The following is a 57671-nucleotide window of genomic DNA, read 5'->3' as shown; positions in this document are numbered from 1 at the left end:
GACGCCTGGATAAGGATACGGAGGGGCTGCTTCTTATAACGGATGATGGGGAATTGACCCACAGGCTGCTGTCTCCGTCCAGGCATGTGCCTAAAACCTATTATGTGGAAATTGACGGCTGCCTGTCGGAAGAGCAGCAGATGAGCCTGCGGCAGGGCGTGGATATCGGTGAGAAGCGGCGGCAGACGGACGGTACGCAGGAATATGTTCCGGAAAAGACCCGTCCGGCAGGGATTACGCAGGCGGTTCAGGACGAATTCTGCAGTGATCGGGCTGAATCCGCCTGGCTTCTTACCATTACGGAGGGAAAATTCCATCAGGTCAAGCGCATGATGCAGGCTGTGGGAAGGAATGTGGTTTATTTAAAGCGTCTCAGTATGGGGGAGCTTCGGCTGGATGAGAAGCTTGCCAGGGGAGAATTCCGCGAACTTACGAAGGATGAGGTTAAGAAGCTTATGTAACTTGAAGGTACGGAACAGCTACAGGCTTTTTATAGAAGGGAAGCATAAGCCATGATGATGGATGGAATAGAAGCGGTTATATTTGATCTGGACGGTTCCCTCGTGGATTCCATGTGGATATGGAAGGATATTGATATCGAATATCTGGGGCGTTTTGGGCTGGAGCCTCCTGACGGGCTGCAGAGTGAGATTGAGGGGATGAGTTTCTCGGAAACGGCCGGTTATTTTAAAGAGCGATTCCGGCTGCCTGATTCTGTGGAGAAGATAAAGGATGACTGGAACCGGATGGCCTGGGACAAGTATATGAGCCAGGTCCCGCTGAAAGAAGGGGTCAGGGAATATCTGTCATGGTGCAGCAGGAGGAATATCAAGCTGGGAATCGCGACAAGCAATTCCCGGGAACTGGTAACAAGCATAGCCAAAGTGCACCGGCTGGAACGTTATTTCCAATGTATTATGACCGGCTGTGATGTGGGCCGCGGAAAACCGGCTCCGGATATTTATCTTGCGGTAGCAAAGCAGCTGCGGACAGATCCGAAGGCATGCCTGGTCTTTGAAGATATCATTCCCGGCATTCAGGCGGGTAAGGCTGCGGGGATGAAGGTCTGTGCCGTGGAGGATGCCTATTCGCTGGATCAGACAGAAGAGAAAAAAGAGATTGCCGATTATTATATCAGGCATTTTGCAGAAGTTCTGTATTAATTATAAGGATGGATTTATCAATGACAACTACCGGATTTTTACCGATAACAAGAGAAGAGATGGAAGACAGGGGGATCACACAGCCGGATTTTGTGTATGTGACCGGCGACGCCTATGTGGATCACCCTTCCTTTGGACATGCCATAATCACCCGCATTCTGGAGGCGCACGGCTACAGTGTCTGTATCATTTCCCAGCCGGACTGGAAGGATGAGAAGAGCATCAGCATTTTCGGGTGCCCCAGGCTGGGATTCCTGGTTTCCTCCGGAAACATGGATTCCATGGTTAATCATTATTTTGTATCCCGGAAACGCCGTCCCTCCGATGCCTATACGCCGGGAGGGGAAGCCGGGAAGAGGCCCGATCATGCCACTGTGGTCTACTGCAATCTGATCCGCCGGGTGTACCGGACTGTACCCATCATTATCGGCGGTATCGAAGCAAGCCTGCGCCGTATGGCCCATTATGATTACTGGAGTGATTCCTTTAAACGTTCCATCCTTCTGGACAGCCAGGCGGATCTGATTTCTTATGGTATGGGCGAAAAATCCATAGTAGAGATTGCCGACGCCCTGAACAGCGGAATAGAAGTGAAGGATATTTCCTTTATTCCGGGAACGGTTTACAAGACAAAGGATATTTCAGGTATTTACGACGGAATCATCCTGCCTTCCTATGAAGACATGAAGGAAGATAAGAAAAAATACGCGGAAAGCTTTATGGTACAGTATTCCAATACGGATCCTTTTAACGGAAAGGCGTTGCTGGAAGGATATCCGGGAGGCCAGTATGTGGTGCAGAACCCTCCTTCTGAGCCTCTTTCCACAGAAGAAATGGATGCCGTATATGCCCTGCCTTATATGCGCACCTACCATCCGTCTTATGAAGAGAAGGGCGGCGTTCCTGCGATTAGTGAGATTAAGTTTTCCCTGATCAGCAACCGGGGATGCTTCGGCGGCTGTAATTTCTGTGCGCTGACCTTCCATCAGGGGCGTACGGTGCAGGTCAGAAGCCATGAATCCATTCTGGAGGAGGCGAAGCTGATCATAGAGGATCCGGATTTCAAAGGATACATCCACGATGTGGGCGGCCCTACCGCCAACTTCCGGGCTCCTTCCTGTGAAAAGCAGCTGACTCAGGGAGTATGCAAGAACAGGCAGTGTCTTTTCCCGAAGCCCTGTCCTAACCTGAAGGCGGATCACCAGGATTATCTGGAGCTGCTGCGCAGTCTGCGGGCCCTTCCCGGGGTGAAGAAGGTCTTTATCCGCTCAGGTATCCGCTTTGACTACCTGCTGGCTGATAAAGATGATACTTTTTTCAGGGAACTGGTAAATTACCATATCAGCGGACAGCTGAAGGTGGCTCCTGAGCATATTTCCGATGCGGTTCTCACCAGAATGGGCAAACCGGAAAATGCGGTATATGAACGGTTCCGCAAAAAATATAAAAAATTAAACGATGAGCTGGGGAAAAACCAGTTTCTCGTTCCCTATCTGATGTCCTCCCATCCGGGCTCCACTTTGAAGGAAGCGGTGGAGCTGGCGGAATATCTCCGGGATCTGGGATATATGCCGGAACAGGTACAGGATTTTTATCCCACGCCTTCCACGGTTTCCACGGTAATGTATTATACGGGAATCGATCCCAGGGACGGCAAACCGGTATATATCTGCAGGAATCCTCACGATAAAGCAATGCAGAGGGCATTGATCCAATACCGGAATCCCAAGAATTATGACCTTGTGCTTGAGGCATTGACGAAGGCGGGAAGAACCGATCTGATTGGGTTTGATAAAAAATGTCTGATAAGGCCCCGAAAACAGACGGATAACCGGAGCGGCGCCGCTGCCGGGAACAAAAAAGGGTACGACAGGACAAAGGAGAAAACGGAAGGCAGACCTGCTAAGAAGAAGACTATCCGCAACGTCCACAAAAAGAAATAGAGGTGTAAAATGGTTAACCGGCTGTTTGGGATCTGCTATCAGCTGATGAAACGGGAAAAGATCCCTGCAAGGGAACTGGCAGAAAGATATGAGGTATCCGTGCGCACTATTTACAGGGATGTGGAAATGCTCAGTATGGCAGGAGTCCCTGTTTTTGCCAGTAAGGGAAGAGGCGGCGGCATTTCCCTGATGGAGCACTGCGTCATTGACAAAATGTTCGTTAATGAGGACGAAAAGGCACAGATCCTCGCCGCACTGGAAAGCCTCAGGGAAACAGCCCCTTCGGACAACACGGAGCTTTTGCAGAAGTTGGGAGACTTTTTCCAGACATCGGGCAGCAATTGGGTATCTATCGATTTTTCTGACTGGAGCGGGAGGCAGGAAATGCTTTTTTCCCTGCTGAAAAAGGCAATTCTGCAGTCCCGTGTGATTGCATTTGACTATTACAGCGCTGACGGGAAGATGGAACACCGCATTGCGGAACCCATTCAGCTGTGTTTTAAGAGTCATAACTGGTATCTGCGCGCATGGTGCAGAAACAGACAGGATATGAGAACCTTCAAGGTGCTTCGGATAAAGCGGCCTGAGATTCTTGATGAATCCTTTTCTTCCCGAAGCATCTGCGGAAGGTACGCAGAGCCTGCCCCTGGGGAGCAGGAAGATAAAAAGACGTCAGCCTGTCCGGAGTTAACCACTGTTATTCTGGAAATTGAAGGCTCTCAGGCCTACCGTATTTATGACAGCTTCGGGGAAGAGGAAATTTTCCCCGAGGAAAACGGTGATTTTCTCATAAGGACGGCCTACAGTATCGATGATTGGGTGTATGGGGTGATTCTGTCCTACTGTCCTTATATTAAGGTGCATGAGCCTGTCTGGCTCAGGGAGAAGCTGCATCATATTCTTCAGAAATCTGCGGAAAAAATATGACATACAGTTGTCAGCTTTTGTTTGCTACAATGGGAAAAAACGGGAGGACATGCATATGCTTGAGATACCGGAAAGCCATGTGCTGGCACAGCAATTAAATGAAACCATTCAGGGGAAAATCATTTCCTTTGTCCAGGCAGGGCACACGCCCCATTCCTTTACCTGGTATTCGGATAACCCGGAAGGCTATGACGACCTGCTGGCCGGAAAACGGATCGGCATCAGCAGGGGGATAGGGGGGATGCTGGAAACAGAAGCGGAGGACTGCCGTATCCTGTTAGGGGACGGAGTCTCCCCCAAATATCACGAAGACAGTAAAAAGGCCCCTGTCAGGCACCAGCTCTATCTGGAATTTGATGACAATACGGCAATAACCTGTACCGTTCAGATGTATGGAGGCATCTGGGCGTTCCCGGAAGGGACCAACGACAGCCCCTATTATGCCGCTGCCTGTGAAAAGCCATCTCCGCTGACAGAAGCCTTTGACTACCCGTATTTTTTATCCTTAAGAAAAGAAGAGGACAGCAGGCTTTCCGCCAAGGCCTATCTGGCTACAAAACAACGGATCCCGGGGCTGGGAAACGGTACCCTGCAGGATATTCTTTTTACCTGTGGGATACATCCCAAACGCAAAATGGCCGATGTGAATGAAGAAGATTACCATAAGATGTACGATGCGGTAAAGTCGGTTCTCCGGGAAATGGCGGACAAGGGAGGAAGGGATACGGAAAAAGATCTGTTTGGCCAAAAGGGCGGATATTCCACTATATTAAGCAAAAATACACTCTGGTCGCCCTGTCCCCGCTGCGGTTATGAGCTCCGCAAAGGGAATTATCTGGGCGGAACTATTTATTATTGTGAACACTGCCAGAAATAAAATTTGTAAAAACGTTTAAAACCTTCAGCTTACATGCTACAATTGGGGTATGTAAGCCGGAGGTTTTTGTATGATACCCAAATGGACAGGGAGGTGCTCATGGAAGAAAAAATGCCTGCAGCAGGAAAACGAAAGTATATGGAAGTACTGAAAGAAAAATTTGTTGCCTTTAAAGGGAATATGAAAAATACATTTATCTGTTTCCCTGTCACACAGGGGAGTATCTGGCTGTTTACCCTGTTGTTTGTTCTTTTAATTAATATAAATGATTCCTCAGTTATGGACTTTTTGGGAAGGATCCTGTTCTTTTTGGTTTTCTATGGCACCGGCAGCTTTTTCACGGAAGCCTTGTACCAGAAATGCAGGAAGCTGTGGCTGCGCATTGTCCTTTATATCGCGTATGTTATTCCGGCAATACTTTTTGCATGGCTGGTTACGCTGGATTATGATAGTATGTTTTTATCCTGGGAGTATGATACGATTGAATTCTATCTTCCCCGGTATATAGCCTGCTATGAACTGGTGCTTTTTGCCCTGGCAGTTTATTTCTGTTTTCGGAAGGCCGGCTTTTCCCTGGAAGAATATTTGGCCCGTTTTTTTGCATGGGCAGTTCGTGTCAGTATTTTATATTTTGTACTTATCATAGGAGTAGGCCTGATCATAGGAATACTCGTGGAATTATTTGATGTGGATTATGATATTTTCATTCAGGCACAGGTGCTCCTGTTCGGCATTTTTTATGTATCTTCACTTTTGCGCGGCGTACTGCCTGAGACAGGGGATGACGGACCGTTTACGGAGGTTCTGATAAAATATGTGCTGACGGGTCTTGTGATCAGCGCGTTTGCCATAATATATGTGTATATCCTGAAAATTTTATTTTTCCGGGATATGCCGTCCAATTCGATCTTCCGTATCCTGACAGGGCTGTTTATTGCGGGACTTCCCATATGGACCATGAATGCCTTTTATACCCAGCATAATCCGCTCCTGAAAATCAGCAGATTGCTGCCATACCTGTTTGCGCCTCTGGTCCTGCTTCAGGCATATTCCATAGGTATACGTATTTACGAAAACGGAATCACTCCCATGCGGTATGTCTGTATCATGCTGCTTGTGTTCGAAATTTTGTACATAACGCTTTATTATTTCAGAAGGCAGTCGGTTGGTATTCTGTTCCTTGTTTTCGCCGGTCTTGTTTTTGCAGCCTGCTGTGTGCCGGGCATCAATATGTTCAGTATTTCTTACAGGAACCAGAAGAATGCGCTGCAGAAGGTTTTGAATGCGGAAACGCTGTCAGAGCTGTCGCAGCGGGAACTGGACAGAGCGTCCGGCGCTTACTGGTATCTTTATGATGACCTGCCGGGAAACGCATATCTGGAGGCGCTGACGGATGAGCAGGAGAAAAAGCTGGAAGAAATCAGGTCGGAGAGGAATTCGGATTATCACGATACCTACAATTTTTATCATTCAGAAGAGATTATGTTCCTGGATGTTTCCGATTACCGGTACTGCTATCCGGTGAATGAGTATGCCAGATATGATACGGAAGAAGACGTACTGACAGAATATTCTTTTACATATGGGGATAATAAAACAATAACCATTCCTTTAAGGGAGTACCTGGATGGATATCTTGATACGGAAAAATATTCGGAAGAAAGCTATGAGTATTTCCGTTCCCACAGGGAAATCATCTGTAATGATGACTGCCGTCTGTATCTGGAGTATCTTTCCTTTAATTATGACTTTGTGACAGAAGAATATACGAATGTATCCCTGAGGGGATATCTTCTTGAAAAATAAGAGAGGAGCATCAGAAAATGAATGTTGTGATTATAACCGGAGCTTCTTCCGGCATCGGAAGAGAATTTGCCCTGCAGCTGGACGCAGGCCTGTATACTGTGGATGAATTCTGGCTGATAGCCAGGAGGGAGGAACGTCTGGAAGAACTGGCCGCCCGGCTGGATCATATGGCAAAAGTAATTCCTATGGATCTAACAAGCGATGCCGATATGGATCATTTCCGTGAGCTTCTGAAAAAGGAACGGCCCGTTATCCGTATGCTCATAAACAGTTCAGGCTATGGCATGATGGGGAATTTTAACAGGCTGGGAAGGCAGGAGCAGCTGGGGATGCTGGATATAAACTGCAGGGCGCTGACGGATATGACCTATGCCTGCATTCCCTATATGAAAAGAAAAAGCCGTATTATCATGATGGCGAGCAGCGCGGCATTTCTTCCGCAGCCGGGGTTTGCCGTCTATGCGGCCAGCAAAGCTTATGTCCTCAGCCTGTCAAGGGCTCTGCGTGAGGAGCTTGGCCCGGAAGGAATTTATGTGACTGCCGTCTGCCCGGGGCCTGTCAGAACCGAATTCTTTGAGAAGGCGGAGAAGCACGAGGATACCCTGGCTATTAAAAAGTACAGTATGGTGGAGGCGGAGGATGTGGTTCGTTCGGCGCTGACCGCTTCGGCCAGGAATCAGGGGATGTCTGTGTATAGTCCGCTGATAAAGGGGCTGCATCTGCTCACGAAGGTGGTTCCTCATGGGGTGCTGCTGGGGGTTGTGCAGAAGATGAAGTAGTGGTGGAGACGTATAAACGCATCCGCCCCATGTTCCCTCTGCTGTCTCATATGGTTTCCTCCTCTCCGCCGCTGCCGGGGGTATGTTTGCGGGGCCAGCCTCAAAAATGGGGTGTTTCTAAATGTTCCGTTCCGCCGGGATTATGCCAACGCGGCAGAACTCCTCGCGGGAAGCGGCCCCCTTGGGGCGCTTTCCGTTCGTCAGACAAGCCGCTAAGGGCGGCATAATCCCGGCGGAACGGAGCATTAAGAAACATCACCATTTTTTCACATGGTCCCGTAAACATATCCTCCGGCAGCGGCGGAGAGGAGGAAACCATATGAGACAGGGAGGGAACATGGGGCGGATGCGTTTATACTGGAGGTTATGAATGAAGGGGGGAAGGGATTAAATAAGAAATTGGGGGAATTGGTTTTGGGGGGAGATGATGTGTTTTTGTTGGGGCGTATTGACAGGGGGGCTTTAACGTGGTAGGATGAGAAAAAGTTTTCCGGGGGAACCGGAAGGGTTTAAGAGGGAAAAGATGAAATGTTGTTTGGCGTCCGGCGGATGTAAGGTCCGTGCATATGTGCATAGCTATTTTTATGGAAGGCGTATTTGCTTGTAGCCGTGTGAGGGAGTTCTTTTTGGGAAAGCTCTTTTCATGCATAGTATACAAGCCGGTAGGTCTTATGTGTCTATGCAGAAATGTTGGGAGCTGATAATGTTTGTTTATATTTTCTTTGCTTCTGTTCCGCATCAGACATATATTTGTCGGGTGCGTTTTTTTGTTTTTCCCGGAAGGAGGAGAGAGAGTATGATTGATGTAAAAGGCGGGCCGGTACAGCTGGTATTGGCACAGAGGAGTGATGCGCAGCTGATTCATGGGCTGAAAAGGGAGGCGTTTTTGCCGCTTTATGAAATCTATCGGGATGATGAGACCAGTCCGGTTATGGATACGGTGGATAAGGTGGTGTGTCAGCTGGCGCAGGAGGATACGGATTACTGGCTGATAGTTTATGAGGGGCGGATGGTCGGCGGGGTGAGGGTTGTGCGTAAGAAGGATGCAAATCTGATTTCACCTATGTTTGTTTTGCCGGAGGAGCAGAATAAGGGGATCGGCTCCGCTGTGTTGGAGCAGCTTTTTCAGATGTATCCGGAAACGTTTTGCTGGAGGCTTGTTACGATTCAGGAGGAGGAGAGGAATTGTCATCTTTATGAAAAGATGGGGTTCTGTAATACTTTGTCTGCCAGGAAGGTGTCGGGGAATATGACTTTGATTGGGTATGAAAAGTTTTTTAAGGAGAGCAGCGGGGAGGGATGATTGTGGAAGGAGACGGGAAAGCAAATCAGGAACAGGCACTTCTGGATTTCTCTTACATAATGTGTTAAACTGTTACAAGAATTGAAAACAACGGAGGAATTGCCTGTCATGCATCGAATAAAAAAAGGACAGTACGGCTATATCAAAAGTCAGAGGAAAATGGAAATTATTAAAACGGTTTCCCTGTTTTTGCTTTCCCTGGCGATTTATCTTTGTGGTTACTGGACTACCGGAACGAACAAAAATCTTCTGACCGTAGTCGCTATTTTGGGATGTCTGCCCGCAAGTAAATGTGCGGTGAATATGATTATGTTTATCAGGGCGAAGGGCTGCAGTGAGGAGCTGTACCAGAAAATAAATCCCCATACAGGGGAGCTGGCTTCTCTGTATGACAGTGTGCTCACAAGCTATGATTCAACCTTTGAAATCCCCCACATGGTTTTCCGGGGAAATAACCTGGTTGGTATCGCTGTTAATCCCAAATGTAAAACCGCAGCCTGTGAAAAGCATCTGCAGAGTATGTGTTCACAAAATAATATCAAGGATGTAAATATCAAAATTTTTCAGGATATTCCCAAATATCTGAACCGGCTGGATCAGCTCGGGGAGCTTTCCTGTGAGGATACTCAGACGGAGGCCGTACTCGCTCTGGTAAAGGCAATATCTCTTTAAGGAGACCCCATGAAAGAAGTTACAGTTGGATCAAATGAAGCCGGACAGCGTCTGGATAAATTTCTCAAAAAATATTTAAAGGAAGCTGGCAGCGGCTTCCTTTATAAAATGCTGCGTAAAAAGAATATTACTCTGAACGGGGCGAAAGCGGATGGAAGTGAAAAGCTTGCTCAGGGGGACAGGGTTTGTTTTTTCCTTTCAGAGGAGACACTGGAAAAATTCCGAGGCCCGGCGCCGGATATCGCTTCAGGGAACTTGGGGAATCAGAAAGGGAATAAGTCTGAGAGGGCAGGGAAGAAAGCTTTTGTGCCCCGGGTGCCGGTCATTTATGAAGATGACAATATTCTGCTTCTGAATAAGCCGGCAGGGCTTTTGTCACAGAAAGCCTCGCCTGAAGATTATTCTCTGAATGAGTGGCTGATTGATTATCTGCTTGAACAGGGAGAGATTACCCGGGAAGGTCTGCGCACCTTCCGTCCTTCGGTCTGCAACCGTCTGGATCGGAATACCAGCGGCCTTGTTGTCTGCGGCAAGACGCTGGCGGGAAGCCAGAAGATGAGTGAACTGCTGAGGGAAAGGAATGTACATAAATTCTACAGGCTTTTTGCCGCAGGAAGGGCGGAGCTGGACGGGGTTACGGATGCATGGCTGCGTAAGGATGAGAAAAACAATCAGGTGGAAATCCTTCCGGCTCTGCCTTCCGACAGCAGCAGGGCGTTTCATATTGTAACCGGCTGCCATCCTCTGGCTTATTATGAAGGCTATACTTATCTGGAGGTGGAGCTGTTTACGGGAAAGAGCCATCAGATACGCGCCCATCTGGCCGCATTGGGGCATCCGCTGATCGGGGACGGAAAATACGGTGACAAACGTATCAATGACCGTTTCCGCAGACAGGGAATCCGCTCCCAGATGCTTCATGCTCATCGGATAGAATTTCCGGAGATGGACGGCCTCTTTGCCGGACTGAGCGGCAGAGTGTTTACCGCGCCGGAGCCAGAATCCTTTCTTCTGCTGAAGAAAGAAGGAAATTAAGGACATCGCGGAGGATAAAAATGGCAACATGGAATTCGAGGGGGCTCAGGGGTTCGACACTGGAGGATTTGGTAAACCGTACCAATGAAAGATATCAGGAAAACGGGCTGGCGCTCATACAGAAAATCCCGACGCCTATAACCCCTATAAAAATAGATAAGGATGAGCGGCACATTACGCTGGCCTATTTTGACCAGAAAAGCACGGTTGACTATATTGGCGTGGTACAGGGGCTTCCTGTCTGCTTTGACGCCAAGGAATGCGCGGCGGATACCTTTGCTCTTGCCAATATTCATGAACATCAGGTTTCTTTTATGGAAGCTTTTGAAAAGCAGGGAGGAATTGCTTTCTTCCTTATTTTCTTTTCACACAGAAATGAATTTTATTATCTTCCTTATGCCCACCTGCGTTATTTCTGGGATCGGGCAAAGGAAGGCGGAAGGAAGAGTTTCCGGCATGACGAACTGAATCCGGAATATTTTCTTCCGAGAAAACAGGGGATTCTGGTTCCCTATCTGGACATGCTTCAGAAGGATCTGGAGGAAAGAGAGGAATGAAATGAAAAGTCCGGTAACTACTTTATGCTATATTGAGCAGGATGATAAATATCTGATGCTTCACCGTATAAAAAAGAAAAATGATCTCAACGAAGATAAATGGGTGGGGATCGGAGGCCATGCGGAGGAAGGAGAAAGCCCGGAAGATTGTCTTCTGAGGGAAGCTATGGAGGAAACCGGCCTGAGCCTTACCTCCTATCAATTCCGCGGGCTGGTGACCTTTGTATCCGATAAATGGGGAACCGAGTATATGTGCCTTTATACGGCGGACGGCTTTGAAGGGGAAATGATTGACTGTAATGAAGGCTGTCTGGAATGGATAGCCAAATCGAAAATCCCTGAACTGAATCTGTGGACAGGCGATCTTATTTTTTTCCGCCTTCTGGAAGAAAAGGTTCCTTTTTTCTCTCTTAAGCTGCGCTATGAAGGAGACCTCCTGGCTGAATGGCAGCTGAATGGAAAGGACATGACAGGGACTGTCCTGTCTGATGAAAAGTGGAAGGAAATACTTGACAGTCTGAAACAGGTCTAGTATAGTATTGATAGTTTGCCGTGCTAATAAGGTAGTCAATTATCACGTTAATGTGATAAAGTAAAAATTATTTCAAACCAAAAGGAGAGAGGCTGCAATGAGTAAACCATTAGTACATACCCCGGAAGGTGTCCGTGACATTTATGGCGAGGAATATTTAAGAAAGCTGATGGTGGAAGAGAAGCTGCACCATTCCCTGCGTTCCTATGGTTATCAGGATATTCAGACACCTACCTTTGAGTTCTTTGACGTATTCAGCCGGGAAATCGGCACCACGCCGTCAAGGGAGCTGTATAAATTTTTTGACAAAGAGGGGAATACGCTTGTACTCCGGCCGGATTTCACGCCTTCCATGGCGAGATGTGCCGCCAAATATTTTATGGACGAGACTCTTCCTATTCGTTTTTCTTATCTCGGAAATACATTTACGAATACCTCCAATCTTCAGGGAAAGCTGAAGGAGGTCACCCAGCTGGGGGCCGAGCTGATTCAGGAGCCTTCCGTGGAAGCGGACGGAGAAATGATCGCGCTTATGGTGGAAGCGCTGAAATCCTCCGGCCTGGAGGACTTCCAGGTGAGCATCGGGCAGGTGGAGTATTTTAAAGGGATCTGCTCCCAGGCTGGGCTGGATGAGGAAACGGAAGACGAACTCCGGGATTACATTTCCAGCAAAAACTTTTTCGGCGCCCAGGAGCTGCTGGAGCGGAAAGCCATACGCCGGGATTATTGTGAAATTCTTCTGAAAGTAAACGATCTTTTCGGCTCTGCGGAGGCGCTGCAGAGGGCTAAGGAGCTTGTGAGCAATGAACGTTCCCTTCAGGCGGTTGAACGGCTTGAGGAATTGTACCGGGTCCTGTGTGAATATGGGGTGGAACGTTATGTTTCCTTTGACCTGGGGCTTCTGAGCAAGTACCATTATTATACTGGCGTGATCTTCAAAGCCTACACCTATGGAGTCGGGGATGCAGTTGCCAAGGGCGGGCGTTATGACAATCTTCTGAAGTACTTCGGAAAGGAAGCTCCCGCCATCGGATTTGTTATCGTGGTGGATGATCTTCTGGAGGCCCTGGCCAGACAGAAAAAAGTCCCCCGGCTCCGTGCGGACGGCGTATTGATTATATATGAAGAAGGAAGATTCCGTGATGCGCTTAAAAAAGCAAAAGAGCTGAGGGCGCAGCAGATTCCTGCCGAACTGATCCCTGCGATTCCCGGGACAGGTTCCTCCGATACCGGTTCTTTTGAAAAAAATGTAAAAATCTACCGGGAGAAATCCAAAAACCATATGCAGAAGGCCTTTTACTACATGCCCGCGGAAGGCGGCTGTATGGAAGAGCTTCTGGACCGGAATTAAGAGAAAGGAATCGGAAAACCATGGATGAAAAAAGATATTTAACCTTTGCCCTTGCCAAGGGCCGGCTTGCAAATAAAACGCTGGAGCTTTTGGAGGAAGTGGGCATTACCTGCGAAGAAATGAAGGATAAATCCTCACGGAAACTGATTTTTGTCAATGAAGAGCTTAAGCTGAAGTTCTTTCTTTCCAAAGGGCCGGATGTTCCCACCTATGTGGAATATGGCGCCGCGGATATCGGCGTTGTGGGCAAGGATACTCTGCTGGAAGAAGGAAGGCGTGTATACGAGGTGTTGGATCTGGGCTTCGGCAAATGCCGTATGTGTGTCTGCGGCCCGGCAGAGTCCAAAGAGCTGCTGAAGCATCATGAGATGATCCGTGTGGCGAGCAAGTATCCGAACATAGCGAAAGATTATTTTTATAATAAAAAACATCAGACAGTGGACATCATCAAACTGAACGGTTCGGTGGAACTGGGGCCGATTGTCGGCCTGTCTGATGTAATCGTGGATATCGTGGAAACCGGAAGCACTCTCCGCGAAAATGGCCTGGAGGTTCTGGAAGAGGTGTGTCCCCTTTCCGCAAGGATGATTGTGAACCAGGTGAGTATGCAGATGCAGCCGGAACGTATCAAAGGATTGATCAATCAATTGAAGGAGAAGCTGTAGGAAGGGAGCCAGACTATGAGGACATTAAAATTATCGGAGAATACAAAAAAGGACTTGCTGAATGATCTTCTGAAAAGAAGCCCTAATAACTACGGACAATATGAAACGGTTGTGGCGGATATTATTGCCCAGGTGAGAGAAAAAGGAGACGAGGCTGTTTTTGCCCTTACCAGTAAATTTGATCATTGTGAGATCACCCCTGATACCCTGAAAGTTACTAAGGAAGAGATAGAGGAAGCTTATGCGCAGGCAGGGAACGATTTCGTGGAAGTCATGCAAAAGTCTGCGGAAAATATACGTCTTTTTCATGAGAAGCAGCTGCGCAGCAGCTGGTTTGATCCCAGACCGGACGGTACGATTCTGGGTATGAAAATGCTTCCCATTGCCACGGCCGGAGTGTATGTGCCCGGCGGCAAAGCGGCTTATCCCTCCAGCGTGCTGATGAATGTAATTCCTGCCAAAGTGGCCGGTGTTGAACGTATTATCATGCTCACCCCTCCCGGTGCCGACGGGAAAGTGAATCCCGGAACGCTGGCGGCTGCGAATATTGCGGGAGTGGATGAAATCTATAAGGCGGGGGGCGCCCAGGCAATCGCTGCCATGGCCTTCGGTACGGAAAGCATCCCTAAGGTGGATAAAATCACAGGCCCCGGCAACATTTTTGTAGCCCTTGCCAAAAAGGCCTGTTTCGGTTATGTGAGCATTGATTCCATCGCAGGCCCCAGCGAAATTCTGGTCATTGCGGATGAAACGGCAAATCCCCGTTATGTGGCGGCGGATCTTCTTTCACAGGCGGAGCATGACGAACTCGCCAGCGCGATCCTCATTACCACCAGTGAGAGCACGGCGGCGAAGGTATCGGAAGAAATAGACGGATATCTGTCTTCCTTAAGCCGCAGTGATACCATCCGGAAATCGCTTGATAATTATGGATACATATTGATTGCAGACAGCCTTGACAGCGCCATAGATACGGCGAACGAAATCGCTTCCGAGCATCTGGAAATCCTTACGAAGGATCCTTATTCCGTCATGACAAAGATACGCAATGCGGGAGCCATTTTCCTGGGAGAATATTCCAGCGAACCTCTGGGCGATTATTTTGCCGGTCCCAATCATGTGCTTCCTACCAATGGCACCGCCAAATTTTTCTCGCCTCTGAATGTAGATGATTTTATGAAGAAAACCAGTATTATTTCCTATTCCAGGGAGGCTCTGGAGAAGGTTCATAAGGATATTGAACTGTTTGCCGAAAGGGAAGGCTTGACGGCTCATGCAAATTCGATTAAAGTAAGATTTGAATAGTGATTTTAAGGAGGGCAGGCCAATGGAACAGGAGACGGGCGGATGCCGTCAGGCATCCATAACCAGAACGACCAAAGAGACGGATATCACTGTTGCCTTGAATCTTGACGGTACCGGAAAAAGTGACATCCGCACGGGAATCGGATTTTTTGACCATATGCTGGAGGGCTTCGCACGGCATGGCCTATTTGATCTGACCGTACAGGTTAAAGGCGACCTGCAGGTGGACGGCCATCATACCGTGGAAGATACCGGAATTGTCCTGGGGCAGGCAATTGCACAGGCGATTGGTGATAAGAAAGGCATTCGGAGATATGGTTTTTTTATCCTTCCCATGGATGACGCGCTTGCTCTCAGCGCGGTTGATCTGTGCGGCAGGCCTTACTTTGAATTTGAATGTGATTTTCCCACCCCTATGATCGGTGAGCTTGACAGCCAGCTTATCCGGGAATTTTTCTATGCCGTTTCCTACAGCGCAGCCATGAACCTGCATTTGAAAATGATGTCAGGCCTGAACAGCCACCATATGGCGGAAGCCATGTTCAAGTCCTTTGCCAAGGCTCTGGATATGGCGGTCGGCAGGGATGAACGGATTGACGGGGTACTGAGCACAAAAGGAAGCCTTTGACCAAGGCAGTCAAAAGAAAACAGCATGACCGAAGCGGTCAATATAAATACCATAAAAGCGGACGAAAGAGCGGAAAACATATGAACTCGAAAAAATTTTTACCATGTATTTATCTATATCAGAAAAGGGCGGTAAACGGGCTGGAGGATAAACGTGAGGTCAGCATAGATCCGGTGGCCCTGGCAGTGAGCTACAGCGATAATAAGCGTGACGGTATTTTCGTATTTGATCTGTCCGAAACGGATAATGAGCATGAAGAAAATATCGATATCATAAAGGAAATCTGTGCTTCCGTGGCGGTTCCGGTTATCGGCGCCGGCCATATCCGCCGTATGGAGGATGTGAAAAAACTGCTTTATGCCGGCTGCAGACAGGCTGTACTGGATTATTCGCTGGAGGATAATGTGGAGATCACAAGAGAAGTTTCCATGAAATTCGGTGCGGATAAGCTCTTTGCCATGGTTGATAACAGCAAGGTGGTAAAAGAGCAATGCACGCTGATCAATCAATATATCAGCCGGCTTCTCATCAAAGAGCCCTCTGTTTTAAAAGAGGTGGCAGAGAACAGCCCGGTGCCTGTCATCACTACGCTGCCTGAGATTTCCCTGGAAAAGATCATAGAGATTCTGAAGCTGGATAATGTGGGAGGAATCGCCGGGAAGCTGGTAAACGACAATATTAAGGAGATTCAGGCTTTGAAGGATTTGTGCAAGGACAATGGTATTGAGGTGTCGGAAATTACGGCGGCCTATCAGTGGGAGGATTTCAAAAAGAATTCCGACGGCCTGCTGCCCGTTATCGTACAGGACTATAAGACAGATGCGGTCCTTATGCAGGCCTATATGAACGAAGAGGCCTATAAGGCTACCATACATACCGGAAAAATGACATATTACAGCAGAAGCCGCCAGGAGCTCTGGATTAAGGGAGAGACCAGCGGTCACTATCAGTACGTGAAATCCCTTTACGGAGACTGCGACATGGATACCATTCTGGCCCGGGTGGTACAGATTGGAGCTGCCTGCCATACCGGTTCCTACAGCTGTTTTTTTAATGAAATAGTTACCATGGATGATAAGACGGACAGCCAGCACAATCCCCTGAAGGTGTTTGAGGATGTGTTCTCCGTAATAAAAGACCGTAAGGAAAATCCCAAGGAAGGCTCTTATACCAATTATCTGTTCGATAAGGGCGTGGACAAAATACTGAAGAAGCTGGGAGAAGAAGCGACGGAAATCGTGATCGCCGCGAAAAATCCCAATCCTAATGAGATTAAATATGAAATCTGTGATTTCCTCTATCACATGATGGTTCTCATGGCAGAAAAGGGAGTCACCTGGGAGGAAATCACTACGGAGCTGGCAAACAGATAACAGACCTGACATAAATATATACAGGGGAAGAAGGATTGACATTTCATCACTTCCTCTGTATATTTATTTATGGAATTAGTTCTTTTTAGAACAATCCGGATTTGGAAAGGGGATTTTATTATGAAAGCTACACAGGAAAAAGAAGCGGATCTGGGAAACAGCAGTATCGGAAAGCTTCTTTTCAAGCTGGCTCTGCCTGCTATTCTGGCACAGATTATCAACGTCATGTACAATATGGTCGATCGAATGTATATCGGTCATATCGCCGATGTGGGGCCCAGCGCGCTCACCGGAGTGGGTGTGACCATGCCTCTGATTATGGCCATTTCCGCCTTCGCCGCATTGGTCAGCATGGGCGGGGCGCCCAGGGCATCCATCATGATGGGAAAGGGAGATAAGGAAACAGCCGAAAAAATATTAGGCAACTGTACCACCATGCTCGTTCTGATGGCGGCTGTGCTCACCGCTGTGATCCTGCTGTTCGGCAAACCCATCCTTCTCATGTTCGGAGCCAGTGATAATACGATTGGCTATGCATGGGATTATATGAGCATTTACGCCATGGGAACTATTTTTGTCCAGATTTCCCTGGGGCTCAACGCTTTTATCAACGCACAGGGATATGCCAGAACCGGAATGCTTACCGTCGCAATCGGCGCCGTATGCAACATTATTTTGGATCCCATCCTCATTTTTGGTTTGGATATGGGAGTGAAAGGAGCCGCCCTGGCTACGATTTTATCGCAGGCCGTATCTTTTGTATGGGTGCTGCGTTTCCTTACTTCAGGCAAAAGCTTCCTGCGTATACGTAAAGGATATCTGAAGCTGTCCGCAGACATTATCCTGCCGTGCATCGGGCTTGGCGTATCCCCTTTTATCATGCAATTCACGGAAAGCATCATATCCGTATGCTTCAACACCTCACTGCTTAAATACGGCGGTGATATTGCCGTAGGCGCGATGACTATCATGACCAGTGTCATGCAGTTTTCCATGCTGCCTCTTCAGGGGCTGACCCAGGGGGCACAGCCGATTATCAGCTTTAATTACGGAGCGGGAAATATCGAACGGGTAAAAAAAGCCTTCCGGCTGCTGCTGGCATCTTCACTTGTATACAGTACCTTGCTGTGGGCGATAGCCATGTTCCTTCCGCATGTTTTCATCGCTATCTTCACCAGCAGCGCGGAGCTGTCCGCTTACGTTACCTGGTCCATCCGCATTTATATGGCGGCTTCTCTATTGTTCGGGATCCAGATCGCCTGTCAGCAGACCTTCATAGCCCTGGGAAATGCACTTACTTCCGTATTCCTGGCTTTGTTGAGAAAGGTGATTCTGCTGATACCGCTGATTTTCATCCTTCCAGCCCTGCTGCCGGATAAAGTTTTCGGAGTCTTTCTGGCGGAACCGGTAGCCGATACCATCGCTGTAACCGTGACAGGGATTCTGTTCCTGCGTGAATACAAGAGGCTGTCCCATAAAAAAGTTGGCATGGACTAACATTTTCGATCATATTTTTTACAAAGAAGGATTTTCGCAGCCGGCAAATGACCTTCCAGTCTGCAGGGTGCAGAGATTGGAAATGCCGGACGGCAGCGAAAGCCCTGTTGGAAAATCCGGAGGTCGGAAATGAATCAAGATTCAAATACCCAGCGGAGACTGGAGCTCATGCGCCTGATTCGTGAGGAAAATCATAATAACCAGCAGCGTATCCGCACAAGGGAAGAAATCCTTTATGGAAAAAGCGGCAGTTACAGCAGTTCGGATGAATATGGCTACCCGCTCAGCGCGGCAGAATATTCCCGTCCGGAAGAAGGAGTACATATGTCTTCCTTTGGCCTGCGGCTTGTTATTGCGGTCCTGCTGTTCGGTATTTATTTCTTTTGCCGGGGGCAGGACCTCAGCATAGGCGGCATTACGGCAGATCAGATAGAGACAGCGGTAAATGCGCAGGAAGAGACAAAGCTTGTTGATTTTATCAGTCAGTTTCCTGATATTCTGAAAAGCAAATAGTTATGTATAAAACCGTCAGGGTGAGCCTGGCGGTTTTTTTTGAGGATGGCAAGAATATATCTGAAGTTAACAGAAGGGAATATGTCCTGTTTCCAGTGCATATTATGGAATAATATGGGATATTCCTGTCCTCAGACAATACTTTGGCAGGATGGCTAACTGGAGGTAATGCCTATTAATAAAATATTAGATGATAATTATATGGATTTACTGGTTGAAAATTCATTGGGTATTGCATTTGAGTCACCGGAAAATACAACATGGATAAATAACAGATTTTCTGTGGCTCATATCCCGGTTGCCCGATTTAATATGTGCTTATTGGGGGAATATCCTTATCATATATTTCCTACTCTTTACACATTGGATTCTCAAATCAGCCTTATAAGAAGCAGCGTAACAGAGGTGCGGAATAACCCTGTTTTCGACCTGAACGGGCAGGGAGTACTGATTGGCTTTTTGGATACAGGGATTGATTATTGCCATGAAGTATTTCAGAATCCGGATGGTTCCACAAGACTGTTTTCTATTTGGGATCAAACAGTTATGGATGGGGAAAAGCCGGAAGGATTTACATTTGGAGCAGAATACAATAAAACGATGATTGATCAAGCGCTGCAAAGCAGCAGTCCTTTATCTGTTGTTCCCAGTGAGGATGAAGTAGGGCATGGAACCATGATGGCAGGAATAGCCGCAGGAAGTATTAAGGAAGAGCACTATTTCAGCGGAGTTGCTCCGAGAGCAGAACTGATTATGGTGAAATTGGCACCAGCCAAAAAGTATAACAGGAAGATTTGGGGAATTACGGAAGACGTAGACTGTTATCAGGAAACCAATATATTATTAGGCATAGAATATATCTTGTCTGTGGCGGCCAGATTAAACCGGCCATTGGTACTTTGCATCGGAATGGGTTCCAGTCAGGGGGCTCATGAAGGGCACAGTATGTTTGCAACCTGGCTGAATTATTTGTGTACCATTCCACGTATCGGGATTTGTGTATCGGCGGGCAACGAGGGGAACAAAGGAAGACATTATAGCGGGACTTTTAATCCGGAACGGAATACAGATACCTTTGAACTGAGGGTAGGAGAAGCGGATAAAAACTTCTTCCTGGAGATATGGCAGAATTCTCCCTGCAGGGTGATGGTGGAATTTACCTCGCCGACAGGAGAAATCGTATATTCGATTTTCCCTCGGTTTGACGAATGTCGGGAGTATTCTTTTATATTCTGTCCCACCAGAATATTTATCAACAATATTATACTGGAAGAAGAAACAGGAGAGCAATTAATTCTGGTACGTTTTGAGGATGCCTTCAGTGGTATATGGACGATCCGTGTCACAGCAATTGACGACATTTTCTGTGAATTTAATGCATGGCTTCCCTCAGGGAATATCATTTCCGAAGAAACCTATTTTCTTCGGCCGAATCCCTATACAACGATTACTTCACCTGGAAATTCCCGTAATCCGTTAACTGTCGGTGCATACAACCAATTATCGGGCAGTATCCTGATCTCTTCAAGCAGGGGATATACGCCTAGCAATTTGGTAAAACCGGATATCGTTGCTCCGGGATATGCATTACCCTGCCCAGTCCGAAACCAGGCTTTTGGCGTGGCCTCTGGTACAGGAGCAGCTGCTGCACATACAGCAGGTATTATTGCCCTTCTGATGGAATGGGCAGTGGAAAAGAGAAACTATATGACAATTACCGGAAGGGATATTAACCGGCTGCTGATACGCGGTGCGATAAGAAATTCAGATTTGCTCTATCCTAATCCTATTTGGGGCTATGGGAAAATTAATATTATGGAGATGTTCAGCCGTTTAATATAAAAGGAGAATGGAGCTTAAATAAATAATTTGCTGAAATTATCAGTGAATTTCCAGAGTAAAGGACAGGGCCGCCATTATTGGATTTTTCGTCGACGGAATAGACATTTAGACAGTCCGCAAGTTCATCTCTGAGCCGTTTACCGGGCCACGTTCGATAAAGAGTCCGCCGGACGCGCAGCCAGCGGCTGCGGGGTTCTATTCATGAAGGTTTGGGGGATCCTCCAATAAACAATCTGACGGTTCCGCGTTAAAAAGAACCGGGCGATAGACGGGAACAGATTAATACAGACATTATTTACCGTTACTTATTTGCCGTAATTTAGTATCATCTGTCAGACGGCAGTCAGACACAAAGTTGTCACGCGTGACAACTTAAATCGAGCATTTTTAACGGTTTATGGTACGATAAATAAGGAGGTAAAAAGATATGAATCATATAATAAAGGTCACCCTGGCCGAGGACGGTGACGTCCTGCGGCGCTCCCTGGCCGACAGCCTGCGGGAGCAACCGGACATTTCGGTTCTGGGCGAAGCGGCGGAAGGCGGAGAACTGGTGGCCCTGTGCCGGGAGACACCGCCGGACGTGGCGGTGGTGGATATCCGTATGCCGGGCATGGATGGCGTCGCAGCCTGCAAAATCCTCCGGTCGGAACTGCCGGAAGTCAGGCTGCTGATCCTCACCACCTTTGACGATGATGAATACCTGCGAGAGCTGTTCGGCCTGGGTGTGGACGGCTATCTGCTGAAAACCGGCAGCCCGCCCCGTCTGGCCGAAGCGGTACGCGGCGTTTACAATGGCCTCGGCGCGGTGGACGCGGGCGTCAGCCGCAAGCTGGGCAGTCTGCTGAACGCGCCGAAAAAGCCGGGGACAGGCCCCCTCACAGAGACGGAGCTGCGAGCAGCCCGCCTCATCGCGGAGGGCAAATACAACAAAGAGATTGCCGTGGAGCTGGGGATTACCTACGGCCGGACACGGAACCTGGTTTCCGCTGTCTACCGCAAGCTGGGGGCTGTGGACCGGGCGGATCTAATCGCCAAGCTGGAAAAGGGGTGACTAAATGAGTAGATGGATGGGCTTTCAATGGATACTGCTTCTTCTGGCGGCCCCCGCCGCCGGGTATTTCCTGCGCGCCCGGAAGCAGGGGCGGATACAGACCGCCTATTGCATTATCCTCATCTTCGGTTATCTATGGGCGCTGGGCCAGCACCTTGAAAACTCTATCTATCTCTATTGGCCGGAGGAAAATACCTACCGGGCGTCGCTGTACCTTTGTTACCTGGGCATGTGTGTTTTGGGGCCAGCCTGCGTGTATCTCAGCTGGTGCTACGGTGGGAAATACAGACCCTTCCGGGATAAGGGTAAGACGGCTTCCCTGTTTGGTACGGGCGCGTTCTTTTATCTTGTTATCCTCACCAACGATCTGCATCATTTATACTACACCCGGTTCAGCCTCGCCGGGCGGGACTACGGCCTGCTGTTCTACCCCTTCACCCTGTTTTCTTATGGGTGCTTTGTCTATGCCTACCTCACCATGCAGCGGGTAAAATGGGACGCCGAGGACCGCTCCACCTGGCTGCTCCTGCTCTGCTTCGGACCGCCGGTGGCAGCCAACACCTGGGGAATGTTCGTGCTCAATCCCGCGCTGGACTTCACCCCCGCCGCCTACTGCATCATGGTCATCGGGGCCTACTTAATCGTGTGGTATCACCGCCCGCTCTGCCTGACACCCATTGCTGCAAAGAATGTGCTTGATAACATGGCCCACCCGGTAGGGGTTGAGGATTTCACAGGCCGGACGCTCTATCACAACGGCGTGGCCGGGCAGCCGGAACGGGCTTACCGGACTACACGCTCCGGCCTGGAGGACGGGAACACGCTAGTCATGCGGACTGACGTCACCTGGTATCAGAAATTTCAGATGGAGTTAGAGGCACAGAACGCCAGCCTGGAGGCCGCCCGCAGGGAGTTGGCCGAACAGACGGACGCGCTGGAGCGGCAGGCCCGGACCGCCGCGGAGCTTGCGGCCCAGCAGGAGCGCATGAAGATCATGTCGCTTCTGGACACGGAGGTACGCGGCATTCTGGAACAACTGCGGGATAACACGGAAGAGGCTGTTTCCCTGCCGGAGCCGGAACGTCTGGAACGGGGAAGGAAGCTGTCATCACAGGCGCTGGAGATTGTGCGGCGCATCGTCCGGGAAATAAGGGGAGGGATTGAGCATGGACTATGAACTCTATCTGCACCACATCGACCAGCCGGTGGTTATTCTGGATAAGCTGTATCAGGTGCTGCTGATGAACGCGGCCTTTGAAGCCCTGTTTCCCAGGGTGGAGCGTTCGGAGAACCTCCGTGCCTTCACCAGGGATTACCCGGTCCTGTCGTCCCTGCTTGCCGGTGGGGAGGGCCAGATGCCCGTTGAGCACGGCGGCAGGCACTACAACGCCCACATCTCCTTTGCCCGGTATGGGAAAAACCAGCGGCCGCTGGCCCGGTGTATCCTCCTGACCGACGTGACGGATACGGTGGAGCTTCTGGCCGAGACAAAGCGGCAGAGCGGACTGCTGCGGGAGGCCAATGCGCGGATTGCCTCGCAAAATGACGAGCTTAGGGAGAGCCTCCGCATAGAGCGGGAAGCCGCCGCGCTGCGGGAGCAGGCCCTGCTGCTGCGGGATATCCACGACACGCTGGGCCATACCCTGACAATGATTGCCGCCCACCATAACCTGGCACTCAGCGCCCTGCCTGATGTAGAGGCGGCGCGGACCGAACTGCGGGAGGCCCTGCGGTTTACCGGCATCAGCATCGCGTCGCTGGAATCCGCTGGGGACTACTCCAGCGGCAGCTTCGCAGCCTTCCTTTACCGCTTCCGTGATTCGATGGCGCGGGTGGGACTGGAGATTGTGCCGGAGATTTCCGGGGAGGAAACGGCAGAATACCAATACATGTACGCGGACCTGGTGCGCATCTGCCAGGAGGCCGCCACCAACGCCATCAAGCACGGCAGCGCCACCCGTCTGACCGTATCATATATGGTTGGCAGCGATCAGGTGAGACTGCTGATCCGTGACAACGGGCGGACAACAAAGCCTACGGGCAAGGGCTATGGGCTGAGAAGCATGGACGAGCGGGTCAACAACCTGTTCGGGGATTTCACTTATGGTAAGATGGAGGACGGCGGATTCTTTGTCCAGGTGGACGCGCCGTTAATCCATGAAGAAAAATGATGGAGCTGTTCAAGCGGGCAAAGGGATTGGAAGGGGGGATACCCCTTCCCGCAACTCTTACAGAGCTGCGGGAAACGCCCCTGTCTGTCCGCTAAAAAATAATAGGAGGGAACCATATGAGGAACAGGAAACACACACGCGGCCTTTCCCTGCTGCTGTGCGCCGCCCTGCTGGCGGGACAGTTAGGAACGACGGTTTATGCGGAAGGGTCATCAACTGGGAACCGGGAGGTGGTATGTGAACACCACCCGGAACATACCGAAGCGTGCGGGTACATGGAGGCCGAACCGGGCCAGCCATGCCAGCACCAGCATACCGGGGACTGTTACACCGACGAGTTGATTTGCGGATTTGACGATGAGGACGCGCCCACCGCGACGGACAGCGATGCGACCACCGTACATGAACACACCCAGGAGTGCTATGCGCAGGACTGCCCCCATGAGCGCGGGGAGCATGACGAGGATTGCGGGTACGTGGAGACTGTGAAGGGCCACCCCTGCGGCTTTGTCTGTGACGAGTGCGGCAATAAGGAGCTGGAGGCGGACAACGGGAACAATCCGCCTGCGCCAGAACTGCCGGAGACGGACCTGGAACAGCCGGAGGAAGCACCTGTATTCACCATCACAGACTTTGATGGACTGAACGAGGCGGTGCAATATCAGACCGTTTCCGCCGGTACAAAGTTGGACATGCTGATCCTGCCCGCAACGCTGGGCGCGTCCGGGTATACCGTGGGGGAGGATACCGAACCCACCCCGATCATCATTGAGGGCGTGATGTGGAAGCCTGACACGGAGTATGACGACACCGCCGAACAGGGCGGCTATACCTTCACCCCGGTTCTTCCAGCCGGATATACCTGCGCGGAGGACGTGGCTCTGCCGGAAATCTATGTGCGGATTGGGGCGGCAAATGTCACTTTGGCAAATGACATTAAAGCCTACAATACCAACGACTTGGCGGCTTTTCAGGCTATCCTTGACGAGCACACCTCTTTAGTGAGTGGCGACGTAAAAAGGGACGACCCGGCCAGCTGGACGGGGCTGGTGACGTGGGACGAAAGCAACCCGAAAAGAATTACCGAACTGAAATTAGTCAACAAGAGCCTTGCCGGGAGGTTGGACGTGTCCGGCCTGACGGCGCTGACCTATCTGTCCTGCTTCAATAACAAGCTGGAAACGCTGTCCGGGCTGGATAGCCTGACGAAACTGACCGCTCTGTACTGCAACGCTAACCGGCTGACGGCGCTGGACGTGTCAAAGAATACGCAACTGACCGAACTGTACTGCTTAGAGAACAATCTGGAAACGCTATCTGGATTGGGCAGCCTGACGAAACTGACAAAGCTGCACTGCCACTATAATCAGCTGACGGCGCTGGACGTGTCAAAGAATACGCAACTGACCGAGCTGTACTGCTTAGAGAACAATCTGGAAACGCTATCTGGACTGGGCAGCCTGACGAAACTGACCTCTCTGTACTGCTCCGATAACAATCTGGAAACGTTGAATGTGTCCGGGATGGCCCTGACCTCTCTGAACTGCTCATTTAACAATCTGAAAACGCTGGACGTGTCTGGGACGGCCCTGACCTCTCTGTACTGCCAATCTAACAATCTGGAAACGCTGGACGTGTCCGGGATGGCCCTGACCAAGCTGTACTGCGCCGGTAACCCCTTCGGCTCATTCAAGATAAAGGACAATCAGACCCTGACCGTCAACCAGACGCCGGGCGGTACGGTTTGGACCACTGGCGGCTTTAATTTCAGCAACAATATTATAAAATTGACGGCAAGGCCCGATGCTGGCTTCTCCTTTCAGGAATGGACAAAACTGCCAGGCCATATCCCATCAAACACGGACGAGGTCAGCTTTGAGTTAATCGGCAACATGACCGTAGAGGCAAACTTCAAAGGAAACTATACGCCCAGCACGGACGCCACGCTGCAAAGCCTGTCCTTGTCAGACGGCATAACCCTTGAACCGGCCTTCCATTCGGCAATCACGGAGTACAAAGCATCTGTGGGCAACGCTACGAATACCATTACCATCACTGCCACCCCAGGCGATTCCAAGGCTGCCGTGGAAGGCGATGGTACAAAAAACCTGAATGAGGGACTTAACGAGTTTACCATTACTGTCACCGCAGAGGACAAAATTTCATCACAACAATACACCATCACTATCACGCGGGAAGAGGCTGCCCCACCGTCTGGCGGAGGGGCATCAGTGGGGGCGGCGGCAGTCAGGATTACACCATCACCATACCCCAGCCGCCGAAGCCCAATAACCCTGTGCTGGCTGAAATCGAACTGCCTGTTACCGTAGTAAACGGCACGGCCACCGGGCAGCCGGACGATGCACGCACGGCGGGGGCCATCGCTGAAGTCCAAAAGAATGCTCGGGCCGGAGTGAACGGTATCGCATTACAATATCGTGCAAAAACCTCCGCCGCCTACGATGGCTTTTCCATCACCATCAGGCGGGCTACCCTTGACCGCTTCATTGACGCCAAGGTGAAGTATGCCATCCTGGACACCGGAATTGTGGACCTGACCTTTGACCTTGCCGCCCTGCAGGAAATACAGAAGCAAACCACCGGGGACATCACTTTGACTGCAGCCAGGGAACCCGGCCTGACCGGGGACGCACTGGCTGCCGTGGGCACCCGCCCGGCCTACCGGCTTGCCGTAGGCTATACAGGGCAGGACGGCACGGCGGCGGCTATTCAGAACTTCGGCGCAGGACGCGTCACCGTGGGACTGGCTTACAAACCGGCAGACAACGAGCAGACCGGCAGCCTGTTCCTTGTATATAGCAAGGACGGGAAGGAAGCACAATGGCTGTATCAGTCCAGCTATGACCTGGGCAGCGGAAACGTGATTGGCTCCACCGGGCATTTCAGTGTCTACGGCGTGGGCTACAAGCCCGCCCCGGCCTTTGCCGACACCGTGAACCATTGGGCGAAGGCGGATATTGACTTTGTGACGAGCCGGGGGCTGCTGGCCGGAACCGGTGTAACAACCTTTACTCCGGACGGCACCATGACACGGGGCATGTTCGTTGTGGCGCTGGGACGGCTGGCTGGTATCGACCCTGCCGCCTATCCCTCCAGCCGGTTTTCCGATGTTGCCGCCACCGACTACTATGCCCCCTATGTGGAGTGGGCGGCCTCCAAGGGGATTGTCACCGGAACCAGTGAAACGACCTTTGCACCGGACGCCACCATCACACGCGAACAGATGGCGGTTATTATGCAGCGGTACGCGAATCAGATGGGGTACACCCTCCCTGTGGCCCGTGAAGCGGAGCTTTTCACGGACAGCAACAAGATTTCCAGCGGCATGAAGGAGGCTGTACAGGCGATGCAGCAGGCAGGCGTCATGAACGGCAAGGGCAGCCGCCTGTTTGCCCCGAAAGATACTGCTACCCGCACTGAGGCAGCCGCTGTCCTGCGGCGCTTTGTGGAGATCGTTATTGACCGCGATACCGCCGGGGGCTGGGCGCAAAACGACATTGGGAGCTGGCTGTACTACGAGAACAACAAGCCTGTCATTGGCTGGAAGCAGATAGAAGGCATATGGTACTACTTCGATGCTGCGGGCCTCATGCAGTCAGGAGACTGGAGACAAATCGGCAGTAAATGGTATTATTTCTATGCGGACGGCTCCATGGCGACCAATACCGAGATTGACGGTTACCGGGTCGGTCCGGACGGAACCAGGAACTCTTAAACATACTGTAGCATAATGCTGGGAAGCCGCCGCTTTACCGTCAGGTAACGGCGGCTTCCCGGCATTTACCAAGTAAAGAAGGGAATCATATCATGGAAAATACATGAACCGGCAATAAAAGGCTTAATTTTCGTGATTGAGCCGCTTTTGTGTCATAATTTGTGTTAATTGCTTATTCGACTACAAGTTACATAAAAAGAGAGTATCAGATAATCAAACTCCTATAATAGATATATGGATTTATGGAATAATAGATGATATAATAAATAGGCAACTCTTTCCAGGTGGATTGTGGAATGTTTTCCGGCAATACAATTTTACCATTGACCGGTGAAGAGTTGTTTTATTTATGCAAACAGAAAGCATCTCAGTCATGCATTTTTTGTGTTTTGTAAATGTTTGTATTACATAAAGGAGAAGAGTGATAATGGATAATTTATCTTTGCAGCACATCTGTTACCTGGTTCTGTTATTTTTTGTATTTTCAGTATTAGGCTGGTGTATGGAAGTACTGCTTAAGTACATACAATACCATCGTTTTATAAATCGTGGATTTTTAATAGGTCCCTATTGTCCGATTTACGGTTCTGGTATTGTATTTATTACAGTAATGGTAAGTATATTATCTGGTATGGAATCCTCTGTTGGAACAACATTCAGCATTTCCTTTATAGGCTGCGGGATTCTGGAATATGCTGTCAGTTATTATTTGGAAAAAAGGTTTCATGCCAGATGGTGGGATTATAGTACAAAACCAATGAATCTTCATGGACGTATTTGGATTGGAAATTTGATTCTGTTTGGAATTGGCGGCACATTGGTGATTGAGGTAATTAATCCCATTATGTATTCATTGTTTGCTCTGATTCCGGAGAGAAGTCTCTATGCGCTTACAAGCATAATTATACTTACTATGTCTGCAGATTATTTGACATCTCATTTTGTCATGAAGTTTGTTAAGAGCAGTGTAGAAAGTAGTGAAGCTGATAATACGGAGAGTATAAGTAAAGAGATAAAGCTTCTTATGCATAATAAATCAATTCTTTACAGAAGAATTGCAGATGCATATCCGGATGTCATTTATCGAACTGACCGCATCAATAAGAGAATGCGGGAAATTAAAGCCGAAATAGAACGTATACAGCAAGAAACTGCTGATAATCTGGATCGTATAAAGCAAGATGCAACTTATAATTTTGAGTTGATGAAAGTAACACCTTCTCAAATACAAGAGGAAATTATAGATAAACAGGATCAGCTTATTTTACAGCTAAAAGAGGATAATGCAGATGAAAAGGCGATAGAGGAATTGCAGATAGAAATTCAGGAGAAGAAACAGTATCTGGAAGAACGGAAAAAATTATATCGTATTAGATAATGAAACAGAAAATGGAACCTGACAAATGCATCCTGTACCAGAACAAGGATTTTCGTCAGGATCTTTCCTGAGAACTGATAAACAAAAAACAAATATACAATAATGAAAATACTCACTACATATGATATAATAACTTTAAAAAGCGTTAATCCATAGTGCAGCATAACCTTTTTGGCAGGGAAAAATATTTTAGCCTTCAAAAAAAGGTACTGAAAAATGCTTTCTTTACTGTAAAACATGCAGTTTTAGCGGTATGGTTATATAGGCTGAAGAGCATTATGAATAGTATGGAAAGAGAGGCTGTTTCATATGAATGAGTTAAAGAAATTAAATGAAGGCGGAACACCATCGGAAAGACCATTTCTGCTAATTTATACGAATAAAGACAATGTTGTAAATTATGAATGGCTGAAGACAAAAGAAGAATTATTAAGGGTTATGGAAGAAGTCAAAGGATATGGGTGCCAAGTTCTTGACTCAACGTTAGTAGCAAGCTGTCGGGTTGAGTTCCCATAATAATTTCATTACGAAGATGAATATACATTTTTTAAACACACGTAAAGCTATGGTAAAATAGCAAAAGAACAAAGACTGAACAACACATAGGGATTTAAAAGGGAGGTCTGTCTGCATGAATAACTGTATGATATGTGAAAGGATTGAATGGATTAAGGCCGGAAAGAATCCATATTTTGTAAGAGAACTGAACACAGGCTATGTGGTTATCGGTGACCATCAGCGGATTAAAGGATATACACTCTTTCTGTGCAAAGAACACGCAACAGAACTGCACTTCCTGGAACCCGGCTTCCGCATGGAATTCCTGCGGGAAATGTCCCTGGTGGCCGAAGCCGTTTACAATACATTCCGGCCGGATAAATTGAATTACGAGCTTCTTGGGGCAGGCACCGGCCGTCACATGCATTGGCACATTTTTCCCCGAAGAACCGGAGACACCCCTGCAGGAGGCCCTGTCTGGAGCCTGGGAGCCGAACTGTTTGAAGAAAAATATCTTCCCGGAAAAGAAGAACTGGAAGACTTGAAAACACAGCTTAACAGGGAACTGGACAAGCTATTAATGCAATAAAAATTGAGTTGTTCTATGAAGTGTTCTATGGAAATACCTGGCCAGTATTTTCCATAGAACATTTTGTTTTTATGCTTCCGAAAAATAATTCATGGCAATTGCATAAGTACAGAGAACCATGAAATAGTTACCATTATTTTATATGAAACTTTTATTGACACGAACACCGTGTCATGCTTTATACTTAAATGAGACGCTGCAAAAGTTGGAAGACAAAGACGTGCGGATAATTTATCTTCCGCCAATGACCGTAGCAGCGGCTCACTTTTCGGGGAATGCTGAATATGGAGTGGGGCCGGAAGCGACCGGCATGATTGAGAAATTTGTGTATGAAACGGAACTGCTGAAAATAAAACCCGATGCAAGAGGGATGGGATTTGATTGTTCCAGAGCGGATTTAAGAGTGGAAGTAGGGCTAACTCCTCCAACTGCCCATTAAGGAAATGACAAAATAAAGGATAAGGGAATGAATATGAGCCATGGCGAGACAGTAATTCAAAAACCAATCAATGAGTATGCGGTTTATCTAAAAAGCCTGTTACCGGCGAACATACCTGACACATATGCGCTGAAACCAATGTTTAAAAACATATCAAGTGAAGAAAATATCCGAAACGGCGTTATTGCCTTCAGAGATTTTATGTATTTATTTTGTGATCGTTTAATTTCGGACGGACATTTATATGCTAAACCGCAGAAAACAAAGAACCAATTAGACTATCCGTTTCTGAAGAATATGAATCACCTCTTGATTGACATAGGTTATAATGGCAGTCTGAATGAAAGCGGCGAGTCTTTATTAATTTCTGAAATTCCGTCATTTACAGACATAAAGCCCAAAATCCCTGCATCTAAACAGATGGAGTATCTGCGATTTTTAGCTCTTTGTGGTTTTGTTTTTACAGGCATTGATTTAGATGTCAAGACATTTCATATGCCAGATGGCTTTTTAAAAATATCTTATCCTAATGCACCAGTCATGCTGGCGGGGTTAAAGGCCCTGTCAATGGCAGCAGTGGAATTGTGGGTGAGGTTTTATAATAACGCCAATGATCTTTTCCGGTGTGATTACAGGGTAATGAAGGCGGAGGATACGGATTTGCTGGATGTTTTGAAGGATATGATATATCTATTGCCTGAAAACATCCAAAGGTTTGCCTTAGAATTACATAAGCGCTATATAGACAAGGAAATGACCTGTGCAGTCATAAACGACACTGCAACTCATTTTGCGTATGCTTATACAAAAAACAGCAGGCGGCCCTTATCACCGCGGGATATCTATTCCCGCAGAATATGGGAATTTGAAGTATCAATGAAATACGGTTATTGTATCGTTGTAAGATCCAAAAATACGGATAAGTATGCAGACCTTATCAAAACATTTCCCTTGTTTTTACGTGAAAAGATTGCAGCCGGTTATGGCTGTGACAGAAAGCTGCGTAATGAACCCTGTCAAGGCGGCTGCCAGGGGATCCGCATACCTTTGAACGATTCTACCGTTGCCATGAAACGAGATATTGAATTATGGCTTGATCATGAGGTACCATCTTCGTAAATGACATAACAATAAAATTAGGGAGTGATTAGGTTCAGGTTTTGTTCTCATTTGTATCGATGAACACGCTGAGAAAGGAGTCGCTGGTGGAGCGAATCCGGGAAGGATAATCGTTTCTTGGCATATATTTTCAAATGTTTCTTGACTTAAACACCGTGTAGTACTTTATCCTATTTATTAGGAGGTGATAATGATGGAACTGTACACCATAAATCAAGTATCAAAATTATATGGGATTTCAACAAGAATGCTTTACTATTATGAAAAAATAGGGCTTATTTCTAGTTTGCGAAAGAGCGAGTATGCCTATCGGGTTTATGATGAAACTGCATTGCTGCGGCTTCAACAGATACTTATTTTACGAAAGCTGCGTATTCCTATGAAACAAATTCATATAATTTTAAACAATGCACAGACTACCGAAGCCATTGACCTATTCGTCCATAATATACAAGAACTTGAAGAAGAAATCAAAACACTCGCCATCATCCGTGATGCCCTGTCTCATCTGGTGAAGGAATTGAAGCAAAGCAGCAGCATACATATGAATTTTGATTCATATATCCCATCTGTACTTTCCATTGCTGAAACACTTTCCTTATCAAAAAATCTAATAAAGGAGACAATAGCAATGGAAGATGTGAAATCAACGGAAGCAAAGCGTATTTCTTTTGGAGGATATCAATGGATTATTCTGGAGGAAAAAGATAATAAAATTCTGATACTCACTGAAGAAATAATTGGACAGAGAGATTATCATAGTGACCTGGTTGATATTACCTGGGAAGATAGCGAAATGCGGCAGTATCTGAACAGCACATTTTATGAAACCTTTTCACCTAAAGAGCAGGCTCGGATCTTGGAAACACAGGTGAGTGACCGCGATAATCCATGGAGTGGTACAAAGTGCGGAAATCCAACGATTGATAAAGTATTTCTGCTGAGTTACGATGAAGTAATCCGATACTTCGGTGACAGCGGCGATATACGTAATCGCATAAGTTGGTTTTGGGAAGATACAAAAGGTTTTCCGGGCGGGATACCTGTGAGAAACACAACAGCGTTAATTGACGGTTTGTTTATCAATGATCAATACTGTCCGGCTCGCAGAGCATTTAAACCTGATGGTACACTGGGCTGGTGGTGGCTGCGTTCTCCCGGTGGAGCAGGACAGCACACATCAGGCAGTGTGGGACTGATTGGCGAAATATTTCTTTGTGGTGATGATGTATATAATCATCCATATCGTGATATAAATGGTGACGGCGGCATCCGACCTGCGATGTGGATTCGAATTTAAGCATCAGTCTGCTATGAGTCTTATGATTGAAATTTTGGATTTTTAAAATAAAGAGTATGAATAAGAATCTTATTTTGAAGAGGGCTTATTGTCTTAGCATTGCTGAGTCGAAAGCCTTCTTTTTATAGATTTTAAACTCATGGATGCTTTGTCATACAAACAAAGTAATTTTCTCATTTTTCCCCGAAGAACCCGAGATACCTCTACAGAAAGCCCTGTCTGGAGTCTGGGAACAGAACTGTCAGAAGAAAAATATATTCCCGGAAAAGATGAACTGGAAGACTTTAACAAAACAAATGATACGTTACAGTAACTTATTTTTCGGGGAACGCTGAATATGGAGTGGGACATGGAGCGACCAGTATACTTCTCAAATCGTTGGCCAGCCATCCTTACATTCTGATGAATATCAGATTGTATATTTTCACAGCCTTTTCCGGATTATGTTCTGCCGAATAGTGTTGCTTAATACCGTGAAATAAATTATAATTATGCATTGTGGTACATTATTGTGTACCATGTTATATAATTGAGATTAAAATTTTTAAAAAGGAACTGATTTTCTTACAAAAAGGGGTGAAAAAATGAAGCAAATCAGAGCAGCTGCGGACGTAAATCCAGGCTCCTTTCGATTCATATTGGCCTTTACTATAAATAATAATATGCTGAATTCAGCACAATAAATAAGGAAAAACCATGAGAAAACTAGCATTAAATGATGAAATATTATTAAGTATTCAACAGCCTGCCCGCTATATCGGCGGAGAGGTAAACGCAGTAATGAAGGCACCGGAAGAGGTAGACATCCGTTTTGCGATGTGCTTTCCGGACGTATACGAAATCGGGATGTCCCATCTCGGCATTCAAATCCTATATGATATGTTTAACAGCTGGGAAGATACCTGGTGTGAACGTGTTTATTCCCCATGGGTAGATTTGGATAAGATCATGAGAGAGAAGGGCATCCCTCTTTTTGCCCTGGAATCCCAGGATCCGATAAAGGATTTTGATTTCCTCGGCATCACCATTCAGTATGAAATGTGTTATACAAACATTCTCCAAATCCTGGATTTGTCAGGCATTCCTTTGCTGGCACAGGACAGGGATGAATCTCATCCCATTGTAATCGGCGGAGGCCCCTGTACTTATAATCCGGAGCCAATTGCCGAATTCTTTGATATTTTCTATATCGGCGAGGGGGAAACCGTTTACCGGAATCTTCTGGACATGTATAAAGAATACAAAAAAAACGGGATCAGCCGCCGGGAATTCCTGATACAGGCCGCCGGCCTGCCGGGAATGTATGTGCCTTCCCTTTACGAAGTTTCTTATAAAGAGGATGGCACCATTGCATCCTTTGAACCAACGGTGGAAGGAGTACCCCGAACTATTCTGAAGCAGATCCAGATGGATCTGACGGAAACCTATTATCCGAGAAAGCCTTTGGTTCCCTTTATCAAAATCACCCAGGACAGAGTGACTCTGGAGATACAGAGAGGATGTATCCGGGGCTGCCGTTTCTGCCAGGCGGGTCAGCTTTACCGTCCGGTAAGAGAGCGGGATGTGGATATGCTGAAGCAGTGTGCGGTGGATATGCTGGATAGTACGGGACAGGATGAAATTTCCCTGAGTTCCTTAAGCTCCAGCGATTATTCCAAATTGGAGGAGCTTGTAACCTTCCTCATGGAAACCGGACGGGAACGTATGGTGAATATTTCTCTGCCTTCTCTGCGCATTGATGCCTTTTCTCTGGATATCATGAGCAAGGTACAGGATGTGAAGAAGAGCAGTCTTACTTTTGCTCCGGAAGCAGGCAGTCAGAGGCTGCGTGATGTGATTAACAAGGGATTGACGGAAGAGGTTATACTGAAAGGCGCCGCTATGGCCTTTGAAGGAGGGTGGACCAGGGTAAAGCTGTACTTTATGCTGGGTCTTCCTACGGAAACGGAAGAGGATATCAGGGGCATAGCCGAGCTTTCCAATAAGATTGCAGCCCTTTTCTTTGAGACAGTCCCCAAAGAAAAGAGGACGGGACAGGTACAGATAGTGGCCAGTACCTCTTTCTTTATCCCTAAGCCTTTTACCCCATTCCAGTGGGCAAAAATGAACACAAAGGATGAATTCCTGGATAAGGCCCGTCTGACTAAAACGGCGGTGAGAGAACAATTGAACCAGAAACGGATTAAATATAACTGGCATGAAGCAGATGTGAGTATGCTTGAAGGCGTATTTGCCAGAGGTGACCGGAGGATCGGAGAAGTCGTACGCAAGGCCTATGAAAAAGGCTGTCTTTACGATTCCTGGAGTGAATTCTTTAAGAATGATGTATGGCTGGAAACCTTTGCCGAATGCGGCCTGGATATTGATTTTTACACCACCAGGGAAAGAGGGCTGGACGAGATCTTCCCCTGGGATTTCCTTGACTGCGGCGTTTCCAAAGAATTCTTAAAGAGAGAATGGCTACGCGCCCAGGAAGGCATAGTAACGCCAAACTGTAAAAGGCAGTGCCAGGGATGCGGCGCGGCCCGTTTCGGCGGAGGGATTTGTTTTGAAAAAAGGAATGATGCAGGTGAAATTGAGGATGGTGCGGCTCAGACTCTTACGGAATATGCGCATCTGCATGCGGGTGACGGCCCGGCGGAATATGCGGCTGGTACGGAAGGAGGTGTGCAGGCATGAAGGTACGCGTGAAATTTGCCAAATATGATAATATGCGTTTTATAGGCCATCTTGATGTCATGCGTTTTTTCCAGAAGGCGCTGCGCAGAGCGGGAATAGATGTCGCCTATTCCACAGGCTTCAGCCCTCACCAGATAATGAGCTTTGCATCGCCGCTCGGGGTGGGGATGTGCAGCTATGGGGAGTATATGGACATAGAACTGCGTTCAGCAGAAGGTAAATCAGACGAGATATGCAGGCGTCTGAATGAGGCCTGTGTCCCGGGGATAGAAGTGATCAGCGTGAAAGCCCTGCCTGAAACGGCAGGCAATGCAATGGCCAGTGTGGCGGCAGCCGGATATACTGCCCATTTCAAGGATTCTGCCTCCGATTTTCATTTTCTGGAAGGTTTTATGAATGATTTTCTGGCTCAGGATAGTATTATAGTAACAAAGGAAACCAAGAAAGGGACATCCCAGATGGATATCCGTCCCGGGATCTATGAATGTAAGGTGACGCCGGAAGGTATTCTTGCATTTACCGTGGATGCCAGCAGCGGAGGCAATATCAAACCGGCCCTGCTTTTAGGCGCATTGTGGAAATTTGCCGGGATGCAGCAGGAGCCTCCTTTATTGGGAATTCAGCTGACACGTACGGAAATCTATACCAATACCGGCACACAGGAACAGCCGGTTTTTGTATCTCTGGAAGAAGTGGGTGAGGACTTTTGAAAGATGCAAAGCTTATCTTCCTGAAACAGGAAAGGCATATTTTATCCCTCCTTTTATGTGAGGGAAGGCTCATGGAAGCCAATGCCTATCCGCTTCCGGCGGCTGGCCCCGCAGAGGAAGCGGAGGGAACTTCCGGAAATGTTTCCTGTTTGCTGGGAAGCATCTATGTGGGAAAAGTTAATAATGTAGTAAAAAATATCAATGCTGCTTTTCTTGAGCTCACCAAAGGGCAGCGGGCTTTCCTTTCCCTTGATAACCGCAATGAGCCCCGGCTGCTGAACCGTCCCTATGACGGGAGGCTGCTCGCAGGAGATGAGGTTCTGGTACAGGTGGAAAAGGAAGCGGTAAAAACAAAGGATCCGGTAGTTACCACGGAGCTTTCCTTTTCCGGAAGGTATGCGGTCCTTCTCCCCACAGGCAGTCCGGGCAGGCTGATTTTTTCAGGCAAGCTGGATAATTCCTGTCGTAAGATACTGAAGGTTTTCCTGGAACGGGAAGAAATAAGAAATGTTCTGGAAAGGTCTTCGCTGATTATCCGTACCAATGCATCGGAGCTGACAGAAGGCGAGCCTCTGGTACAGGATATTCTGCGGCTGGATTCCCTTGCCGGGCAGATCCTTTCCGTAGCCGGAACCCGTACCTGCTACAGCTGTCTGTACCGTCCGGCGAGCGCTTATCTGACCGAAATCCGGGATACATACCATGATCAGTATGATGCTATCGTAACCGATTCCCCGGATTTATATGAGGAGGCCAGGCTTTTTCTGGAACAGCAGTGTCCCGGAGAACTGCATAAGCTGAAGCTTTATCAGGATCCGAGTGTTACGCTGATGAATCTGTACGGATTATCAGCTAAGCTGAGGGAGGCTACAGAGACGCGTGTGTGGCTCAAATCCGGCGGTTATCTTGTTATTGAACCCACGGAGGCCCTTACGGTTATCGATGTGAATTCGGGCAAATACAGCGGTAAAAAGGCTATCAGGGATACCTTCCGTCTGATTAATCTGGAGGCTGCCGCAGAAATCGCCAGACAGCTGCGGCTGCGGAACCTTTCCGGAATTATTATTGTGGATTTTATCAATATGGAAGACAGCGCCGATAAACAGGAACTTCTTCAGGCCCTTTCCCGGGAACTCAGACAGGATCCCGTGAAAGCGGTCGTGGTTGATATGACGCCCCTGGGCCTTGTGGAAATAACAAGGAAAAAAATCCGCAGGCCTCTGCGGGAACAGCTTAATGAAACAGACTGACAGGAGAGTGACAGCATGCGTCTGCTTCGTATGAAAAAAATACATGAAGGTTCATATCTGAATAATTATGAACTGACCTACCTGAACAAAGGAGGCAGGGAGAAGGTGTTCGAACTGGTAAGCCGCAGCCGTCTTTCCTGCGCCGGGGATATCGGGCGTCAGGTGAACGGTGTGACTATAGTGGCTTTTCAGGATGACAGGCTGCTTCTTCTTAAGGAATTCAGGATGAGCATCAACAAATCCATTTATAATCTTTGCGCCGGAATGATCCAGGACGGGGAAAGCGTGGAGGAGTGTGCAAGGCGGGAACTGTATGAGGAAACCGGCCTTTCCGTTTCCCGCTTCCTGGATATTCTGCCGCCTTCCTATTCGGCAGTAGGTTTTTCCGATACCAGCACCTATCTTGTGATCGTACAGACGGAGGGCAGTTTTTCCGACCATACCTCAGAAAATGAGGAGATCAAAGCCGGATTTTATTCCAGAGAGGAAATCAGGGAAATGCTGAAAACAGAAGAATTCAGTTCCCGTTCCCAGACGTTGGCCTATTTCTTTGCGAACGGATTTTCTTTGCCCGGACTGCATAAAGAGGAAATGTAAAATGAAAACATTGTATGTTACTGATTTAGACGGAACCCTTCTTCGTACCGACGATACGGTAAGCCCGTTTACCATAAATACGGTGAACGGACTGGTTGACAAAGGGATGCTTTTTACTTATGCGACGGCCCGTTCTCTGGTTTCCGCTTCCGTGGTAACCAAGGGACTTTCCGCCCGGATTCCGGTGATCGCCTATAACGGCGCTTTTATTTATAATGCAGAGACGGGGATTCCCCTGTATTCCCTGTTTTTCACTCCTGAGGAGAGCGCCTTTATCATATCCCTTCTGCAGAGCTTCCGGCTGTATCCGTTTGTATATTCTTTCCAGGAAGGAATCGAAAGGCTCAGCTGGATGTCAGGGACGGAAAATGAAGGCTGTTTTAATTATCTGAGAAAAAGAAAGGGTGATCCGAGGCTTAATCCTGTGCCGGATGAAAAAAGACTGTACGCAGGCGATATTTTTTATTTTACCTGTATCGGTGAAAAAGAAGCTCTTCAGCCTTTTTATGAAAGAATTGCAGCAAGCGGCCTTTTTACCTGTACCCTTCAGCAGGAATTGTATGAGACGGAGTACTGGTGTGAGGTCATGCCCAAAAAGGCCACCAAGGCAAATGCCATAAACAGACTGAAGGAACTGTGGGAATGTGACCGCATTGTTTCCTTTGGAGATTCCCTGAATGATATTTCCATGTTCCGCATCTCCGATGAATGCTATGCCGTGGAAAATGCCGCCCCTGCGCTGAAAGAGCATGCTGCGGGCCTGATACCTGTGTGCGATGAGGATGGCGTGGCGAAGTGGCTCCTTGAGCATGTACGCCTTTAAGAACTATACAACTATTTAATAGAATCCTTTCTTTAGAGTCATCTTAGAGAAAAGTCTGCTATCCTTTTTATGAGCGTGAAAAATGCTGAAGGGCAGCAGACTTTTTCACCGTAAATGAAAACGGAAGAGAAAGGAATGGAAAAATGGAAATTGGCAGGTACGTAAGAAATGCAGGCATATGGGGGAGCCGGAAAAACCTGACTGCCGTACTTTTGGGGATTTTGCTTCTTGCAGCCGCATGTCTGGGAGGCTGCGGGAATTCACAGGATATGTTTGTAAGGATTCCTGAAGAAACATTGCCGGCAGATCAGGAAAGCAGTCAGGCGGGAAGCCCGGAAACCGGAAAAGAACCGGGAACAACGGAGGCTTCAGAGACGGAGCCGTCCGAAGAAATGATTCAGGAATCTGAAAATCCTCCACAAAAAGAGACAAATATACCGGCTGCTTCCGGGACTCAGGAACTCAACGGATCCATCCAATCCGTAGGCAGCTATGGCTTTACGGTATACCAGATATTTAATGAACAACAGGAGGACGGAGGAATGATTGCCTATTCTTCCAAGGAAAAAAATACCTTGGTGGACGTCAGCTTTACAGAGCGGACTGTCTTTACCGTCACCTCTTCCTCAGACGGAGGGATTACCTCATCCAGCACTCCGGGAACAAAAGCTGATTTGGAAGTATCCCGCAGTACATATATGACAGGCATGTGGGAAGGGAATATTTTCATCGCAGATACGGTAACCATTTATCATTTTAATTAATACAGAGCACGGCCTCCTTTTTGCTTGAAGTATAAAAATATGGAATATATAATGGAGTCAGGATCAGGAGGTGCCTTATGCTTAAAATAGGAGAATTTTCCAGGCTGACAAGAGTATCTGTGCGCATGCTTCATTATTATGATGATATCGGACTGCTGAAGCCTGTTCAGACAGATAAATTTACCGGGTATCGTCTTTATTCGGTTTCCCAGGTTGCCGCCCTGCAGAAAATCGTTATGCTGCGGGATATGAATTTCCAGATAGCCGAAATCAGGAAGGCTCTCAGATATTGGTCGGATGAAACATTAAGGGAAGAACTCAACCGGAAAATACAGGAAAAACAAAATCATATTATAAAAGAACAGCAGCAGATTCAGAATTTACGTTCGGCAATAGAAAGCATCAATAAAAAGCAGTTGGATCTGCATTACAGGATTATCATCCGCGAAGTACCTTCCCGGCATGTGATCTCTTACAGGAAGAGGATACCTGATTATTCCTGTGAAAAGGAACTTTGGAATGAGTTATATTGTTTTATAAAAGAGAATCATATAGAAATATCCAGGCAGAATGATAATAATATTACTATTTTTCATGAGAACAAAGAGAGTGATTCCGGGGTGGACGCGGAGGTCTGCCTTTTGGTTAAAGAAGAACGAACGGCTTCAGGCCCTTTCCGGTACAGGATAGTGGACGGTGCCGAAACCATGGCTTGTATGATGGTCCGGGGAAGTTATGTAAATCTTGACAAGGCCTATCAGGCCTTTCTCGGCTGGCTTGAGGAGAATCCTCAGTATCAGTGGTATGGGGCAAGCAGGCAGATATGCCATCGGGATCCCGAGAATGAAGAAAAGGAAGAGGATTATCTCACAGAAATTCAAATACCGGTTAAACTGCGAAACGGCTGATAAAAAAATCAGCCGTTTTTTCTTGACCCTGACACACTGTCAGGGTTTATCCTCAAATCAGATGCCCTGATACGAAAAGGAGAAGACTGCTATGACAGGAAATTTATTTAAGATCACACCAATAGGCCTTATTTATGAAGAGAATGGCAGAATAACTGCGGAAGTAAACGGAAACTTATGCAAAGGCCTGAAATATATCTCGCTGTTCAGCCACATCATCCTTTTATACAGGAGTGAAACACAGCCTAATATATTAAATACGAATCTTTCACAAAGAGTCGTCAAACTTGAAGAAGTCCGGGAAAAGGAAGGGAAGCTGATAATTGGAAGCTTAAGCGGAATGGAGGTAACACGAAATCTTCTTTATGATATTAAACCTTATTTTCCCAATGAGGATCGGGTTAAGAATGCCATGGCCCCTTCCCGGCCATTCCAAAGTTTTCCATCCTTATGCAAGGATAGCTTAACCCGGCTGGGAACGATACGGAAACAGCAGAGCAGCTGTTTCCTCGAAATACCGGAAAATTTTGAAACCTGGAGCGACGCTCTCCGGGGCTTTTCCCATATCCGTGTCATATGGTGGTTTCATAAATTTGAAAAAGAATGCTTCCGAAATACTCTGGAATGTGACCCGCCTTATGAAAATGCTCCGAAAACAGGTGTCTTTGCTTCTCGTTCTCCTGTCAGACCTAATCCTATTGCCATGACAACAGCAAGAATAATAAATATAGATAAAAGAACAAACCGGATACAGGTATCCCTTCTGGATTGCTATGACAGTACTCCTCTTTTAGGTATTTGCCCCTACCTGCCGGAAAGAGATTTTATTCCCCGGTACCGTCTGCCCCAGTGGCTGGAACATTGGCCTCAATGGCTGGATGACCGGGGTTTTTCAGCGGCACAGGAGCCTTTGCTGCAGAAAAACCCCGCAGAGCTTCTGTTCAGATATAGAAAAGCGATGCCGGAAAGCGGTTCTCGTATTGCTTCTTTCTTTGCATCCTTGCAGGACATGCCGCTTTTATCCGACCAGGGAATCGTTGTGAAAGGTGCGAGACAGAATAATCTGAAAAATATTGATGTGATGATTCCTTATGGAAAGGTCACCGTAGTTACGGGTGTCAGCGGCAGCGGGAAATCAAGCCTGGCTTTTGATACCATTTATGCGGAAAGCCAGCAGAGATTCCTCGCAAATATGTCTCTTGCGGAACGTTCTCAGTTATCCCTTCCGGAAAAGCCTGATTTCGATCAAATATCCGGTTTGCCGCCTGCCATAGCCATCTCTCAGAACCGGATAAACCGGAATCCCCGTTCTACGGTGGGAACCGCTACAGATCTTTATACTCTGCTGCGCACTTTATTTGCAAATATAGGCGTACGGCATTGCCCGGAATGCGGCCGGGTTATTAAAAAAATGAATGCTGGAGAAATCGTGGAATCTCTGAAAAACTGTAAGGACGGCACAGTCATGAAAATAAGGCCTTTTCATGACGAAAAAAAAGTCAGGACATTCCTTTCTGCCGATACGATGGATACTGGTTATGAGGAATATCTTCGTACCTTTGATACCGCCGTCAGGAAGGCTTTGGAAACAGGGAAAGGAGCTATTGAAGTGCAGCTGGACGGTGAAGAACCTTTCCTGCTCCAGACCACCGAGATATGCTGTCACTGTGATTATGTTCTATTCGAACTGACTGCGACCGATTTCAGCTTCAATAATCCGGAAAGCATGTGTCCGGTATGCAGCGGACTTGGACGTATTATGGATATTGATCCCGGATTAATTGTGAGTGATCCGGATAAATCCCTGTTGGACGGGGCTTCTCCCTTCTGGGGAAGTCTGCGCAGATTTAAAACATCGCCCAACGCAAACTGGATGCGGGGAGAGATTCTTGCCCTGGCAGATGATATGGGAATCAATTTGGAAAGAGCATGGAAGGAGCTGCCGGAAGACTTCCGGACACAGGCGATCTATGGGAGTGCAGGAAGAGAAGTATCTTTTTCCTATAAAAATAAAAATGGCCGTGCCGGAACTATTACCCGTCCGGCAGAAGGCGCATATAACATTCTCAAAAGGCTTCTGCAGTCGGGAGGGACAGAAAAACAAAATGCCATGTTGGAACCGTTTCTTCATGAAAAGCCCTGTGATTGCTGCAAGGGAGAAAGGCTGAAGCTGGAAAGCCGTCTGGTTACCGTCGCAGATGTACGTTTCCCAGAAGCAATCCGCATGAATATAGAAGAACTGCTGCAATGGATTTCCGGTCTTCCGGAGGTTCTGAATCCCGCACAAGCGGCTTCTGTGCAGCCTGTTTTACAGGAAATATATATGAAATTATCCGATTATATTCGTATTGGGCTTGGTTATCTGTCGCTTGATCGGCCGGTTCCGACTCTTTCCGGCGGCGAATGGCAGCGGCTGCAGCTGGTGGGGCAGCTTGGGAGCGGGCTGTCCAACATTCTTTATATTCTGGATGAACCTACGGCGGGACTGCATCCCAAAGATTATGACAAGCTGATGCAGATCATAAATAAACTGAAGAACCTGCATAACACGGTCCTCATAGTGGAGCATTCCCCCGCCGTTATCAGGGCTGCAGACAATGTGATTGATATCGGAAAGGAGGCTGGCCAGACAGGGGGATATGTAATTGCTCAGGGGACTCCATCGGAAATAGCAGAAAACAAAGACAGTGAAACCGGCCTGTATCTGTCCGGAAGAAAAGAGATTAAGCGGGAGCACCCTGCAGAAGCCGGAAACAGCAGAATGATTGCCATTACCGGAATTCACGGAAATAACCTTAAAAATATCAGCATTCAGTTTCCGGTAAATGCCATGACCTGTATCACCGGTGTCAGCGGATCCGGAAAAAGCACCCTGGTAAATTACGGAATCCTTCCCGCTGTCCGGGCCTGTGCCGAAAAAAAAGCAGCAGCGAATAAAAAGTATGATACAATAACAGGAGCAGAGGATATCTGCCGTATAGTGCACATCACCCAAAAACCTATTGGCCGTTCTTCTCAATCCACACCGGCCACCTACACAGGACTAATGGACGAAATACGAATCCTTTTTTCCAGGACGCCGACAGCCTTGCGCATGGGCTATTCCCCGGGCAGATTCAGCTATAACAGCAAAGACGGACAGTGTCCTGTCTGCCGGGGACAGGGTTACAAAACTCTCGATGCCGCCTTTATGCTTTCGGCAAAAACGCAATGCCATTTATGCAAAGGCCGGAAATTCAATGAAAATACTCTTCAGGTTCATTATAAAGGGAAAAATATTGCGCAGGTACTGGATATGAGTATCCGTGAAGCGGCTGTCTTTTTTGATGATAATAAAAAACTCAGTGAGACTCTGCAGCTTTTAAATGAAATCGGCCTGGGTTATCTCACTCTTGGGCAAAGCTCGCTCACTCTTTCCGGAGGAGAAGCACAGCGGATTAAGCTCGCCGCGCAGCTGCAGCAGAATTCCGGCGGAAATATACTGTATCTTTTGGATGAGCCCACGGCAGGGCTGCATTTCAGTGATATCAGAAATCTTCTTATTCTGTTGGATAAAATTATTTCCAACGGAAACACGGTAATAGTCGTGGAGCATAATCCGGATATGATCCGCAACGCGGACTGGGTGATAGATCTGGGGCCGGAGGGCGGAGACAGGGGCGGCAGGCTGGTGGTACAGGGAACGGTTTCGGATCTGAAGAAGTGTTCAGCCAGCCATACCGGCCGCATCATAAAAGCCTATTAAAAGATGGAAAATTATTGTTTTTCTGGTTGACACCTGTCCTCACCGATGCTATTATATATGAGTATGCCGCATAACGAGGTAAAAGTATGTCCTTTGGGACATCACCACAGTTAGCGAGTTTTTGAAATAGGAGGTGCCCTATGTACGCAATTATTGCAACAGGTGGAAAGCAGTATAAAGTTTCCGAAGGCGATGTTCTTAAGGTTGAAAAACTGAACGCAGCAGAAGGAGATACTGTTACATTTGACCAGGTAATCGCAGTGAGTGACAATGGCCTTAAAGCAGGCGCAGATGTTGCTTCCGCTACCGTTTCCGCTACTGTAGTAGGCGAAGGCAAGAGAAAGAAAGTCATCGTTTACAAGTATAAGAGAAAATCCGGTTATCATAAGAAAAATGGTCACAGACAGCCTTACACACAGGTTAAGATTGAAAAGATCAACGCTTAATCAGAAAGTATGACGAAGATATTAGTCAGGAAGACAAGCACAGGTGCTTATACGGGTTTTACCTGTATCGGCCACAGCGGTTTTGCTCAGGCAGGCAATGATATTGTCTGTGCATCCATTTCCGTCCTTGTAATTAATGCCATCAATTCCATTGAGCAGTTTGCCGGGGAGAAGATGTCTGTAATTACCAATGAAGAGGAGGGTTTAATTGATGTCAGATTTGCCAATCCTGTTAATGAGAAGACCACACTCCTTATGGATTCCCTGCTGCTTGGCTTACGGGAAGTGAAAGAACAATACGGTAGTAAATACCTGAAACTTCAATTCGAGGAGGTGTAGATACAATGTTAAAAATGAACCTTCAGTTTTTTGCTCATAAAAAGGGAGTTGGTTCCACAAAGAACGGCAGAGATTCCGAGTCCAAGAGATTAGGCGCCAAGAGAGCTGACGGACAGTTTGTAAAAGCTGGAAACATCCTTTACAGACAGCGTGGAACAAAGATTCATCCCGGCATTAATGTAGGACGCGGCGGCGATGATACTTTATTCGCATTAGTAGACGGTGTACTGAGATTCGAAAGAAAAGGAAGAGACAAAAAGCAGGCTTCCGTTTATCCTGTAGAAAAATAAGTACGTATCTGCCGGGCTTCAAACATTTTTTGTTTGAAGCCCTTTCCATTATAAATTTATAGCCGCATTCATTGCGGATTGAAAGGACTTTATATGTTTGCAGACAGAGCAAGAATTTATGTCAGAAGCGGTAAGGGCGGGGACGGTCATGTTTCCTTCCGCAGAGAAAAATATGTACCTAACGGCGGCCCTGACGGCGGAGACGGCGGACGGGGCGGAGATGTCATTTTCCAGGTGGATGAAGGTCTGAATACCCTGACCGATTTCAGGCATGTCCGTAAATATAAGGCTGTGGACGGACAGGAAGGCGGGAAACGCAACTGCCGCGGCAAGGACGGGGAAGATATTGTGATTAAGGTTCCGGAAGGAACGGTTATCAAGGAAGCGGAAAGCGGTAAGGTTATTGCCGATATGTCCGGTGACAACAAACGGATCGTACTGCTTACCGGCGGACGGGGCGGAAACGGAAACCAGCATTATGCCACAAGCACCATGCAGGCGCCCAAATATGCCCAGCCGGGCCAGCCCGCCAGGGAGCTGGAACTGCTTCTTGAACTGAAAATGATCGCGGATGTGGGACTGGTAGGTTTTCCCAACGTAGGGAAGTCCACCCTTCTTTCCAGGGTAACCAATGCCCGCCCCAAAATCGCCAATTATCATTTCACCACCCTTATTCCCAATCTGGGAGTGGTGGATTTGGACGATGCGAAGGGGTTTGTCATCGCTGATATCCCGGGCCTGATTGAAGGCGCTTCGGAAGGGGTGGGGCTGGGCCATGAATTCCTGCGCCATATTGAACGTACTAAGGTAATCATCCATATGGTTGATGCCGCAGGTACGGAAGGGCGGGATCCGGTAGCGGATATCTATGCCATTAACAAGGAGCTGGAAGAGTACAATATGGAAATCGCTTCCCGCCCCACAGTGATAGCCGCGAATAAGATCGATGCCATAACCGACACGGAGAATAACCCCATTGATGCGCTCCGGGCGGAATTTGAACCGAAGGGCATACGGGTTTTCCCTATTTCAGCCGTCAGCGGAGAAGGGCTGAAGGAGCTGCTCTATCACGTGAGCGGCCTTCTGGATAAGACGGATGACAAGCCGGTAGTTTTTGAACAGGAATACTTCCCTGAATTTTCCAACAGTTATTCCAACGAACCTTTTACCGTGGAATATAATGAAGAAGAAAATGAATATGTTGTGGAAGGCCCCCGTATTGAAAAAATGCTGGGATATACTAACCTGGAGTCTGAGAAAGGCTTTACTTTCTTCCAGGGCTTCCTTAAGGATACCGGTATTCTTGAACAGCTGGAGGAACTGGGAATCCAGGAAGGCGATACGGTCCGCATGTATGGTCTTAAATTTGATTATTATAAATAAACCGAATACGGGAGGAAATACGAATGACAAGCAAACAGAGAGCTTATCTCAAAAGCCTTGCCAGCAGCCTGGATCCCATTTTCCAGATTGGAAAGGGAAGCCTTACGCCGGAAGTCACGGAAGCGATCTCCGAAGCCTTTAACACAAAGGAACTGATTAAAATCGCAGTGCTGAAAAACTGCTTTGATGATCCGGGCGAAATGGCCCAGATGATTGCAGAGCGGACGAAATCACAGGTGGTACAGGTGATCGGCAAAAAAATAGTTCTTTATAAAGAAAGCAAGGATCATAAAAAAATCGAACTTCCCAAGTGATGCGGAAGCCGGCGGCGGAGGGATTCTTCATGGATACAGTTATGGGCAGGCGTAAAAAAGTAGGAATTATGGGCGGGACCTTCAATCCTGTCCACATGGGCCATCTGCTTCTTGCAGAAAATGCATATTCCATGTTTTCGCTGGATGAAATCCTTTTTATTCCCAGCGGATGCTCTTATATGAAGGATCCCAGGGGGATTCTGGACGGTCCCACCAGGCTTCATATGACTGCCCTGTCCATCAGTGACAACCCTCATTTTTCCCTGTCCTCCATGGAAATTGACAGAGGCGGCTATACCTACACCTGTCAGACCCTGGAACAGCTGGAACAGGAAAATCCGGACTGTGATTATTATTTCATTATGGGTGCGGACAGTCTTTTTCAAATGGAGAACTGGAAGGATCCTGATGTCATTTTCCAAAAGGCTGTGATTCTTGCTGCCGTGAGAGAAGGGCGGGATCTTCGCGAACTGGAAGCAAAATCGAGGCAGCTTGCAGAACGTTTTCAGGCAAGAATACATCAGGTGCCCATAGGAAACATAGATATTTCTTCCTCTGATATCCGCCAGCGGGTCAGGGAAGGCCGCTCCATACGTTACCTGGTCCATGACAGGCTGAGGGAGTATATCGAAGAAAATCAGCTTTACCGGGAATCTGCCTGTCCGGGAAAGCAGGAGAACAGACATGAATAAAGATACGAAACAGACTCAGGAAATCATGACGCTGCGTAAGGCAATGGCCAAGGCTTTGGAGGAAAAAAGATACGAGCATACTCTGGGCGTTGCTTATACCGCTGCAAGTCTTGCCATGTGTTACGGACAAGATGTATACCAGGCCCAGGTCGCCGGACTTCTCCATGACTGTGCCAAGAATTACACCAATGAGAAGAGAATCAGCATCTGTAAAAAAAATGGAATTCCCATAAATGCCGCAGAACAAAAAAATCCGTTCCTTCTCCATGCTAAGGTAGGCAGCTTTCTTGCCCGGGAGAAATACGGCGTCAATGATAAAGCAATTCTGGATGCGATCACCTATCATACAACTGGGCGGCCCAATATGAGTACACTTGACAAAATCATATATATCGCCGACTATATAGAACCGGGACGCCGACAGGCATCGGGACTTCCGGAAGTCCGGCAGCTGGCCTTTATCAGCCTGGATGATTGTCTGTTCCGTATACTGAAGGATACTCTGGATTATCTTCATGCGTCGAAAATGGAAATAGACATGTCAACTCAACAGACCTATGATTACTATAAAGCGCTCCAATGCGAACAGAAAGGTGGAGAAATCCTATGACAGATAACCGATCCAAAGAAATGACCAGACTGGCAATTTCCGCTCTTGAGGACAAAAAAGCGGAGGATATCAGTATTATTGATATCAGTGAGGTTTCCGTTCTGGCAGATTATTTTCTGATTGCCAGCGGAAGCAACCGCAGTCAGATCCAGGCGCTGACCGATAACGTGGAAGAGAAGCTGGGACGTGCCGGCTATGCCAAAAAACAGATAGAAGGATATGATACCGCTAACTGGATTCTCATGGATTATGGTGATATCATTGTCCATATTTTCGACAGGGAAAACCGTCTTTTCTATGATCTGGAAAGGATTTGGAGAGACGGAAAAAGAGTGGATTTGGAAGAATTCAAATAAAAAAAACGCTGTTTATGTTCAAGTGTCTTTCAAGAGCATAAATGGCGTTTTTTATTATGTGCCCGGCAGCATACGTTTCTATATAATATTATCGGAATGTTTCGGCGTAGTCCCGAATTTTTTCTTGAAGGCTCTGGAAAAGGTGGAATAGTCCCTGAAACCGCAGGCATAACAGGCTTCTGTCACGCTCTTTCCGTTTTGGATTTGTGTTTTGGCAGCCAGAAGTCGCTTTTCGCTGATATAGGAGCCTATGGAGTATCCGGTTTCCGCCTTAAAAAGGTGCATCAGATAAGAACGGCTTATAAAAAAATGATCAGCCAGATCATCAACCGTCACTTCTTCATGCATGTGGGAATTAATATAATCAATAATAGCCGTGATTTTCTCATTGGACACCTCATTTTCCAGATAATTCACATGATTATTTATCAGGGCCCGGTTCAGCCAGATCATGAATTCCAGGAAAAGAACCTTCTGATACAGTTCATTGGCATATTCTTTTCCGGAGAAAGAGCGCTCCAGTTCCCTGCACACGGCGAAAAGGCTGCTTTTTTCCATATTATCAATACGCAGGACGTTTCCATGCTTTGCCTTCGCTTCCCGGAAGCAGCGGCTTAAATCATAGCTCTCATCTTTATATTCCTGCATAAATCCGGAAGAAACATAGATGATAATCCTTTCATAGGGATGGCAGCTGTGAATGACAGGACGATGTATTTCTCCTGCATTGACAAGAATAATATCATAGGGCTTTAATTCATATTTCCGTCCCTCAATGGAATAGGTTACATCCCCGCTCAGGAAGAGGACGATTTTATCAAAATCGTGGTAATGATAGGAAAATTCCATTTTTTTCATATCGTTGAGATGAAAAATCCGGAAGTCATTCTGCAGATATCCTGTCTTTTCGTAATTTTCCATATGCAATCCTCCATTTCTGTTTATTATAAAGCACAATTTGCAAGATTGAAAGCACCAATTCTGTTTTTTGTATTAAAAATGCCATGTAGAATATAAGTTAGTAGAGGAGGCCTGTGGTATGAATTTTAACGCGCTGCGCTATGAAGAGCTTACGCTTAACGCATTTCCTGTTTTGCATACAGAAGTTTATGATGGCTGGATTCTCCGTTTCTCCGGAGGAGAAGGATATCAGGGGAATTGTATAAGCCCACTTTATCTTTCCACAAGAGCTTATGAAGATAAAATTGATTATTGTGAAAATAAATTCAGAGAAAAAGGCCTTCCCTGTGTTTTTAAGATGACGCCTAACGTTCCGGCAGCATTGGATCAGCAGCTGGCAATGAGGCAGTACGAGCTGGAAGACAAAACATATATTATGGAATGCAGTCTCACTTCGGAAGACAGCCTCTCTTCAGAAGAGGCGCAGGTCCTCTCGTCCGGCAGTCCTACGGGAGAAGACGGTGCTCAGGAAAACAATATTTTGGCAAAAACAGAAATTCGCCTCAGCCATGAAATAGATGACAACTGGCTGGAAGCCTTCCTTACTTTGGAAGGTATGGATAAAGATATATGTCCGGAAACCGCAAGGGCAATGCTTAACGCAATCCGTAAACCTGTGTATTGTGCGGCTTTATATGAAAACGAAATATCCCATGGCAGTAATGCAGACTGCGGCAGAATTGTGGGCTGCGGCCTTGGTGTGGTGGAAGATAATAAAATCGGTATTTATGATATCCGTGTGGAAAGCAGCTTCCGGCAGAATGGGATAGGAGCACGTATCTGCCGTGCCATCATGGAAGAAGGAAAAAAGGAAGGAGCCCAAAAGGCATTCCTCCATGTATCCGCTACCAACCGCCCGGCAGTCAGGCTTTATCAGGGGCTGGGATTTGAAGAAGCTTATACTTACTGGTATCGTGTGCATACGGTATAAATGAACGGACGTTTTTTATCTGAAAAACTTTTTGATATTGGTTTATTCTTCCTGAAGCCGGGAATACTTATGGTAAAACCCGGAAAGGAAGAAATTGCCTGTATGCTGAGAAGTTATCATCTTACCCATTTATCGGATGCCGGAAAGGCGGAAAAAATCCTTCATGAAATGGATGGTCTGGAAGGAATGCATTCCGCAAGAATTTCGGCAGACCTGAAGGAACTGGATGTGGATGCGGAAGAAGGAAAGTTCAGCTTTATCATGGATCATACGGTAAACATCTGCCGCAAAATTGCAGATGAATGTGAAATCTCTTTTATGTTCCGTTCCTGAGAGTGCCGCCGTGATGCGGCACTTTCTCTGTCCGGATTATCTTTTTACATATTGACAGATCTGAAAACAGCCTGCTGTGGGAGGTTATCCTCGTCCACAGCAGGCTGTTTGTTCCTGCGCGCTTATAAATTAATGATAAATTCGGAATACGCCGAAAACTTTTCCTAAAATCTTACAGTCATTGACGATGATGGGATCCATGTTATCATTTTCAGGCTGGAGACGGATGTGGCCTTTTTCACGATAGAAGGTCTTTACCGTAGCGGAGTCATCTATCAGCGCAACTACCATATCGCCGTTCCTGGCTGTGGAACAGCTTTGTACAAAAATCTGGTCGCCGTTATTAATACCTGCATTTATCATGGAATCACCGCGAACCTTAAGAATAAAAGAAGGATCGCCTCCCGGTATGAATTCAGCCGGGATCGGAAAATAGCTCTCAATATTTTCTTCCGCAAGAATGGGCTGGCCTGCAGCGACGTTGCCGACAACGGGCAGGCTGATCATTTCTGTTCTCACCATCTGGAAACTGTCGTCACAGATTTCTATAGCCCGGGGCTTGGTAGGATCTCTTCTGATATATCCGTTCTTTTCCAATGTCTCCAGGTGGGAATGAACAGAGGATGTGGACTTCAGGTGAACAGCCTCACAGATTTCTCTTACTGCAGGCGGATATCCCCTTTCCAATATTTGAACCTTTATGTATTCCAGGATTTCTTTCTGCTTTGCAGTAATCTTGCCCTGTGCCATATTTCATCCTCCTTAAAATCCCGATAGTGTTTTTTTAAGTATAGCATAGGGAGTTTTAAAAAGCAAACATATATTCCGAATAACTGTTCGATTTTTGTCCCGTTTTTACGCTGATACTATTGACAATCGAATCTATGTTCGATATAATAAAAAGCATAAAGAACGTGTGTTCGAATATGTCTGGAGGGCGGAAAATGTTTGAAGAAAGAATCCGATTGAATAAAATCAGAAGAGAGCGGGAACGGAAACGTCATATCCTCATTTTTATCATTTCCGCCTCCATAACAATATTCCTTACAATTGCAGGAGGCAGTTTTATTTCCAAAGCACAGGGCCCCGATACGCCTGTCTATTACAAATATTATACCAGCATCCGGATTGAAGCAGGTGATACCCTGTGGTCGCTTGCGGATGCCTATGCCGATGAGAATTTCAAATCAAAGGAATCCTTTATTAAAGAAGTGGTCAGAACCAATCATTTACTGGATGATAATATCTGTGAGGGTGACTATCTTATTGTTCCGTATTATTCAGCAGAGTTCAAATAATAAGAGGAATAATACATACTGAATCGGGAATAAGGAACATATGTTCCTTTTCTATAAACTTCACACACTTAATTTCCAGAAAACCAAAGGGTTTCTTAAGAAATTCTTTGGTTTTTTCTGTGCCCAATTTTTAGCTTTCAGGAATATTCTATTCTTAAACCTGATTGCAGCAGCCTCAGGGGTTTTTAAGTAAGAAATCCTTGGGCTGTATTACACGCTGAATGATCTGTTCCTTGTTTTTATTTATAGGAAAAAAAGAGGAAAGTATGTTATAATACTACAAGAATACGGCCGGAGATGCCGTAAATTACACATGACAGCAGAGGGAGGATGTTTTAAATTGGAAGCAAACCGTATTTTAGTAGTGGAAGATGACAAGGATATCAGAGAAGGAATTGAAATATATTTGAGAAACCAGGGCTATGTGGTTTTCCAGGCCGGGGACGGAGTAGAAGGTTTACAGGTCATTATGCAGGAAGAGATTCATCTTGCCATAGTTGATATCATGATGCCCCGTATGGATGGCATTACCATGATGATGAAGGTCCGGGATAAAGGCTATGATTTCCCGGTTATTATGCTTTCTGCCAAATCAGAGGAAGTTGATAAAATCATGGGACTGAATATGGGTGCAGACGATTATGTGACCAAACCCTTTACTACCATGGAGCTTCTGGCCAGAGTCAATTCCCATCTCCGCCGCTACAGCAGATATCTGGATGCTGTGACTAAAGCGGCAGAGCCGGAAAATGATACCTATCACTGTCTGGGAGGCATTGAGGTTAACGAAGAAACAGTAGAAGTTTTCGTGGATGGAAACCCTGTTAAACTGACTCCTATAGAATTCAAGATTCTGCTTCTTCTCATTAAAAACCCGGGACGGGTATTCAGTGCAGACGAAATATATGAACGTATCTGGAATGAAAAAGCGATTAATACAGATACCATTATGGTCCACATTCGTAAAATCAGGGAGAAAATCGAAATTGATCCGAAAAATCCTAAATATTTAAAGGTGGTGTGGGGTGTTGGATACAAAATGGAAAAACAATAAAAACAGTTCCTTTTTACTGCCGGCGATAGCTATCAGTGCTGCCGTCAGTATTCTTTTCATGTCTCTTTTTCCATTGTTTCAGAAAAAGGCAGAAGAGAGTTATATAGATCCTCTTACCGAACAGGATTTTATCAGTGATTTATTTGCTGTAAATCTGGTTCAGTATAAATATCTGCGGGAAAAAGCAGATCAGAAGCAATACGAATACTCCGATCTTTATCTGGAAACGAAGATCCAGAATACTTACAACCGCACTGAGGATGACGAATCGGAGTCGTTTTCCGACTCGTATACGGATATGGCAATGCAGACATTTCTTTCTACCCAGAGAGAATCGATTAACAGCCAGTGTATGCAGTTTGAAGGCATGCTGTCTTCTCTGGGCGAAATGATGGATTATTATGTGGAGGATTTAAACAGCGGTACAATCCTTTCAAACAGCGGAACCAGTCTGCCTGATGCGCTGAGCGAGCAGCAGGCGGATTCTGATAAAAAATCAGATTATCTTTATTATCTGAGCCTGCAGTATGACAGTGCCGGCAACATATCCAATGTCAACGTGAGGTGCAGGGACAATGCCAAGCAGTTCTTAAGCCGTGTGCAGAATGCCGGTCATGATTTTCCGTTAAAGCTGCAGGAAGATGTGCCATCCGGATATACCTATAATTATGAAGCTAACGGACGCATGGCGGATTACACGGTTTATGATGAATATAATGATATGTTTGCGGCAGGTTCCATCCATCTTACCCTGATGGCACCTTCCAATATGAGGGTAATATACGGTCTGACTCAGGCCCAGTATACGGAACTCATGAAGCCGGATAATTATTATGAATATATGAGCAATTTCCAAAGTCTTCATTTTGCAGGCAGAAACAGCTATTATCAGGCAGGGATTGCTCCGGCTTATATACTATTTCTTCTGGCTGCTGCCGTTATCGGGTTCTTTCTGTGCCGGAAACGGATTCTGCATAATGAGGAAGCTATCAATAAAATCGGCCGGATTCCGCTGGAGTTTACAGCAGCGGCAGTCGTCTTACTGTTTATGGCATCATCACAGGTGATTCAATTTGTATATGAATTTCAGAACGATCTGTTCCTGCGCAATGTCAGGGCGGGAATAGGGCTGGATGGGAAACTCGGTTTCCTCCCTCTGGATAAAACCATAATGTTTCTTCTGTTACTGATAGTTTTTCTTCTTGCCTTCCTGATAGGAACCAATCTTTCAGGCTTCGGAAGAGGTTATCTGAAGAAACACAGTCTGATCTGTAGATATTGGACGCGTATCGTCGGGAAAGTACGGGAAGTGGTACACGATTTTTACACGGATCTCGTCACTTATGATATCGGTACCGATGCAAACAGGATCATACTGAAGGTCATTGCCGTAAACTTCGGCATTCTCCTGATAATCTGCTGCTTCTGGTTCGCCGGAATTTTCGGCCTGATAATTTATTCAGTCATCATATATTTTATATTGAAAAGATATGTAAAGGATATCCAGTCCAAATACCGGAAGCTGCTGAACGCTACGAGTTCTATTGCTCAGGGGAATCTGGATACCGCGCTTTCAGAAAATTTCGGTATCTTTGAAAGCTATAAGTCCCAGCTGTGGCAGATTCAGGCGGACTTTAAACGTGCTGTAAATGAAGAAGTTAAGAGCCAGCGGATGAAAACAGAGCTTATCACCAATGTTTCCCATGACTTGAAAACGCCTTTAACTGCTATTATTACCTATATTGAGCTGCTTCGTGATCCTTCCCTTCCGGATGAGAAGAGAAAAGAGTATCTGGATATTCTGCAGCGTAAGGCCAATCGTCTTAAAGTGCTCATAGAAGATTTGTTCGAAATCAGCAAAGCCAGCAGTAAATCCGTAACGCTTCAAATCGTGGATGTGGATATCTGCAACCTTCTGCGTCAGGCTTATCTGGAGCAGGATGACAGGATTTCCTCCGCAGGGCTTGATTTTAAATTCAGCCTTCCGGATGAAAAAATTATTCTTCCTTTGGACAGTCAGAAAACCTACCGGATATTTGACAATCTCTACAGTAATATTGTTAAATATGCTCTTTCGGGAACCAGGGTTTATATTCTTCTGAGGAATGAGGCAGACTATGTACAAATCGAGCTTAAAAATATATCCGCAACAGAACTGTCTGTAGCTGCGGAAGAGCTTACGGAACGTTTTGTAAGAGGCGATGATGCCCGTAATACGGAAGGAAGCGGCCTTGGCTTGGCCATAGCCAAAAGCTTTGCAGAGCTGCAGGGCGGTTCTATGAAAATTGATATCGACGGAGACCTGTTTAAGGTAATCCTGCGGTTTAAAAAGAAAAATACGGACGGTGCTGCTTCCGGCGAAGAAAAGGCTGCCGCGCAGGGCGTTACAATGACGTTCGGGGACAAAAACGGAACCGCACAGCAGCCGGGCAGCGGATTTTTCCCGGGAAACAACGGCTATTATGGCACTCCCGGCTATGGAACACAGAACGGCGGTCCGCAGGGAAATGGTTACGGAAATCCCAATTATTACAGCCCCCGTCCCATGCAGCAGGGAAATACGGGGCGGAGCTTTGGTACTCCTTATAGCAATAACTATGGAGGCTATCCCGGAAATAATACGGTTCGTCCCAATTATCCTTACCAGCCAAACGTACCCAATATGGACTGGCAGAATCAAAATGCCCCATATCCTCAGGACAACAGGATCATACCTTCCGGAGTACCTTTAAATTCCGGAAGCACTCAGGGACCGGAGCCGCCTCAAAAGAATACGTTTATGAAAAGGCGGCCGAAAAGGGAACGCAGGAAGAACAATAAAGAGGAATAGCTTGAAGACCATATTATTATTGGAAGATGATGAAAATCTGAATAAAGGCATTGCCTTAAGGCTTCAAAGGGAAGGCTATGAGGTATTTCAGGCCTTTACTGTCACCCAGGCAAGAGAACTTTTCCGGGAAAAGGAAATATCGCTGATTATCAGTGATATTTCCCTTCCTGACGGTGACGGTATTTCTTTCTGCCGGGAAATAAGGAAAACCAGCAATGTCTATCTGATTTTCCTTACCGCACTGAACCAGGAAGTCGATATTGTAAACGGCTACGACTATGGAGCGGACGATTATATTACAAAGCCTTTCAGTCTGATGATACTGCTTTCCAAGGTAAACGCCCTGATGAGAAGGGTTGAGAAAAAGGATTCCTACCGGCTGCGATCCGGCGGTATCTGCCTGGATTATCATGAAATGAAAGCATATAAGGACAGCGAACCGATTGTCCTGACAAAAAAGGAATGGCTGCTGCTGGCTTTTTTTCTGGAGAATCCCCGGCAGATACTCACAAAGGAGCAGCTTTTAGAGGCTGTATGGGGCCAGGACGGACAGTTTGTGGATGATAACACCGTACCGGTTAATATCAGCAGGCTTAGAAACAAAATTGCTGCCGAAGAGATACAGACAGTAAGGGGGATGGGATATATATGGACAAAAGAAGCTGTAAAAGAAGCCTGAGCTATGCCGGGCTTCTTTTTATACTGGTACTTTTTATAATTTTATTCCTTTCTATGGGATGGGAGCTTCAGAAAAAGGAATATATGCTTTTAGGCTATATGGCCGCCATTTATCCTGAACAGGAAAGTGAACTTCTAGGAGCGGTGAATGAGCCGGAACGTTATTACTCTGATATTTACTATGAAAAAGGCCGGGCTTTGGAAGAAAAATATGGATTTGATACAGGCAGCAGAGATACCTCACGCCTTATACTCCGTTATTTTTTCCTGTTTTGTGGCATTACCTGTGCCGCAGGCCTTCTGTTTCTGTATGCGGATATACAGAGCCGAAAACGCTGCCGGTGTATGGAAGAGGATTACAGCAGCCTCCTTCTGTTAACAGAAGAAAAGGAAGCGAAAAATGGGCTTATACAGGAAAGGCTGAAACTGGAGGAAGGAAAGACAAAGGAACTCATAACCGATATTTCCCATCAATTGAAAAATCCTCTTGCCTCTTTGAAAACAGAAGCTTACCGCTGATAAATCCGCCGAAGGTACGGTGTACAAACCGAATGTCTTCAATAAAGGAATTGGCACGCTTGATATCCATGGCGGAATAAATGGCTTTTTTTGCCTGGCCGATGAACTTC

At 46.9% G+C, this 57671-nt stretch carries 56 protein-coding genes (1 of these 56 running past the window's edge); 54 read left to right on the top strand and 2 right to left on the bottom strand.

Annotation, left to right across the window (positions count from 1 at the left end):
• From BLA28_RS14890 to rsfS, 47 genes are all read left to right on the top strand, one after another.
• Nucleotides 1–461 carry the 3' portion of a pseudouridine synthase gene (locus BLA28_RS14890; RefSeq protein ID WP_069158016.1) on the top strand. 310 nt of this gene lie to the left of the window's left edge, so 461 of the gene's 771 nt are visible here — the last part of the coding sequence; its start codon lies off the left edge, out of view; the stop codon is at nt 459–461.
• Nucleotides 462–512: 51 nt separating this feature from the next.
• A complete protein-coding gene (locus BLA28_RS14885) occupies nt 513–1163 on the top strand; it encodes an HAD family hydrolase (RefSeq protein ID WP_176726830.1) in 651 nt (216 codons plus the stop codon).
• 20 nt (nt 1164–1183) lie between these two features.
• A complete protein-coding gene (locus BLA28_RS14880) occupies nt 1184–3106 on the top strand; it encodes a YgiQ family radical SAM protein (RefSeq protein ID WP_069158015.1) in 1923 nt (640 codons plus the stop codon).
• A 9-nt stretch (nt 3107–3115) separates the two neighbouring features.
• Entirely contained in the window at nt 3116–4033 is a 918-nt protein-coding gene (locus BLA28_RS14875; protein WP_069158014.1) for a helix-turn-helix transcriptional regulator, read from the top strand.
• A 55-nt stretch (nt 4034–4088) separates the two neighbouring features.
• The gene (locus tag BLA28_RS14870) at nt 4089–4910 is read left to right on the top strand and encodes a formamidopyrimidine-DNA glycosylase (RefSeq protein ID WP_069158013.1); all 822 of its coding nucleotides are present in this window, start codon (nt 4089–4091) and stop codon (nt 4908–4910) included.
• 99 nt (nt 4911–5009) lie between these two features.
• A complete protein-coding gene (locus BLA28_RS14865) occupies nt 5010–6716 on the top strand; it encodes a DUF4153 domain-containing protein (RefSeq protein WP_069158012.1) in 1707 nt (568 codons plus the stop codon).
• Between the two features lie 17 nt (nt 6717–6733).
• Nucleotides 6734–7495, top strand: a complete 762-nt coding sequence (locus tag BLA28_RS14860) for an SDR family NAD(P)-dependent oxidoreductase (protein ID WP_069158011.1) — start codon at nt 6734–6736, stop codon at nt 7493–7495.
• Nucleotides 7496–8291: 796 nt separating this feature from the next.
• Nucleotides 8292–8798 carry a GNAT family N-acetyltransferase gene (locus tag BLA28_RS14855; RefSeq protein ID WP_069158609.1) on the top strand — a complete coding sequence of 169 codons (507 nt, stop codon included), beginning with the start codon at nt 8292–8294 and terminating at the stop codon, nt 8796–8798.
• 108 nt (nt 8799–8906) lie between these two features.
• The gene (locus tag BLA28_RS14850; protein WP_069152469.1) at nt 8907–9470 is read left to right on the top strand and encodes a hypothetical protein; all 564 of its coding nucleotides are present in this window, start codon (nt 8907–8909) and stop codon (nt 9468–9470) included.
• Between the two features lie 9 nt (nt 9471–9479).
• Nucleotides 9480–10505 carry an RluA family pseudouridine synthase gene (locus BLA28_RS14845; protein WP_069158010.1) on the top strand — a complete coding sequence of 342 codons (1026 nt, stop codon included), beginning with the start codon at nt 9480–9482 and terminating at the stop codon, nt 10503–10505.
• Between the two features lie 20 nt (nt 10506–10525).
• A complete protein-coding gene (locus BLA28_RS14840) occupies nt 10526–11062 on the top strand; it encodes a Holliday junction resolvase RecU (protein ID WP_069158009.1) in 537 nt (178 codons plus the stop codon).
• A gap of 1 nt (nt 11063) precedes the next feature.
• Nucleotides 11064–11594: an NUDIX hydrolase gene (locus BLA28_RS14835; protein WP_069158008.1), complete on the top strand. Its 531-nt coding sequence runs from the start codon at nt 11064–11066 to the stop codon at nt 11592–11594.
• A gap of 97 nt (nt 11595–11691) precedes the next feature.
• Complete coding sequence (gene hisZ / locus BLA28_RS14830; RefSeq protein ID WP_044968279.1) at nt 11692–12945, top strand: ATP phosphoribosyltransferase regulatory subunit; 1254 nt, start codon at nt 11692–11694, stop codon at nt 12943–12945.
• Nucleotides 12946–12965: 20 nt separating this feature from the next.
• A complete protein-coding gene (hisG, locus tag BLA28_RS14825; protein ID WP_009252687.1) occupies nt 12966–13610 on the top strand; it encodes an ATP phosphoribosyltransferase in 645 nt (214 codons plus the stop codon).
• Nucleotides 13611–13625: 15 nt separating this feature from the next.
• On the top strand, nt 13626–14915 hold the full coding sequence (gene hisD, locus BLA28_RS14820) for a histidinol dehydrogenase (RefSeq protein ID WP_071699253.1): 1290 nt from the start codon (nt 13626–13628) through the stop codon (nt 14913–14915).
• 22 nt (nt 14916–14937) lie between these two features.
• On the top strand, nt 14938–15543 hold the full coding sequence (gene hisB / locus BLA28_RS14815) for an imidazoleglycerol-phosphate dehydratase HisB (RefSeq protein WP_069158007.1): 606 nt from the start codon (nt 14938–14940) through the stop codon (nt 15541–15543).
• Nucleotides 15544–15623: 80 nt separating this feature from the next.
• Nucleotides 15624–16916: a bifunctional phosphoribosyl-AMP cyclohydrolase/phosphoribosyl-ATP diphosphatase HisIE gene (hisIE, locus tag BLA28_RS14810; protein ID WP_071699272.1), complete on the top strand. Its 1293-nt coding sequence runs from the start codon at nt 15624–15626 to the stop codon at nt 16914–16916.
• Nucleotides 16917–17036: 120 nt separating this feature from the next.
• Nucleotides 17037–18413 carry an MATE family efflux transporter gene (locus tag BLA28_RS14805; protein WP_044968286.1) on the top strand — a complete coding sequence of 459 codons (1377 nt, stop codon included), beginning with the start codon at nt 17037–17039 and terminating at the stop codon, nt 18411–18413.
• Between the two features lie 129 nt (nt 18414–18542).
• Complete coding sequence (locus BLA28_RS14800; protein ID WP_009252692.1) at nt 18543–18926, top strand: hypothetical protein; 384 nt, start codon at nt 18543–18545, stop codon at nt 18924–18926.
• A gap of 168 nt (nt 18927–19094) precedes the next feature.
• On the top strand, nt 19095–20768 hold the full coding sequence (locus BLA28_RS14795) for a S8 family peptidase (protein ID WP_069158006.1): 1674 nt from the start codon (nt 19095–19097) through the stop codon (nt 20766–20768).
• A gap of 427 nt (nt 20769–21195) precedes the next feature.
• Entirely contained in the window at nt 21196–21822 is a 627-nt protein-coding gene (locus BLA28_RS14790; RefSeq protein ID WP_069158005.1) for a response regulator transcription factor, read from the top strand.
• A 4-nt stretch (nt 21823–21826) separates the two neighbouring features.
• On the top strand, nt 21827–22999 hold the full coding sequence (locus BLA28_RS14785) for a histidine kinase N-terminal 7TM domain-containing protein (protein WP_081330067.1): 1173 nt from the start codon (nt 21827–21829) through the stop codon (nt 22997–22999).
• Nucleotides 22989–23993, top strand: coding sequence for a sensor histidine kinase (locus BLA28_RS14780; protein WP_069158003.1), 1005 nt, complete (start codon nt 22989–22991; stop codon nt 23991–23993). The genes BLA28_RS14785 and BLA28_RS14780 overlap by 11 nt, the downstream gene beginning before the upstream one ends.
• A gap of 116 nt (nt 23994–24109) precedes the next feature.
• On the top strand, nt 24110–26323 hold the full coding sequence (locus tag BLA28_RS14775) for a leucine-rich repeat domain-containing protein (protein WP_069158002.1): 2214 nt from the start codon (nt 24110–24112) through the stop codon (nt 26321–26323).
• Nucleotides 26324–26406: 83 nt separating this feature from the next.
• On the top strand, nt 26407–27729 hold the full coding sequence (locus tag BLA28_RS14770; RefSeq protein WP_143131503.1) for an S-layer homology domain-containing protein: 1323 nt from the start codon (nt 26407–26409) through the stop codon (nt 27727–27729).
• Nucleotides 27730–28156: 427 nt separating this feature from the next.
• Nucleotides 28157–29107, top strand: a complete 951-nt coding sequence (locus BLA28_RS14765) for a putative ABC transporter permease (protein WP_069158000.1) — start codon at nt 28157–28159, stop codon at nt 29105–29107.
• A 309-nt stretch (nt 29108–29416) separates the two neighbouring features.
• Complete coding sequence (locus BLA28_RS14755) at nt 29417–29623, top strand: hypothetical protein (protein WP_069157998.1); 207 nt, start codon at nt 29417–29419, stop codon at nt 29621–29623.
• Nucleotides 29624–29738: 115 nt separating this feature from the next.
• Entirely contained in the window at nt 29739–30194 is a 456-nt protein-coding gene (locus BLA28_RS14750) for an HIT family protein (protein WP_009252711.1), read from the top strand.
• 220 nt (nt 30195–30414) lie between these two features.
• Nucleotides 30415–30633, top strand: coding sequence for a GyrI-like domain-containing protein (locus BLA28_RS34240; RefSeq protein WP_242880613.1), 219 nt, complete (start codon nt 30415–30417; stop codon nt 30631–30633).
• A 27-nt stretch (nt 30634–30660) separates the two neighbouring features.
• Nucleotides 30661–31752 (top strand): hypothetical protein, encoded by a 1092-nt coding sequence (locus BLA28_RS14740; protein WP_069157997.1) that lies wholly within the window; start codon nt 30661–30663, stop codon nt 31750–31752.
• A 190-nt stretch (nt 31753–31942) separates the two neighbouring features.
• Nucleotides 31943–33052 carry a DUF6273 domain-containing protein gene (locus tag BLA28_RS14735; RefSeq protein ID WP_081330066.1) on the top strand — a complete coding sequence of 370 codons (1110 nt, stop codon included), beginning with the start codon at nt 31943–31945 and terminating at the stop codon, nt 33050–33052.
• 696 nt (nt 33053–33748) lie between these two features.
• Complete coding sequence (locus BLA28_RS14730) at nt 33749–35731, top strand: TIGR03960 family B12-binding radical SAM protein (RefSeq protein ID WP_069157995.1); 1983 nt, start codon at nt 33749–33751, stop codon at nt 35729–35731.
• The gene (locus BLA28_RS14725) at nt 35728–36441 is read left to right on the top strand and encodes a TIGR03936 family radical SAM-associated protein (protein ID WP_069157994.1); all 714 of its coding nucleotides are present in this window, start codon (nt 35728–35730) and stop codon (nt 36439–36441) included. Before BLA28_RS14730 ends, BLA28_RS14725 begins: the two co-directional genes overlap by 4 nt.
• Nucleotides 36438–37691, top strand: a complete 1254-nt coding sequence (locus BLA28_RS14720) for a ribonuclease E/G (RefSeq protein ID WP_242880612.1) — start codon at nt 36438–36440, stop codon at nt 37689–37691. The genes BLA28_RS14725 and BLA28_RS14720 overlap by 4 nt, the downstream gene beginning before the upstream one ends.
• Nucleotides 37692–37706: 15 nt before the next feature.
• Nucleotides 37707–38288: an NUDIX hydrolase gene (locus BLA28_RS14715; protein ID WP_069157993.1), complete on the top strand. Its 582-nt coding sequence runs from the start codon at nt 37707–37709 to the stop codon at nt 38286–38288.
• A 1-nt stretch (nt 38289) separates the two neighbouring features.
• Complete coding sequence (locus tag BLA28_RS14710) at nt 38290–39111, top strand: HAD family hydrolase (protein WP_069157992.1); 822 nt, start codon at nt 38290–38292, stop codon at nt 39109–39111.
• 143 nt (nt 39112–39254) lie between these two features.
• Nucleotides 39255–39875, top strand: coding sequence for a hypothetical protein (locus BLA28_RS14705; RefSeq protein WP_069157991.1), 621 nt, complete (start codon nt 39255–39257; stop codon nt 39873–39875).
• A gap of 77 nt (nt 39876–39952) precedes the next feature.
• Nucleotides 39953–40783: a MerR family transcriptional regulator gene (locus BLA28_RS14700; protein ID WP_069157990.1), complete on the top strand. Its 831-nt coding sequence runs from the start codon at nt 39953–39955 to the stop codon at nt 40781–40783.
• Nucleotides 40784–40874: 91 nt separating this feature from the next.
• Nucleotides 40875–44528, top strand: coding sequence for an excinuclease ABC subunit UvrA (uvrA, locus tag BLA28_RS14695; RefSeq protein WP_071699252.1), 3654 nt, complete (start codon nt 40875–40877; stop codon nt 44526–44528).
• 140 nt (nt 44529–44668) lie between these two features.
• On the top strand, nt 44669–44974 hold the full coding sequence (gene rplU / locus BLA28_RS14690; RefSeq protein ID WP_009252722.1) for a 50S ribosomal protein L21: 306 nt from the start codon (nt 44669–44671) through the stop codon (nt 44972–44974).
• 9 nt (nt 44975–44983) lie between these two features.
• Entirely contained in the window at nt 44984–45313 is a 330-nt protein-coding gene (locus tag BLA28_RS14685; protein ID WP_069157989.1) for a ribosomal-processing cysteine protease Prp, read from the top strand.
• Nucleotides 45314–45318: 5 nt separating this feature from the next.
• Complete coding sequence (gene rpmA / locus BLA28_RS14680) at nt 45319–45603, top strand: 50S ribosomal protein L27 (RefSeq protein WP_009252724.1); 285 nt, start codon at nt 45319–45321, stop codon at nt 45601–45603.
• Between the two features lie 93 nt (nt 45604–45696).
• Nucleotides 45697–46986 carry a GTPase ObgE gene (obgE, locus tag BLA28_RS14675; protein WP_069157988.1) on the top strand — a complete coding sequence of 430 codons (1290 nt, stop codon included), beginning with the start codon at nt 45697–45699 and terminating at the stop codon, nt 46984–46986.
• 23 nt (nt 46987–47009) lie between these two features.
• On the top strand, nt 47010–47300 hold the full coding sequence (yhbY, locus tag BLA28_RS14670; RefSeq protein ID WP_009252726.1) for a ribosome assembly RNA-binding protein YhbY: 291 nt from the start codon (nt 47010–47012) through the stop codon (nt 47298–47300).
• 29 nt (nt 47301–47329) lie between these two features.
• Nucleotides 47330–47992: a nicotinate-nucleotide adenylyltransferase gene (gene nadD, locus BLA28_RS14665; RefSeq protein ID WP_069158606.1), complete on the top strand. Its 663-nt coding sequence runs from the start codon at nt 47330–47332 to the stop codon at nt 47990–47992.
• Entirely contained in the window at nt 47985–48602 is a 618-nt protein-coding gene (gene yqeK / locus BLA28_RS14660) for a bis(5'-nucleosyl)-tetraphosphatase (symmetrical) YqeK (protein WP_069157987.1), read from the top strand. The genes nadD and yqeK overlap by 8 nt, the downstream gene beginning before the upstream one ends.
• A complete protein-coding gene (rsfS, locus tag BLA28_RS14655) occupies nt 48599–48958 on the top strand; it encodes a ribosome silencing factor (protein ID WP_009252729.1) in 360 nt (119 codons plus the stop codon). The genes yqeK and rsfS overlap by 4 nt, the downstream gene beginning before the upstream one ends.
• 78 nt (nt 48959–49036) lie before the next feature.
• Here rsfS and BLA28_RS14650 read toward each other — a convergent pair whose 3' ends face one another.
• Nucleotides 49037–49879 (bottom strand): AraC family transcriptional regulator, encoded by an 843-nt coding sequence (locus tag BLA28_RS14650; protein WP_069157986.1) that lies wholly within the window; start codon nt 49877–49879, stop codon nt 49037–49039.
• A gap of 118 nt (nt 49880–49997) precedes the next feature.
• On the opposite strand from BLA28_RS14650, the gene BLA28_RS14645 reads away from it, so the two are divergent.
• Together BLA28_RS14645 and BLA28_RS14640 are read left to right on the top strand one after the other, a co-directional pair.
• Nucleotides 49998–50849 (top strand): GNAT family N-acetyltransferase, encoded by an 852-nt coding sequence (locus BLA28_RS14645; protein WP_069157985.1) that lies wholly within the window; start codon nt 49998–50000, stop codon nt 50847–50849.
• A 69-nt stretch (nt 50850–50918) separates the two neighbouring features.
• The gene (locus BLA28_RS14640) at nt 50919–51182 is read left to right on the top strand and encodes a hypothetical protein (protein ID WP_081336689.1); all 264 of its coding nucleotides are present in this window, start codon (nt 50919–50921) and stop codon (nt 51180–51182) included.
• Between the two features lie 129 nt (nt 51183–51311).
• Here the strand turns inward: BLA28_RS14640 and lexA are convergent, their stop codons facing one another.
• Nucleotides 51312–51932, bottom strand: coding sequence for a transcriptional repressor LexA (gene lexA / locus BLA28_RS14635; RefSeq protein WP_009252733.1), 621 nt, complete (start codon nt 51930–51932; stop codon nt 51312–51314).
• Between the two features lie 194 nt (nt 51933–52126).
• Here lexA and yneA point away from each other — a divergent pair, with 194 nt between their 5' ends.
• The 5 genes from yneA to BLA28_RS14610 all read left to right on the top strand — a co-directional run bounded on the left by yneA (nt 52127) and on the right by BLA28_RS14610 (nt 57561).
• Nucleotides 52127–52480 carry a cell division suppressor protein YneA gene (gene yneA, locus BLA28_RS14630; protein WP_009252734.1) on the top strand — a complete coding sequence of 118 codons (354 nt, stop codon included), beginning with the start codon at nt 52127–52129 and terminating at the stop codon, nt 52478–52480.
• 340 nt (nt 52481–52820) lie between these two features.
• Nucleotides 52821–53534: a response regulator transcription factor gene (locus tag BLA28_RS14625; protein WP_044971799.1), complete on the top strand. Its 714-nt coding sequence runs from the start codon at nt 52821–52823 to the stop codon at nt 53532–53534.
• Nucleotides 53506–56364 (top strand): histidine kinase dimerization/phospho-acceptor domain-containing protein, encoded by a 2859-nt coding sequence (locus BLA28_RS14620; RefSeq protein WP_069157984.1) that lies wholly within the window; start codon nt 53506–53508, stop codon nt 56362–56364. Before BLA28_RS14625 ends, BLA28_RS14620 begins: the two co-directional genes overlap by 29 nt.
• 1 nt (nt 56365) lies before the next feature.
• Nucleotides 56366–57043: a response regulator transcription factor gene (locus tag BLA28_RS14615; protein ID WP_009252737.1), complete on the top strand. Its 678-nt coding sequence runs from the start codon at nt 56366–56368 to the stop codon at nt 57041–57043.
• A complete protein-coding gene (locus BLA28_RS14610) occupies nt 57013–57561 on the top strand; it encodes a sensor histidine kinase family protein (protein WP_069157983.1) in 549 nt (182 codons plus the stop codon). Before BLA28_RS14615 ends, BLA28_RS14610 begins: the two co-directional genes overlap by 31 nt.
• The last annotated feature ends 110 nt before the right edge of the window (nt 57562–57671 follow it).

This window comes from Eisenbergiella tayi (assembly GCF_001881565.1).
Classification (GTDB): Bacteria; Bacillota; Clostridia; order Lachnospirales; family Lachnospiraceae; genus Eisenbergiella; species Eisenbergiella tayi.
This window is presented reverse-complemented; position numbering and strand designations above follow the sequence as displayed.

What these genes read in the sequence shown, in the direction of transcription:
- yqeK (WP_069157987.1), top strand. Translation starts at nt 47,985, where the DNA reads ATGAATAAAGATACGAAACAGACTCAGGAAATCATGACGCTGCGTAAG.
- BLA28_RS14795 (WP_069158006.1), top strand. Translation starts at nt 19,095, where the DNA reads ATGCCTATTAATAAAATATTAGATGATAATTATATGGATTTACTGGTT.
- hisD (WP_071699253.1), top strand. Translation starts at nt 13,626, where the DNA reads ATGAGGACATTAAAATTATCGGAGAATACAAAAAAGGACTTGCTGAAT.
- BLA28_RS14855 (WP_069158609.1), top strand. Translation starts at nt 8,292, where the DNA reads ATGATTGATGTAAAAGGCGGGCCGGTACAGCTGGTATTGGCACAGAGG.
- yneA (WP_009252734.1), top strand. Translation starts at nt 52,127, where the DNA reads ATGTTTGAAGAAAGAATCCGATTGAATAAAATCAGAAGAGAGCGGGAA.
- BLA28_RS14780 (WP_069158003.1), top strand. Translation starts at nt 22,989, where the DNA reads ATGGACTATGAACTCTATCTGCACCACATCGACCAGCCGGTGGTTATT.
- yhbY (WP_009252726.1), top strand. Translation starts at nt 47,010, where the DNA reads ATGACAAGCAAACAGAGAGCTTATCTCAAAAGCCTTGCCAGCAGCCTG.
- hisB (WP_069158007.1), top strand. Translation starts at nt 14,938, where the DNA reads ATGGAACAGGAGACGGGCGGATGCCGTCAGGCATCCATAACCAGAACG.
- BLA28_RS14710 (WP_069157992.1), top strand. Translation starts at nt 38,290, where the DNA reads ATGAAAACATTGTATGTTACTGATTTAGACGGAACCCTTCTTCGTACC.
- BLA28_RS14775 (WP_069158002.1), top strand. Translation starts at nt 24,110, where the DNA reads ATGAGGAACAGGAAACACACACGCGGCCTTTCCCTGCTGCTGTGCGCC.
- BLA28_RS14610 (WP_069157983.1), top strand. Translation starts at nt 57,013, where the DNA reads ATGGACAAAAGAAGCTGTAAAAGAAGCCTGAGCTATGCCGGGCTTCTT.
- BLA28_RS14750 (WP_009252711.1), top strand. Translation starts at nt 29,739, where the DNA reads ATGAATAACTGTATGATATGTGAAAGGATTGAATGGATTAAGGCCGGA.
- BLA28_RS14765 (WP_069158000.1), top strand. Translation starts at nt 28,157, where the DNA reads ATGGATAATTTATCTTTGCAGCACATCTGTTACCTGGTTCTGTTATTT.
- BLA28_RS14735 (WP_081330066.1), top strand. Translation starts at nt 31,943, where the DNA reads ATGATGGAACTGTACACCATAAATCAAGTATCAAAATTATATGGGATT.
- uvrA (WP_071699252.1), top strand. Translation starts at nt 40,875, where the DNA reads ATGACAGGAAATTTATTTAAGATCACACCAATAGGCCTTATTTATGAA.
- BLA28_RS14800 (WP_009252692.1), top strand. Translation starts at nt 18,543, where the DNA reads ATGAATCAAGATTCAAATACCCAGCGGAGACTGGAGCTCATGCGCCTG.
- BLA28_RS14880 (WP_069158015.1), top strand. Translation starts at nt 1,184, where the DNA reads ATGACAACTACCGGATTTTTACCGATAACAAGAGAAGAGATGGAAGAC.
- hisZ (WP_044968279.1), top strand. Translation starts at nt 11,692, where the DNA reads ATGAGTAAACCATTAGTACATACCCCGGAAGGTGTCCGTGACATTTAT.
- BLA28_RS14785 (WP_081330067.1), top strand. Translation starts at nt 21,827, where the DNA reads ATGAGTAGATGGATGGGCTTTCAATGGATACTGCTTCTTCTGGCGGCC.
- BLA28_RS14865 (WP_069158012.1), top strand. Translation starts at nt 5,010, where the DNA reads ATGGAAGAAAAAATGCCTGCAGCAGGAAAACGAAAGTATATGGAAGTA.
- BLA28_RS14640 (WP_081336689.1), top strand. Translation starts at nt 50,919, where the DNA reads ATGGTAAAACCCGGAAAGGAAGAAATTGCCTGTATGCTGAGAAGTTAT.
- BLA28_RS14730 (WP_069157995.1), top strand. Translation starts at nt 33,749, where the DNA reads ATGAGAAAACTAGCATTAAATGATGAAATATTATTAAGTATTCAACAG.
- BLA28_RS14790 (WP_069158005.1), top strand. Translation starts at nt 21,196, where the DNA reads ATGAATCATATAATAAAGGTCACCCTGGCCGAGGACGGTGACGTCCTG.
- BLA28_RS14870 (WP_069158013.1), top strand. Translation starts at nt 4,089, where the DNA reads ATGCTTGAGATACCGGAAAGCCATGTGCTGGCACAGCAATTAAATGAA.
- hisIE (WP_071699272.1), top strand. Translation starts at nt 15,624, where the DNA reads ATGAACTCGAAAAAATTTTTACCATGTATTTATCTATATCAGAAAAGG.
- BLA28_RS14845 (WP_069158010.1), top strand. Translation starts at nt 9,480, where the DNA reads ATGAAAGAAGTTACAGTTGGATCAAATGAAGCCGGACAGCGTCTGGAT.
- BLA28_RS14840 (WP_069158009.1), top strand. Translation starts at nt 10,526, where the DNA reads ATGGCAACATGGAATTCGAGGGGGCTCAGGGGTTCGACACTGGAGGAT.
- BLA28_RS14650 (WP_069157986.1), bottom strand. Translation starts at nt 49,879, where the DNA reads ATGGAAAATTACGAAAAGACAGGATATCTGCAGAATGACTTCCGGATT.
- BLA28_RS14700 (WP_069157990.1), top strand. Translation starts at nt 39,953, where the DNA reads ATGCTTAAAATAGGAGAATTTTCCAGGCTGACAAGAGTATCTGTGCGC.
- BLA28_RS14740 (WP_069157997.1), top strand. Translation starts at nt 30,661, where the DNA reads ATGAATATGAGCCATGGCGAGACAGTAATTCAAAAACCAATCAATGAG.
- BLA28_RS14755 (WP_069157998.1), top strand. Translation starts at nt 29,417, where the DNA reads ATGAATGAGTTAAAGAAATTAAATGAAGGCGGAACACCATCGGAAAGA.
- rplU (WP_009252722.1), top strand. Translation starts at nt 44,669, where the DNA reads ATGTACGCAATTATTGCAACAGGTGGAAAGCAGTATAAAGTTTCCGAA.
- BLA28_RS14705 (WP_069157991.1), top strand. Translation starts at nt 39,255, where the DNA reads ATGGAAATTGGCAGGTACGTAAGAAATGCAGGCATATGGGGGAGCCGG.
- BLA28_RS14885 (WP_176726830.1), top strand. Translation starts at nt 513, where the DNA reads ATGATGATGGATGGAATAGAAGCGGTTATATTTGATCTGGACGGTTCC.
- BLA28_RS14835 (WP_069158008.1), top strand. Translation starts at nt 11,064, where the DNA reads ATGAAAAGTCCGGTAACTACTTTATGCTATATTGAGCAGGATGATAAA.
- BLA28_RS14875 (WP_069158014.1), top strand. Translation starts at nt 3,116, where the DNA reads ATGGTTAACCGGCTGTTTGGGATCTGCTATCAGCTGATGAAACGGGAA.
- nadD (WP_069158606.1), top strand. Translation starts at nt 47,330, where the DNA reads ATGGATACAGTTATGGGCAGGCGTAAAAAAGTAGGAATTATGGGCGGG.
- obgE (WP_069157988.1), top strand. Translation starts at nt 45,697, where the DNA reads ATGTTTGCAGACAGAGCAAGAATTTATGTCAGAAGCGGTAAGGGCGGG.
- BLA28_RS14685 (WP_069157989.1), top strand. Translation starts at nt 44,984, where the DNA reads ATGACGAAGATATTAGTCAGGAAGACAAGCACAGGTGCTTATACGGGT.
- rpmA (WP_009252724.1), top strand. Translation starts at nt 45,319, where the DNA reads ATGTTAAAAATGAACCTTCAGTTTTTTGCTCATAAAAAGGGAGTTGGT.
- rsfS (WP_009252729.1), top strand. Translation starts at nt 48,599, where the DNA reads ATGACAGATAACCGATCCAAAGAAATGACCAGACTGGCAATTTCCGCT.
- BLA28_RS14850 (WP_069152469.1), top strand. Translation starts at nt 8,907, where the DNA reads ATGCATCGAATAAAAAAAGGACAGTACGGCTATATCAAAAGTCAGAGG.
- lexA (WP_009252733.1), bottom strand. Translation starts at nt 51,932, where the DNA reads ATGGCACAGGGCAAGATTACTGCAAAGCAGAAAGAAATCCTGGAATAC.
- BLA28_RS14715 (WP_069157993.1), top strand. Translation starts at nt 37,707, where the DNA reads ATGCGTCTGCTTCGTATGAAAAAAATACATGAAGGTTCATATCTGAAT.
- BLA28_RS14860 (WP_069158011.1), top strand. Translation starts at nt 6,734, where the DNA reads ATGAATGTTGTGATTATAACCGGAGCTTCTTCCGGCATCGGAAGAGAA.
- BLA28_RS14645 (WP_069157985.1), top strand. Translation starts at nt 49,998, where the DNA reads ATGAATTTTAACGCGCTGCGCTATGAAGAGCTTACGCTTAACGCATTT.
- BLA28_RS14805 (WP_044968286.1), top strand. Translation starts at nt 17,037, where the DNA reads ATGAAAGCTACACAGGAAAAAGAAGCGGATCTGGGAAACAGCAGTATC.
- BLA28_RS14725 (WP_069157994.1), top strand. Translation starts at nt 35,728, where the DNA reads ATGAAGGTACGCGTGAAATTTGCCAAATATGATAATATGCGTTTTATA.
- hisG (WP_009252687.1), top strand. Translation starts at nt 12,966, where the DNA reads ATGGATGAAAAAAGATATTTAACCTTTGCCCTTGCCAAGGGCCGGCTT.